Here is a 57,671-nt window from a genome sequence, read left to right as displayed (position 1 = left end):
TTCCTCGCACGATGCCGCGCACTGCGGCAGGTTGGACGCATGCTTGAGCAGTACGGCATTACCGGCCGAAAGCTGCGGCGCGATGATGCGCACCACCTGATAGAACGGGAAGTTCCACGGCTCGATCGCCAGCACGATGCCCAGCGGCTCATGCACCAGAACGGGCCGGCCTTCGGCGGGGTCGGCAACGGGCAGGATTTCGGGCTTCAGCAGTTCTTCGGCATATTTCGCATAATATTCGAGGATTTCCGCCGAAAGGATGACTTCCAGCTTCGACTCTTCAAACAGCTTGCCCATTTCCAGCGTGCCAAGGCGGGCATATTTGTCGATGTCACGACGCAGGATGGCGGCGGCGGCATTCATGACCTTCGCACGTTCGGCAAAGGACGTGTTGCGCCAGCTTTCAAAGGCGGCATGTGCTTCCGACAGCGCGGCCTGCACCTGTGCATCCGTGGCGTCGGGGAAGGTGGCGACGACTTCGCCGGTATAGGGATTGGTAGTTGCGTAGGCCATTTTGATCCTTGTTCTCTATTATCAAGTCATTGCGCCGGCATGTAAGGCCGGGCCGCACATCCCGGTCAGGTCCTGCCGTGGTCTTTCAACTGCTGCACCATATCGCTGATGCCCTCCACCCCGATATCACAGGCGGACGCGCGTCGGCACGTCTGGGGTTTCAGGGAATGCCTCTGCCCTGTTCATAACGGCATCGCTCCGCTCATCTTCCGTCCCATCGGTCAGGTTCCGCACACGCTTGTGCATACTGCGGCACTTTGGCACGCTTTTGCGTCCGGTGCACCTGCAGCAGGGCTGGGAAATGCCATCGGGCGGGCAGGGGGAATGGTCAAGACGGTATTTTGCCATGATTTCATGGCCGATCAACGGTCGGGCCGCTGCCGCGAGGTGCCGCCGGACCGCCTTTATTGACCTGGGGCAGTCAGGCCATGGGCTGTGTCATGATGTCCCCCATGATATTTCCAACCAGATGCGTGACGCGCGAAAGCTGCCGGGTGCGGTCATGCACCAGCGCCAGCGTCAGGTGCGGCATGTCAGACCCAATCAGCGGCACGAAGGCCACGTCCCCGCGCATCACTTCAGACATGACGTCAAGGGAACTCAGGAAACAGATCCCCACGCCCGCCGTGACAAGGGAGATGATCATCTGCACATTATTCGCCCGCGCCGCAACCATGGGAGTCATCCGCCCGCCCTCGACAAGCCGTGTGAACATGGAGGCCAGTGCGAGTGGCTGCTCCGGTGCAATCATGGGGCAGGCGGCACAGTCCGCCAGCCTGACGGCGGCATGCCGCGCCAGGGGATGGCCGGGCCGGCAGGCGAACCCAAGGGGGAAGGACAGCCGCCGGACCACGACAAGGTCACGTGTTTCCTCCGGATCCAGCACAAGGGCAAGGTCCCCGTCGCCAGAGAGCAGGGTGGGACAGATCCGCCTGTTGTCGCGGATGTTGATGTTGAGCACCACACCGGGATGGCTGCGTTTCATGCGCGCGACAAGTTCGGGCAGGAAGGCGCGCGACAGGGCCTCGGGTGCCAGCAGGTCCACCTGTCCACGGCGGATCCCCTTCAGGTCGTCGATCTGGCGGGTGAGGTCGTCAAGATCCTTGGTCCAGCGCCGCGCGCATCCATACAGCAGTTCACCCGCCGCCGTCAGGCGCATGCCGGTCGGCAGGCGTTCGAAAAGCGGGGTCTGGAGCTGCTTTTCCCCCAGCAGGATATGCCGGTTGATGGCGGAGCCTGCGATATGGAGGTCCTCTGCCGCCTTTCGGATGGATTTATGGCGCGCAACGGCCAGAAAATAGAGAAGGAAGCGGGAGAACGGCTGCATGCGTGCTGATTTTGAGAATGGTAAATGATCAATTATGATATATCTGAGATCGCGCTGGTTGTGAAATGATCTTTTCCGAAAGCCGCCGGATGGAGTCCGGCCCTGTTCAGGAGAACCCGCCGTGACCACGACCACCCATCCGCGCCCGACCCCCGCCCATGTCCTGCCGCGCAACATGACGTTCGATGTCGATGACTGGAATATCCTTGCCCGGTGCTGGTATCCGGTCGCCCTTGTGCGCGACCTCGGGGAACAGCCGATGGGTGTGACGCTGCTCGACGCGCCGCTGGTGATCTACCGCGCGGGGGAGGGCATCGTGATCGCCGATGACCTGTGCCCCCATCGTGGTGTTCCGCTCAGCATGGGAAAGGGCGACGGCACGACGATCGCCTGTGCGTATCACGGGTTCCGTTTTGGCGGGCAGGGGAAGTGCGTCAGGGTGCCCGCCCATCCCGACAGCGCCATTCCGTCGAAGCTGAACCTGCGTACCTATCCCGCGGTCGAACGCTATGGCCTGATCTGGACCTGCCTGCGGCCGGAGGGCGGCGCCCCCGTCATTCCGCCGATGCCACACTGGGACGATCCCGCCTTCCAGCAGATCAACTGCCCGTGGATCGACATCGCCGGTTTCGCCGGACGGCAGGTAGAGGGGTTCATTGACGTCGCCCATTTCGCCTTTGTCCATACCGATACGTTCGCCGACCCGGAAAACCCCGTCGTGCCGCCTTACAAGACCCGCGTGACGCCGGATGGGTTCGAAGCCGAATATCGCAGCAGCGTCGGCAACTACCCCATTGGCAAGAGCGACCGGGGACGTCCGGGATTTGAATGGCTGCGGCATTTCCGTGTGCACGTGCCCTTTACCGCAACACTGGAAATCCACTTTCCCGATAATGGCCGCCTGATGATCATGAATGCGGCATCGCCCGTATCAGCGCGAAAGACACGGATGTTCGCACCCATGTGCCGCAATTTCGACAAGGACCTGCCCCTGCAGGATGTGTACGATTTCAACCTGCGTGTTTTCGAGGAGGACCGTGCCCTGGTCGAAGCGCAGAAGCCGGAGAACCTGCCGCTCGACGTGACGCTGGAGGCGCATGTGATGGCGGACCGCAGTTCGATCGCCTATCGCCGCGCGCTGCGTACGATGGGACTGAGCCAGTTTTTCACGGCGTAAGGGAAGCTGTGCCCATGTCTTCGCTGTTTCCTGTCCTGGTCGAGGATGCCGCGCCCGAGGGGACGGACTGTGTGCGCCTGCGCCTGGTCGCGCGACCGGGTGGGGAGGGCCTGCCGTCTTTTGAACCGGGCGCGCATGTCGATGTCATGACGCCCTCTGGCCTGATCCGGCAGTATTCGCTGTGTGGCGCTGCCGAGGACCTTTCTGCCTATGAACTGTGCATCAGGCGTGATGCCGCGTCCCGTGGTGGGTCGGAATCACTCTGCACGCAGGTCTCGCGGGGGATGGAACTGCTGATCTCCGCGCCACGTAACGCGTTTTCATTGCCGGATGCACAACGCTACATGCTGGTGGGCGGCGGCATCGGGATTACACCCCTGCTGTCGATGATGAGGCGCCTGCAGGCTAACGGCGCGGACTGGGGGCTGTCCTATTACACGCGTGAGCCTGATCAGGCCCCCTTTCGCGACATGCTGCGTGCGTCGCCTTATCGGGAACATGTCCGCTTCAGCAGGAGCCTGAAGGACGGGTATCCCGATTTTCTGGAGATGCCTTCCCCCGATACGGCCATCATGCTGTGTGGGCCGGACGGGTTCATGGACGCCGTCTTTTCCCATGCGGTGGCGACAGGGTGGCGTCCGGAGCAGATCCATACGGAATATTTCCGTCCCACGGAATCCACCCATGCGCTGTCGGATCGTCCGTTCGAGGTCGTGCTGGCGCGATCGGGACAGACGGTAACGGTCCCGGCGGGGCAGAGCATCGCATCCGCCCTGCTTGCGGCGGGCATAGATGTAGACCTGTCGTGTGAACAGGGCATGTGCGGTGCATGTATCGTGCCATTGCTGGCCGGGGAGGGGGATCATCGCGATGTGGTACTGACAGAGGAGGAGCAGGGCAGCCATATCGCCCTGTGCTGCTCGCGCAGTCGCACACCGTCACTGACGCTCGATCTGTAATATACAGACATGCAGATGACTTTTTGAAAAACTCCGCATCCCTGAAAAAGCCGCCACCCAAATAACTTTTGCCATCCATCAACCGACAAACGAAAAACGGGGCCGCATGATGCGACCCCGTTCCGTTGGCCTGTACTGACGTGGGCGATCAGTTGGCGTTATCCAGCGCGTAGACCACCAGGTCGTCCGTCACCGGCGTCATCATGAAGTGGTGGCCACCGGCCATGATGGCGACATACTGCTTGCCCTTGTATTCATACGTCATGGGTGTGGCCTGTCCACCACCGGGCAGGACGTCGTTCCACACTTCCTTGCCGGTATGGATGTCGAAGGCATGGATCATGTTGTCGGTCGTCGCGGCAACAAAGATCAGGCCACCGGCCGTAATGACCGGGCCGCCATTGTTGGGCGTGCCAATCGTCAGCGGCAGGTGCGTCGGCAGGCCGAACGGGCCGTTGGCGCGCGCACTGCCCAGCGGGTGCTGCCACAGCACTTTCTGCGTGTGCATGTCGATCGCGGTGATCATGCCATAGGGCGGACGGTTGCACATCATGCCCGTATATTCGTCCCAGAAGGGCGAAACGACGATGCCATAGGGGGTCTCGGCCATGGCGCCCGCACCCTCGGCCCCGCCACCACCGGGCTTGTAGTTGGGATCATCCACCGGCATCAGGCCCAGCTTGTCCGCCTTCTTGCGGCTGACCAGCTGGTCATACATCGGCGTGTTGTTCCAGTTGGCGATCAGGATGCCGGTCTTTTCATCATAGGCGACGCTGCCCCAGTCGGAGCCACCGTTATAGCCGGGATATTCCAGCCACGGCTTGTCGATGCTCGGCGGCGTGAACTCACCCACATAATGCGCACGGCGGTATTTCAGGCGGCAGTAAAGCTGGTCGATGGGGGACATGCCCCACATGTCGGCTTCCTTGAGCGGGGCAAAACCGAGGCGCGGCATGCCGACCGACCATGGCTGCGTCGGCGAACGCGTATCGCCCGGCACCATGCCCGGCGACGGCGCGGGCCGCTCCTCGACCGGCAGGACGGGTTCACCCGTGCGGCGGTCCAGCACGAAGGTCTGGCCACGCTTGGTCGGCATGATCAGCGCAGGCACCGTGGAGCCGTCAGGCTTGGTAAAGTCCATCAGCGTCGGCTGCGATCCGATGTCGTAATCCCAGACGTCCTTGTGCACGGTCTGGAACACCCAGCGCGGTTCGCCTGTTTTCACGTCGATTGCGACCACGGCGGAGGAGACCTTGTTCTCCTCCGGGCTGCGCAGGGCGCTGTAGTAATCGGCGGCCGAGTTGCCGGTCGGCACGTAAACCAGTCCCAGCGCGTTGTCGCCGATCATGGCCGCCCACGAATTGGGGGTGCCACGGCTGTAATGCTCGCCTTCCTTCGGCTCGCCATGTTCATGCGGACGGTTGACATCCCATGCCCACAGGAAGCGGCCGGTTTCGGCATCATACCCGCGGATCACACCCGACGGTGCCCAGCGGCGCTGCCCGTCGAGGATTTCCTGGTTGGTGATGATCGCACCGTTGACGATCGGCGGCGGCGCGGTTTCGGCCACGAATCCGGGCACCGATTCACCCATCCCCTTCATCAGGTTGACCATGCCGTGCCAGCCAAAGCCCTCGCAGACCTTGCCGTCCTCGCTATCCACCTCGATCAGGCGTTCGTCCAGCGTGGCCTCAAGGATGCGGTGGTGGCAGTGCTCGCCTTCCGGCACGGTGGAGGAGGTATAATACACAACCGCCTTGCACGCCGCCGTATAGGGGATGCTCTCATATTTCTCGTTGGCGTGGAAATGCCAGACTTCCTTGCCCGTGGCGGGGTCGATGCGCATCATGTCGTTCAGCGCGGAGCACATGTACAGCCCGTCCCCCACCTTGATCGGCGTGGTCTCGGCAGCCCACTTGTTCACCTGTCCCGGTCCCGGCTTGCTGCCGGTATGGTAGATGAAGGCGCGCTTGAGGTGGCTGACATTGGCCGGCGTGATCTGGTCCAGCGGTGAGAAGCGGGTCGCCCTGTCATCACGGCCATAGGCAGGCCAGTCGTCATGTGCCGGGTTGGCCGTGACCTGTTCGACCATCGGCGTGGCTTCGCTTGGCTCGGCGGGCGGTCCGTCGGGGATGTTGGCCGCATTGACGCCCGCGGCCTGCGGGGCGTTGGGGGAGGGCGGCGCAAAGGCATCCGCAGGCGGCGCGGGCACGGAAGGCGGGACGGTGGCGTTGTTCTGGCCGGGGGGCTGGTCAGCAGGGGGAACCTGCGCCAGGGCGGCGGTACAGGAAAGGCCGGCGATGATCGTGGCGCCGAGCAGCATGGAACGCAGCATGGGGTTTGTGGACATCATGCAATCTCCCGCACGGAGGTGGTGCGTGCGTTCTGTGCGCGACGCAGGACCGGCAGGCTGAGTGCCACGCCAATGGCAAGAAGGGTGGGGCCGAACACGCGGGGCAGCAGGCCCCAGCCGTCAAAACCGACTTCCCACAGGGCCCACAGCCATGTGAATGCCACCGCCGCGAGGTAGAGCATGCCCCCCGCAACCCGGCCCATGGCCATGAGAACGCCCGCCGCGGTTACGGCAAGACCGACAATGATATAGTACCAGGACCCGCCAAGAAATGCGAGTTCCGCGCCCATGTAAACAAGCGGCAGGCCCAGCGCGATGATAACGACCGCAAGCGCCAGTGTCGCCCATCCACCGGCGGTTTGGGGCGCTGTGAAAGCAGACATGATGGATGTTCCTCCAAAGTATTGTGATGCGGAGGCTAGTCCTACATTTATGGAACGAGAAAAAACGAAGTCGTGAAAGTGGTAACGACTTTATGAGTATTGTTACAGAATGGACAGTATTCCGCCAAAAAATCGCCCATGTCATTCCGTTTCCAATAGACAGGTTTGCAGTCAATGCAGACTTTAGGACTGGTTGTTATTTTTTTTCTTCATGAAAGGAACCGTTGCGTATCAAGAATAGAATAAGTCGGGGAATATTGCTTTTCAGGACCTTGCCTGCCCCATGAAGACCGTTCGGTCTATGTGGCGGGGAGGGTGGACCCTGCCGTCTATTGTTCGGCTATCGACTGCATGGTCACGCACCTCCCTGCCAAAGGGACGCGGAGTCCGCCGGAGGCGACAGGACGCGGAAGGTAAGGTATGGAAACACGAGCTTGGGACTGTTTCGCGAAAATCATCTCCACGGATGTCATCTATGCGGTTGCCGGATCTTGAAGCATGGGCCATTTTTGCCAAGGTGGCGGAACAGGGATCCTTCGCGCGGGCTGCAGAGGACATCCAGCGGTCCAAGCCAACCGTCTCAAAGGCCGTCAGCCGGCTTGAACGCTCCCTTGGCATTTCGCTGTTCAACCGCAATTCACGCAATCTGTCCCTGACCGAAACGGGGCGCCTTCTGCTTGGTCATGCAAACAGGCTGCTGGCCGAAGCGCAGGCGGCGGAAACCGAGGCCCGCGGAGGGATGCTCAGCCCCGCGGGCCTGATCCGTGTCGCCGCCCCCATGACGTTCGGGGTCAGGCACCTTTCGCCCATATTACCCGGTTTTTTGCAACAATATCCCGAAATCGACATCACCATTGATTTCAGCGACGTCCTCGTCGATCTCGTCGCCGAAGGATATGATGTCGCCCTGCGGATTGCCGCACTGGCGGATTCCTCCCTTCGTGCCCGGCAGTTATGTCCCGTCAGGATCCTGTCTGTCGCGACGCCCGGCTACCTCGACCGGATCGGGCGGCCCGATCACCCAAAGGCGCTGGAGGGGGAAAAGGGGTTTGTCTATACCAACACATCGGCGCCGGGGATGGTGCGGCTGCGCCATGACCAGAATGGCCGCGAATATGTCCTGCGCCAGACGGCGCGGTTGCGTGCGGATAATGCGGAAGCTTTCCTGCCCGCGCTCGAAGCCGGGATGGGATATGGGTTTTTCCCGGAATTCATGGTCTGGGAAGGCCTGCGTTCAGGCCGGCTGGAACGCCTGCTGCCGCGATGGTCCGTGCCGCCTGTCGCCCTGTATCTGGTGACGCCCGCCAGCCCGTTACGTCCCGTCAGGGTGAGTGCGTTCCTCGACTACCTTGTCACGGCGTTCGGAGATCCCCCCTGGTCACGGCCCGGCCCCGGACCCGTTTCCAGAAGGAAAAAGGCACGCGCGCCCGCACGCTCGTCCTGATGTCTTCAGGATCGGCAGGGGGACGCGAAACGGGACGGTCCTCGGCCCTGTCCCATGCCGTGATCGCCCCGCAGGTCATGCGAGTTTCCTGGCGAGGCCGGCCACATGCTGGCCAAGGAATTTCGCCCCGTCGCGTTCATTCGCGCTTGGCTGTCGGGACCCGTCGCCCGCGGCAATCGTCGTGGCCCCATAAGGCGACCCGCCCGTGACCTCGTCAAGCTTCAACTGCCCCTGGAAGCTGTAGGGAAGGCCGCTGACGACCATGCCGTGATGGATCAGGTTCGACATCAGCGAATACAGCGTGGTCTCCTGTCCGCCATGCTGTGACGCGGTGGAGGTGAAGACCGCGCCCACCTTGCCAATCAGTGCCCCACGCAGCCACAGGCCGCCGGTCTGGTCCCAGAAATTGGCCATCTGCGCGGGCAGGCGGCCAAAGCGTGTGGGCGCACCGAGAATGATCGCATCATAATCCGGCAGTTCGTCAACGGTTGCGATGGGGGCATCCTGTTCAAGCTTGAAATGGTGTGACCGGGCCACGTCCTGCGGGACGAGTTCGGGCACCCGTTTCACGTCAGCTTCCAGCCCGGCGGAACGCACGCCCTCCGCCACGGCATGGGCCATCGTCTCTATGTGGCCATAGGACGAGTAATAAAGCACGAGAACCTTTGGCATGACCGCAATCTCCTCAATATCAAATGTGAACGGGGCGCGTATTGGGTGCTGGAAAATGCCCCGCCCGGATGTCCACGATCATATGCCCGCCGGGGATGGCGAACAGGCCAAAATCGGAAATGCTGCGTTTCCGGGAATTGCCGCGCGCTTGCATTGCGGTCGTGGCGTGCGTTGTCAGGAATCCGGCGCGGGGTTGGGCAGGGCTTCGGTTGCCAGACGACGCTGGGCCGCGCATTCCCGGGCAAGGAAATCAAGCAGGGCGCGCACGGCAGGCACCAGGCCACGCCGGGAGGGGAAGACCGCATGGACGATGCCCGCCTGCGGACGCCATTGGGGCAGGACCGGGACCAGCCTTCCCGCTTCGATATCCGGCCAGATCATCATGGTGGGAAACTGCCCGATTCCGACCCCGATCAGTGCGGCTTCGCGCAGGACCGCCATGTCATCCGTCGCAAGCCGGGGTTCGTGGAAGATGGTGGCCGTCTGTCCCTGCCGGTTTTCCAGCAGCCATGAATGTGCCCCCGGACCGGTATGGAAATCGAGGGAAGGAAAGCCATTCAGGTCCGCGGGGGAGGCAGGGGGATGGCGCACCAGTGTCGGGGCCGCGACAAGGCATTGCGTGCTGGTATCAAGCGTGCGCATGACAAGGTCCGAAGACGCCAGCGGCGGGAAGCGCACGCGGATGGCCAGGTCCAGCCCTTCCTTGAGCACATCGACGCGCCTGTTGGTGCTGTCGAGGTGCAGCGTAACAGAGGGATAGCGCAGGACGAACCGGGCCAGCAGGGCACCGAACTGGAAATTGAGCAGGGCGACCGGGCAACTCAGCCGGACCTGCCCGCAGGGTTCGGCCTGAAGCTGGGCGACGGAGCGTTCGGCGCTTTCGGCCTCGGCCAGCATGGCGAGGCAGTGTTCATAGAACCTGTGGCCGGTTTCCGTAACGCTGAAATGCCGGGACGAACGTTGCAGCAGGCGGGTATGCAGGCGATCCTCCAGCACGCGGATACGGCGGCTGAGCAGCGATTTCTGCAACCCCGTGGCCCGTGCGGCGGCGGAAAAACCGCCATGTTTCACCACCTGTACGAAATATTCAAAATCGTTGAGGTCCCTCATCGTTCCTTCCATAGGACGCATTGTTCGATCTGGCAAACTTCATGATACGACGGAACAGGCACATGTTCAGGGACGACGGAAGGGGCATAGTGCCGTCCTTCCCCAGATGGGATACTCATCATGCAAAAGAAGATTCTTGGCCGTTATGGAAATGACCGGGGCCACTGGGTCGGGAACGGATTTCCGGTGCGTTCGCTGTTTTCCTATACCGATTTTGGCGAACATCTCAGCCCTTTCCTGCTGCTGGATTATGCCGGTCCGCATGAATTCCAGCCCACTGAAACCCGCCGTGGCGTGGGTGAACATCCCCACAAGGGGTTCGAGACCGTGACCATCGTATATGACGGGGAAGTCGAACACCGCGATTCCTCGGGCGGTGGGGGCATCATCGGCCCGGGTGACGTGCAGTGGATGACGGCGGGCAACGGGATCCAGCACGAGGAATTCCATTCCCCGGCCTATGCCAGGACGGGGGGGCAGTTCCGTATGGTGCAGTTGTGGGTCAACCTGCCCGCCCGGGACAAGGCGATGCCTGCGGGTTACCAGACGCTTCAGGCGGCCAGCATTCCCGTGGTGCCGTTTGGTGACGGGGCGGGGCACCTGCGCGTGATTGCCGGTGAATATGGCGGGCGACACGGACCGGCGCGGATCTTCTCGCCGCTCAATGTCTGGGACGGCACGTTGCGGGAGGGCGCGCAGGTCACGCTGGATCTGCCTGCCGGGCATAACACGGCAATCGTCCTGCTGGAGGGACGGCTTGTTGTCAATGGGGCCGAGGAACTCACCAGCGCGCAGTTCGCCCTTCTGGGCCGCGAAGGCACGCAGGTGACGGTGCAGGCGGCGGCGGACAGCAGCTTTCTGGTGTTGACGGGACAGCCCCTGAACGAACCGATTGCCGGTTATGGCCCGTTTGTCATGAACACCCGCGAGGAAATCCATCAGGCGATGGAGGATTTCAGGAACGGACGTTTTGGCGGGATCGCCACCTGAATGATGCGTTTTTAAATAATTCATCGGGAAACAAAAAATCTTCCGGATGCCGCCTTTTTTCGAAAAGGCGGCATTTCGACATGTTTTGAAAAGATATTCGCAGCGCGCGCACAGACGTGTCCGGCATGTATCCGTCAGGACTGCTACGCTTCGCATCATCATGATGGAGGTGGACAGGACATGATGGATGACACTCTTTTCTCACTCGCCGGCAGGCGGGCGCTTGTAACCGGCGCATCGCGTGGCATTGGGCTGACACTGGCCCGGGGACTGGGGCGCCATGGGGCAAAAATCGTGCTGAACGGACGTAATCCAGACGCGCTGGAGGCCGCCCGGACGATGCTGGAAAATGAAGGGCTGGACGCCGTGACGGCCCGGTTTGACGTGACCGACCAGGATGCCGTCATCGCCGGGGTGGATGCCATCGAACACGAACATGGGCCGATTGATATCCTGGTCAACAATGCCGGGATCCAGCGCCGCGCACCATTGGAGCAGTTCAGCAGGGCGGACTGGGACGCGCTGGTTGCGACCAACCTGAATGCTGTTTTCTTTGTGGGGCAGGCAGTGGCGCGTCACATGTTGCAGCGCGGGCGGGGGAAGATCATCAATATCTGTTCGGTGCAGAGCGAACTGGCACGTCCCGGTATCGCGCCCTATACCGCAACCAAGGGAGCGGTAAAGAACCTGACCAAGGGAATGGCGACGGACTGGGCGCGGCACGGGTTGCAGGTCAATGGGCTGGCGCCCGGATATTTCCAGACGGAAATGAATGAAAATCTTGTCAAGGACAAGGAATTTACGAAATGGCTGTGCCAGCGCACGCCTGCAGGTCGCTGGGGGCAGGTCGGGGAACTGGTGGGGGCTGCGGTATTCCTGTCGTCCGACGCCTCAAGTTTTGTAAATGGCCATATCCTGATGGTCGATGGGGGGCTTACGGCCTCTGTCTGAACATGCAGGTGCCATATGTGCGCTACAGCGCCGTGCGGTACGGGGCGATGCCACGTCCTTCGTTGTCAACGTCAACACGGTGGCCCACCATCGGCAGGGCGCGGTGATGGCAGTTTTCGCGCGTGCAGGCACGGCATCCCGGCCCGATGGGAATGATCATGCGCGGATCCTTCAGGTCCAGTCCTGCGGAATAGACGAGATGTGGCGCATCGGTGATCGAACAGCCCAGAACAACCGCCGTCAGGCGCGGGCGGTCAAGGTAGGAGATGCTGTTGCGTCCGACCGTGCGGGCAATGTTGAGATAGACTGCCCCGTCCGTTGTCTGCGACAACTGCACCTGCACCTGCTGCGGTGTGCTGAAGGCGCGAAAGATATTCCATAACGGGCACGGACCGCCAAAGCGGGATTGCGTGAAACGGTTTGCGCTGAAACTCTTTAGGATATTTCCTGCAATATCCGTTTTGAGAAAGTAAAACGGGATTCCCTGATGGCCGGGGCGCTGCATGGTGCTCAGCCTGTGGCAGGCCTGTTCGAAACTGACGCCGAACTGACGCTGCAGCAGTTCGAGGTCATGGCGGACGTCATGCGCCGTCATGCGAAACCGCTCATAGGGCAGGAGGAGCGCACCGGCGAAATAATTGGTGAGGTAGACGCGCGCAAGGCCCCGCGCCTCGCTCTCCTTCAGGCGGGAACGGCGGATCACGCGCGTGAACAGGGCCTGATGTTCAATCTGCCCCAGTGCCTGCGCCATCCAGAACGTGCTGCTTTCCGAAGGGGCAAGTCGGGAGAGGAACAGGATGCGCTGACGTCGCTCCAGACGCCACATCAGGCCTTTCTGGCTCAGGCCAAGGTCGATTTCGGTGCGGATGCCATGATGGTCCAGAAGGTAGCGGGCAAGCTGTTCGCCGGGACTTCCTTCATCCAGCTTCATCTTTTCGAACTGGTGTTCGGCGGCACGGTCCACTTCATCGAAATAGTTGCGTTGCGCCTGGACCCAATCATTGACCGCCTCGTAAGGTTCCACCCGGTCCGGGGCCTCGTGCGGTGCCGTGTGTGCGGACGGGACATTGCCGCCGGTCAATGCCGCTTCAGTATGTTCCTGCCGCAGGAGATAGGCGCGATATAGCCGCACGAACTGCGCGCACAGGTCCGGTGCCACGCGCATGGCGGCCTGGATACTGTCCAGCCTGATGGCGTCCATGTCGAAAACGGGATCGGCCAGTATTTCGCGCAGGGCCTGAATGCCGCGTGTTTCTTCGGTGTCGCTGAAATATTCCGCCCCCACGGAGAAGATGTTGCACAGCGCGCCGAGCAGCGTGATCGGAAGCGGCCTGACGTCATGTTCGATCTGGTTCAGGTAACTCGCGGAAATGCCGAGTTGCTGCGCCAGTGCGCTCTGCGTCATGCCGACGCGGTTGCGCTGGTGGCGGATGCGCGATCCGGTGAAGGTCTTGGTGGCGGCTTTCTTCATCTTCGCAACCTTTGCAATTTGCAGCGCGGCATTCGCCCCTTTAAACGGCAAACCGTCTTCCGTCCATGATCGGGATTTGGCAAGGTCCGGGTCAACAAAAACAACAAGAACAGAAAACATGAAACGCCATGACGGAACAGCAATAACCATAAAATAAACATGTTCCGAAAAACATGAAATGCGGATCGTGCTTTCTGGCACGACCTGCCGGACATATCGCAGGGTCACTGTCCGGCAGGTCATCCGCCGCCCCGTACAGGGGGCGTTGTTTCATCTGTCATGACGCCAGACATACGCAACCTTTCCCCCGGTTTTTCCCGTCATGTCCCCAATGACGGGCGCAGACATGACCCAATGACAAGGAACAGGACCGTGATCAGTGCGACTTATGAAAATGCCTCTGCCCGTTCGATCGCCCATGCGGGGCAGCATGTCCCGCGCTGGGCGCAGGACTTGCGGGAACATCGTTTCCGTCCACAGCAGGAACATGGCCGCCGGGCGCTGAATGTTTCCGCCCTGTGCGTGGACCGTCACCTTGGCGAATGTCCCGACCATGTCGCCGTGCTGTCACGCGGCGCGGCAGGGGAGGAGGCGGTATGCTTCCGCGAACTGCATGAACGGGTCTGCCGTCTTGCGAATGCGCTGACGGACCAGGGGGTGCAGCGTGGGGACCGGGTTGCGATCCACCTGCCCCTGATGGTGGAAAGTATCGTCGCGGTCCTTGCCTGCGCGCGTATCGGTGCGGTGCATGTCGTGCTGGATACGCAATCCGATGCACGCTGCATGGCCGAACGACTGGTTGATTGTGGCACCGTGGCTGTCCTGACGGGGGATGGGATCGGTGATGATGCCGACTACCTCCCGCTGAAGCCCACGCTCGACAGGGCGCTGGAAATGGCGGGCGCGCGCAGTCGGGTGAAACTGGTGCTGCTTGTCACGATCAGCGGCCATGACGTTGCGATGCGGCCCGGTCGCGACCACCATTACGATGCCGTGGTTGACTGGTATGAACCCGATTACCCACCGGAAGCCATGTACAGGGAGGACCCGCAGTACCTGCTTTATCCCCCTGCGGGGCGTGGCGGTGTCCGGGGCGTGACCCATACGGTCGGGGAATACAGGCACATGGCGTCCCGTGCCATGGAAATGGCGCGTCCCTATGGTGATGTCGATGTTCCCGCAGGCCTCGTCAACATGGCGTGGGCGGCGGGACAGACGCCTCTTCTGGTCGGCCTGCTGGCGCATGGCTGCACCATTACCACAACAGCGGAGGCGCCCATGATCGTTCGGACCTGAGATTATCATACCCATTTGCGAAAAATGACCAACAGGTGAAAAGGGATCGGGCGTAGGGCCAGAGATCCGATCCTTTTTCACCCCATGTTCCCCGTATGCACGGACATGTCCGTGCGATGGCGGGATGCAGGCACTGCCGGTTGGCGCAAGGCGCCAGAAGGGCGTCGCCAGCGGGCGTCATGGTGTCGCGGGAGGGTTTCATGTTATGATGGTCGCCATTGTCATGGTGGACAGGCGTACTCGAAGGACATGAAATGCCCGATACACTTTCACGGACCCAGCATACAGGCGGACGCCCGACACCTGAAATGTCGGCGCTGCTTGACCGGCAGGTTCTTGAGGTTGCGACAGCCCTTTTTGTCGAGCAGGGATATGCCGCCACGTCGCTCGAAAAGATAGCGCGCGTCATCGGATGCAGCAAAGCGACGCTGTACCGCCGCTATTCCTCCAAGGAAGACCTGTTCAAGGCCGTGGTGGCGGAACGGGGGCGGATGCTGCTGGACGAGGCAGGCGCGGTCGAGGCGTCATCGAAGGATCCGCTGGTGGCGACGAAGGAAATCGCCCTGTTCTTTCTGGATTTCATGCTGCGTCCGGAAACGCGCGAAGCCTACCGCATTGTCATTGGCGACGGGCACCGCATCCCGTTCATCGCCGATGAAATGATGGAAACGATCGTCGAACCTTTCGTCGCCACCCTCAGTCGCCTGCTCAAGGCAGCGGCGGATGCCGGGCGCATTGAATCCACGAATCATGAGGAAACGACACGCGTCCTGATGAGCTTCGTGATCGGATGGCCGCTGCAGAACACCATGCTGGGTCACAACCGGGTGCAGGATGTCGATGCGCGCAGGCGGTTTTTTGACCGGGCATGGAGTATCTTCCTGTCGGGCATATCTCGCAGGGACGGGGCCTGATTTACCTGCCATTCCCATCTGCGGACCTCCTGACATCATCCTCATGGCAGGCCACCTCGAAATGGTCGGTTCAACCGCAGGCGTGTTTTTTGCCATATTGAAATACGATACGGTATCGTATATGAAAATCGTGATGACCGGACCCTTGCCCGGGTTCGGGACATGATTGAGGGTGGTGCGTATCCATGCATACCAGTGTGCCTGCGCCCGCACAAAAGGGAGGGCGTGGCCGGTCCTGACCCTGTTCGGGATGCCTTGGGTGGGATGTATCCGAAGGACGGGCGATCGCCGCCGCACAGGATGATGCAGCCTTGGCTTCGTTGGCGCCATGCTCCATTACCAGTAAGGCGGGCAGCCAGTCCGGGTGTGAACGCGATAATGGCGGAAAGGAAACGTCCGCCGCAAAAACCGGGGACCTGACACAGCGACGGCTGGAACATGGCTGTTCCAACCGACTGGATGTACTCTTCGCGCAGGTGATCGACCCGCAGGCGGAACTGGCGCGAAGACACGCCTTCATAAAACACTTTTACGCGGGGAAGGGGATTAAATGGCGAAATGCGACAATTGCGGGGCCGGGTTTTCCTGTCAGCCGGAAGGACAGTGCTGGTGCATGGAACGGACACCGGTCCTGCCTGTCCCCAAGGAGGGGCAGAAGGGATGCCTCTGCCCGACCTGCCTGGACGCGGTCCCGGCAAAAGCTGGCGAGGAAAGTGCGGACAGACATTCGTGACGTTCAGTCCCTATCTGGGAATTCCCGTTGCATCGCCCCCCGTTTCCAGACCGGTTGCAGGATCATTGCGGTCCCGCGAAGTTGATTTACATCAACGACAGGAAAGACAAAAAGGCACGCTATGACCACAAGGGTTTTCCGGCAGGAAAAACAGACGGGTCCGCGCTGGCCCCAACACAGGCATGACGTCCCATGAGATACGCCCACAGCAATTTTGAATCCTTTGTGCAGCCCGAAAAACCGACCGGGATCGAGACCCGTTCGGCATGGATCGTGGGCGGCGGCCTTGCGGGAATGGCGGCGGCCGCCTTCCTGATCCGTGATGCACGGATGCCGCCATCGCGCATTACCATCCTTGAGGCGTCGGAAGCCGATGGTGGGGCGCTTGATGGCACGGGCAACGCCCGGACAGGATGGCTGATCCGGGGCGGCCGGGAAATGGAGGAACAGTTCCAGTGCCTGTGGGACCTGTATCGCTCCATCCCGTCGCTCGAAGTGCCGGATGCGTCAGTGCTGGATGAATTCTATCGCCTGAACCGTGCCGATCCCAGCAGCAGCCCGGTGCGGGCGATGTGCGGGCATGGACAGCCCCTGCCGGATCGGGACAGCCTGAAGCTGACGGGCAAGGCGCGGCGGGAGATCATATCCCTGATCCTGACGGATGAGGAAAAACTGGGGGGCAGGACCATCAGTGATGTCCTGTCCGAAGATTTCATGCGGTCGAACTTCTGGCTGTTCTGGCGTTCGATGTTCGCGTTCGAGACATGGCACAGCGCGATCGAGATGAAGCGCTACCTCGCGCGGTTTGTCCACCAGATCCTTGGCCTCAAGGACCTGCATACGCTGAAATTCACCCGGTTCAACCAGCAGGAATCCCTCAGCCGCCCGCTGGCCACATGGCTTGCCGAAAAGGGCGTCGTCTTCCGCCATGGCGTGCGGGTGACCAATGTGCGGGTTGACACCTCTGGCGGGACGAAGGTCGCGACACGTCTCGACTGGCTGGAGGACGCGAAAGCAGGGGGTGTCGATATCGGTCGCGGCGACCTTGTCTTTGTCACCAATGGTTCGATGGTGGAAAATTCCCGATGGGGTGACCACCATACCCCCGCACCCGTGGATGCGACCATCGCGGAGGGGAGCATCTGGCAGTTGTGGCGCAACATCGCGGATCAGGATCCCGCCTTCGGGCGGCCGGACGTGTTTTGTGGCGACACCACGAAATCCCGGTGGGAGTCCGCGACGGTGACGACGCTGGATGCACGTATTCCCGCCCTTGTGCACAAGGTGACGGGGCGTGACCCGTTTTCGGGCCGCACGGTGACAGGCGGGCCGATCACCATTCAGGATTCCGCATGGCTGATGAGTTGGGTCGTCAGCCGCCAGCCCCACTTCAAGGGACAGCCGAAGGGGCAGATGGTTGCATGGCTTTATGGCCTGTTCAGCGATGTGCCGGGGAATTACGTGAAAAAGCCGATGCAGGACTGCACGGGCGAGGAAATCACGCGGGAATGGCTGTTCCACATGGGTGTGCCCGCAGACCAGATCGACGATATGGCGGCGACCGGGGCCGTGACCCATCCGTGCATGATGCCGTTCATCACGGCGCAGTTCATGCCCCGCACCGTCGGGGACCGGCCGAAGGTGGTGCCCGACGGCAGTGTCAACCTCGCCTTTCTGGGGCAGTTTGCGGAAACGCCACGCGACACCGTGTTCACGACGGAATATTCCGTCCGTACCGCGATGGAGGCGGTCTATACGCTGCTTGATATCGACCGTGCGGTCCCCGAAGTCTTCGGCAGTGTCTATGATATCCGCATGCTGTTGCAGGCGGCGGCGGAGCTACGCGATGGCAGGAAGGTTCCGGCTTCGGGCGTGGTGCGGCACCTGTCCACGGGAACGGAAATTGGCGACCTGCTGGAGCGTTATGGACTGATCTGAGGCCGCAGGGCCGGAACATGCGTCCCGCCGGGGAGTTATCGGGGGACGTGATTGCGACCATCCGTGCCAGTGTCCCGTTCTTTGGCGGCCATGGCCAATACAGCCGCAAGGGAAAGGGGGTATCCGCAGGCACGGACACTTATATATGACGTTCAAAATATCATCCCGATGATATAGAATATTGGGAACAGGAGGTACAGATAGCTATGTCGATCGCCCAGATGCGTAAGAACATGTCTGAAAATGCGGGTTTTATCGCGGCCCTGGACCAGAGTGGGGGATCCACGCCGGGCGCGCTGCGCCATTATGGCATCCCCGACAGCGCCTACAGCAACGATGCGCAGATGTTTGCCCTCATGCATGAAATGCGGGTCAGGGTCGTTACCGCGCCATCCTTCACGGGGAAGAAGATCCTCGCCGCCATTCTGTTCGAGCAGACGATGAACGGCCTGGTCAAGGATACGCCTGTTCCGACCTTCCTGTGGCAGGATCGTGGCGTGGTGCCGTTCCTGAAGGTTGACAAGGGACTGGAGGCTGAGGCTGGCGGTGTCCAGTTGATGAAGCCCATTCCCGATCTTGAGGCGCTGCTGGATCAGGCCATCAAGAAGGGGATTTACGGCACGAAGGCCCGCTCCGTCATCCATCTGGCCGAACGTAACGGGGTGGCGGCGATCGTAAAGCAGCAGTTCGCCCTGGCGCAGCAGGTTGCGGAACGGGGGCTTGTCCCCATCATGGAACCCGAAGTGCTGATCAAGAGCCCGGACAAGGCCAAGGCCGAAGCGCTGCTGCATGATGAACTGCATCGCGGGCTTGACGCCCTGCCCGGTGATTATCAGGTGATGATCAAGGTCTCCATTCCTGAAAAGCCGGACCTGTACCTTGATCTGGTCAAACATCCCCGCGTGCAGCGTGTTGTGGCCCTGTCGGGAGGGTATTCGCGTGACGAGGCCTGTGAACGCCTTGCGCAGAACCACGGCATGATCGCAAGTTTCTCGCGTGCGTTGCTGGAGGAACTGCGCTGCACCATGACGGATGCGCAGTTTGATGCGGCGCTGGCAACGGCCATCGACCAGATCTATAAGGCATCCACGCAGAAATCCTGAGGCGGGGATGTTAGCTGCTGCTTTTTTCAAAAAAGGCAGTATTCCGGTGAAGTTTTTTAAAAAAATCTTCACCGGAAACGTTCCTTGATTTTTGCCAGCGGTTTCCGGATTCTGGGAACCGCTTTTTTATGCCCGGATTTTACTATTCCCGTGGCGGCCAGGATTGGTTCGTTTTCGAAATATACAGAATTCAACAAACAACTTTTGTTTAATTCGCGGCTTGTGATGAGGTGGCAGGACAGGGTGGGTTCTATCGTGGTGGCAGATAACGGAGGAAAATCCTGATGCCCCATAATCCCGTCGCCCCTGAGTTCCGTGCCGCCCTGAAGGTTCTGCCGTCCTTTGATGGATTGTCTGACCAGACCCTTGCGCAGACGCGGGAAGCGTTCATTACCGCGATCCGTGGGGTCAGGGTTGCGCCATATCCGGATGTCGAGGTCAAAACTGGTGCTGTTCCCGGACCGTCCGGGGCCCCTGAGGTGCCGGTGGTGATCTATACCCCGCGAACAGGGCACGATAATGCGCCCGTGCTGGTTTACAGTCACAGCGGCGGGATTGTCAGTGGTACGCCCGAAGTGGACGATGCGCGATGCCGTGACCTTGTCAACGCACTTGGCATTGTCATCGTCTCCGTCGATTACAGGCTTGCGCCGGAGGCCCCTTATCCCGCGGCGATAGAAGACTGCTATGCGGTGCTAAAATGGGTGCATGCGAATGCATCTGGACTTTCGATTGATCCGGCGCGTATCGCCATTGGCGGGGACAGTGCGGGTGGGGGACTGACGGCATGCCTTGCCCTGATGGCGCGGGATCGCGCCGAAGTGCCTGTCTGTTTCCAGTTGCTGATCTATCCCATGCTGGATGATCGTACGGGCACGACCGTCATGCCTGCATCGGAACTGGGAAAATATATCTGGACGCGCTCTGCCAATCATTATGCATGGAACGCCTATCTGGGGCAGGCGCCGGGGAGCGAAGGTGTATCGGAATATGCCGCTGCATTTCGCGCAACGGACCTATCCGGCCTGCCACCGGCCTATATCGGCGTCGGTTCGCTTGACCTGTTCCTTGATGAGGATCTTGACTATGCAAAGCGCCTGATGGCCGCAGGGATCCCAACGGAAGTCTGCGTCATCCCCGGTGCCTATCATGTCTTTGACGTGTTTATACCCGAGGCTCCGTTAAGCACGATATTCAGGGATTCGTATTTTTCCGCGCTGAAACGGGCATTTTCCCTGTCGTAAAAGTTATATTGTCAGACAGACCACAGGTTATGAACAACCGGCCCATAACCTGTGGTTCTGTTCTCAGACGTTACCTGTTCGACAACCCGCCGTAATAGGTATCGACCTGTGTGCCATACATGTCGTTGCTCCAGTCCGGGGGCATCGTTTCGTCATAGGCCGGCGCCGCTTCCATCTGTTCGCGTGTCAGGGACACGATATAGCCGCCGCGCGCCGTGTCATATTTCAGGGATTTCCACGGCAGGGGATGGTAACTGTTGCCCATTCCCAGAAAACCGCCGAAACTCATGACGACATAGGCCACGTCGCCCGTCATCTTGTCCACCATGAAATATTTTACCGTGCCAAGCTTCTCCCCGGTCGGGGAATATACATTCGTTCCCTCAACCTTGTCGGATGCAATGAGGTCATGCTTGGTAGTGTTGCCACTTGCCATTGTCGCAGACATGAAACTTCTCCTTTTATCATAACGGATGTTTCGTTTCTCATCATGGGCAGCAGGGAAGGATGTCGTATATCGGCGCAGGCAACGCCATGCCCGGGGCCCGGCTTGTCCTGCGCCGGTTTTGGTCACAAACCTTCCGGATCATTCATAAAGCTGTCGGGATTATACCCGCACCCCTGCGCCTGCGCTCATCTGCTGGAACAGGGGATGGCCCGCTGGTGCGTTCATACTGGAAGATATGATAACTCATGATCTCCACCTTTTCATATCGCAGCGGCTACAGGAGATCCTTGTTTTTCCCTATCCCATAAAGGAATTTCCAGAGGAAGCGATCTCGGGACTGCTCGCTGTGGGGAGATCAACGGTGCATGGCCGCCACGGTTTCATCGAAAAACCGACCCTTTGAAAAATGGGCGCGAAATGGCGGTGAATCTTTGTCGGGCACGAAAACATCACCATGTTCAAAGGGAATGTTTCCTGTCCAGATATAGCCCGTGGACATGGCTTTCGGGAACCATGAATACATGGCAGCCGGATGGATGCCGCAAAATCCCTTGCGTGATGACGGCATCCATATCAGGGAAGGCGTGGACTGGCCGGGACTTCCATCCCGGCAGGCCATTAGTCGTCCAGCGCTTCTTTCTCTTCTTTGCGCGTGGCAAACGGCACTTCCTGCTTGTCATCAAGCTCGTTCATGCTGCCCCCCGGATTCCCGAGGTTTTCTTCCAGCCACGCCTGTTCGATGGGCTGCCCGTTGGCATCGAGGGGAACGGGGGAGTCCACCGGGATCTGTCCCGCATCGGGATTGCTTTCCATCCCGATCAGTTCCGATGCCGCCTCCTTGTAGGCTTCCGGCCCACAACCGGGCTTTCCGTCCGCTGTCCACAGTTCCTTCGCCTTTGCGAGGATGCGTGCTTCCTTCTGCGGGGTGTCCTGAAGCGGATTGTCCATGTCTAACGTCCTTATCCTTGGTTCTGGCATGCGTGCCAGCGTTACAGATCCATACCTGACCAGCCTGATACCATGCCAGAGCGTAAATCAGGCAGGTTCTTTTCCCATGCCTGTTTCATTGGAAGCGGGATCAAGGACAACGGTTGCCTCACTGGTGAGGACGCGGAACACAAAGCTCTCTTGCAGGTAGAGTTCGACCGTTTCCGCCGTATGCGCCAGATAACCGATGGAAAAGTCCTGTCCGATATCCAGCGCAAGGTCACCGCCACGGGTGGAGACGACAAAGGCACCTTCAATGGCGGGAGCCCAGACCAGTTCCCCGTCGATCAGGCTTTCGATATGCTTGCGGACAGGATAGCCATCCTCGTCACCGCTGCTGATGGCCTGATAGGCCTTCGTTCCAAGCACGATCGAATAGGGACCATTGACCCCGGCAAGGCGCAACGTGCTGAGGGCTTCGGTTATCACGCGGGAATAATCCCGGGCGGATGCAGGCAGTGCCAGGTGGGCATTTGATGTACCCTCGCGCATGCCCTGCATTGCCGCCGCCGCATAGCCGTCAAAGATGGCGCGGTCTTCGGCAAATGCGATCGTGCGTGCGGCATCCTTGACTGGCTGCCAGTCGGAATCCAGCGAACCACGCTCCACGGCGTCAATCTCCGCCCGTGACAGGGTGAAGGGGACGCGCAGCTCCACCAGCGGCAGCACCTCGCGCTGCGTGACCGTGACGCCGTCGCCAACCGGTGTGATCTTCCGACCGCGCCCTGTGCCAACCCCGGCGAAGGCCTCGCCCTTTGGCTCCGACGTGTCAACCACGCGACGCCCCGCCAGATGGCGCCGGATGGTGCGGGCGGCCTCTTCCTCGATCTGTGCCCATGCGGAACTGGAGATGGGGGCAAGATGCCTGTGCAGATTATTCATGTCAGGAGTCCTTTTTCAGTGATCCGATACCAAGGGAGCCAGAGCCTGCTTTGGGGGGAGATACTGGTGCAGGTGCGGCCGCAGGAGAATTTTCCGCCCGGACATTGGGTGCGTTGTCGAGGAAATCACCCGTCGGGATGAAGAACAGTGTCCCGGTCACCGCCGTACTGACATCAAGGAGCCGATCATAATTGCCCGGCGGTTTTCCAATGAACATGTTCCGCAGCATCTGTTCCGTCCGGGCGGGCGAACATGCATAGCCGATGAAATAAGTGCCAAATTCCCCCTTGCCGACTTCGCCAAAAGGCATGTTGTCGCGCACGATCTGAAGCTGCTGCCCATTTTCCTCGATATTGGTCAGGACATTATGGGCATAGCTGGGCTTGGCGGCATCGGGCAGTTCGATGTCCGATACCTTTTTGCGGCCGATGATATGTTCCTGGACTTCGGTGGGGATGGCGTCCCATTTCTTCAGGTCATGCAGGTATTTCTGCACGATGACATAGCTGCCCCCCGCAAAGGCGGGATCTTCCTCCCCGATGAAGGTGGAGGCAAGGGCGGCCTGCCCCGTGGGGTTTTCGGTCCCGTCGACGAAGCCGAGCAGGTCGCGTTCGTCAAAATATTTGAACCCGTGCACCTCATCCACCACGCCTGCCACGCCCTCAAGCCTTGTGACGATGGCTGTTGCGAGTTCAAAGCACAGGTCCATCCGTGTCGCGCGGATATGGAACAGCAGGTCACCCGCCGTAGAAGGTGCATGGTGTACGCCGTTGATTTCCTGGAACGGATGCAGCTCCTTTGGGCGGGGCAGTCCAAAGAGGCGATCCCAGGCATCCGATCCGATGCCTGTAATGCAGCTCAGCCTGCCATCAGGCACCCTGAATCCCACACCACGCACAAGGGAGGAAAGGTCGCCAAGCAGATCCCGCACCTGGGTATTGGCAGACATGTCGCCATTCAGGCTGACAACAAGAAAGACAGCAGCCTGCGTCAGTTTGGTATCGATGGGTTGAGGTGTCGCCAACTGTCTGAAACTCCCATGCAGGTCGTGTTCGCATAACCATGAACAGACGCCTAGCATAGGCAGGTGGCAGATGATGACAAGATGGCGAATGTGCCGGGTTGACCGGAAATATCACAAGTCGTTCAGCCTCATAACCAACATTTATGACGAAACAGGCAGGAGTGTTCAACCCCATGACTTTCGTTGCGTAATGTACCCGGTGATGAGGAGTTGGTGCATATCAGGATTTTTGTTCGTGCACTTCGGAAAAATACCGAAGTTATGTATAGATTATGTAAAAATAATTAAAAAACAGATGAATTCAGGTAATGGCTTCTGTTTTTCTCCATGGTCTGAAATCTCCTGTTCTCCTTTTCCCATGTTTCATGTGATGGCAGGAATCTCAACGACAGCGATGGGAGGAGGGAAATATATTACCTTTTCATATTATTCTAATTCACCAAAAGACCAATATATCCTGCATGGCAGCGTTATGAAAAATGCATAGTTTGCGTTCATATTCTGCGTTCACTGGACAATGTGCGGAACTGATCAGTCTGGATCACCTGATTCTATTTGTAACACTTTGAGGGCTTACATTTAACACCCTGCAGGACGATGTCTTGAGGGTCAGATTGTAGGAGACATTATGAAACGCGCAATTTTATTTGCATTGGCTCTTGGTGCATCCCTGCCGATGGCGGCTCATGCTGAAGGTGGCCGGCATCATGGTCATCATAGTGAAGAGCAGGGCGGCGGTGATAACCAGAACGGCGGCCAGAATGGTGGCTGGGGTGAACGCGGCGGTCGCGGTGGCGATAACCAGAACGGTGGCCAGAATGGCGGCTGGGGTGAACGCGGCGGTCGCGGCGGCGACAACCAGAACGGTGGTGGCCAGAATGGCGGCTGGGGTGAACGTGGCGGTCGCGGTGGCGACAACCAGAATGGCGGCGGCCAGAACGGTGGCTGGGGCAATCACGGTGGTGGTCGCGGCGGTGACCGTCAGGGTGGTGGCTGGAACCAGAACGGTAATTCCAGCTCCAGCTCCAACTGATTCCATCCCTGGGATCGGGAGGCCCGGCTTCATGCCGGGCCTTTTTTTATGCAGTTTCCCCAGCGCAAGGACGCCGGGGTTTTCCCTGTCAATGCGTGTCGGGTGCGACGCAGGCAAAGCTGCTGGCGGCGTCCATGTCTCCGTGCCCGTCATAGCGGGCAACCTTCGGCCATGCGCAGATGGGCCGGGTACGCACGACCTGCCCGTTCTCCACACGCGCGGCGATGATCTGTTCTGGCAGCTGCCTGCGGCTGACCCAGTTATCGATCGCCCCGAGCTTGCTGAACGTATCGCACCCCGCTCCGCCATGGCAGTGCCCCATGCCCGGGATCGTGATCAGTCGCACGGCGTCCGCCCCCGCGGGGCCTGCATTGCGCAGAAGGGACTGGTAATAACCCGCCAACTGTTCGGGATTATGGCCATCATTCCAGCCGATATACATCAGCAGCCTGCCACCATGCCGGAAAAATGGCGTCAGGTTGTCGTCCACATGCAGCAGCGGTCCCAGCTTGCAGGTGGCCGCCTGCACGTCGGTATCCCATTTCAGGCTTGTCCAGTCCCAGTCAGGGTCCTGGAAGGCCGCGTATTTGAACAGGTCGAGGGCGACGGGAAACGCCTTGCCATCGGCTGAAAAACCGTCTTCGCTGCCCTTGGCCGGGCCGGGGAAAATGACCTGATGCGTTTGTGGGTCAAGCGGCCCCTGATAGATTTCCTGCGCGGCCTGCACCTCATTCGCGTTCAGGCAGCCAGTCGTCTGCCCCTCCTTGCACAGAAGCTGTTGCGGCGTGAACGTGCACCTGTCCGGTTCGTCAAGAAAGCCCTGCTTTTTCCCGACAGGGGAGGCGCAGGCCTCCATCACCGCCGTATTCAGCAGCCTGAACCTGTCGCGCGAGACGCGAAGGGCAGGGTTATGGTAGCTCATCCAGCCTGCCCAGAGTTGTTCCGCATTGAAATCCACGATCGGGTTTGGCGGTGCCCCCGCCACGATCCCGTCGTAATCCTCAGGATAGCGCCTGGCCTCAATCAGCCCTTCCAGACCGCCAAGCGAACATCCGATCCAGTAGGCATGGGATGCGGCCCTGCCATAGAATGCCCTGACCAGCGCCTTTGCCGTGACGGTCATCAGGTGATCGGCCCGATAGGCATAGTCGATCAGCTTTTCCGGATGGCCGAGGGTAAAGCGGCCGCCCTGCCCATCGGGCGTGGAACTGTCATGTCCGGTATCGGTGCTGGCCACGGCATAGCCTTCGGCAACGCCCGTCGCCATGCCGTAATACATGAGCGATCCGGCCCAGCCGAAATTGCCAACCCCCAGCAGCCTGCCGTTCCATCCCTTCAGCGGCAGCCAGACTTCCGTGCGGATCTGCGAATCACGCGAAGGACGCAGCGTAAGGGCCACACGGCAGAATGCAGGGGTGGGGGCCTGTGTCGGATGGCCGGCCAGGTTCATGCCGGGGGCCGACATGATGCGTGACAACTGATCCTGCGGCGTCTGCCAGCCTCCGGCCGACACGGTTTCAACGGTCGTGAAGGTGGCGTCCGGCAGTGCCTGACGGGCAAGGTCGCGACAGTCCGTGGCATGTGCACCCGATACGCTGGCAAACGCCAGTGGCATCGCAAGGGCCGTGCCGACCGCCAGCCGGACTGCCTGGTGCGACAGGCCGCGCACGGATGTGAAAGGGGGCTCGGAAGGGGGCATGGCGGGTTCCCGATGGATCATTGCGGCTGTGATGTCATGGACGGCTCCGGTGGCAGGCCCGACCTGACGGCAGATGCCATTGTGGGGGAAAAAACCGGCGGGGGAAAAGCCCTTGATCGCACGGCGCTGGCCATGCAGTGTGCATGCACCACCATACGGGACTCCCGTCAGGCAGGACAGGGCAGGGGATTGATGCACAAGATTTTTCTGGCGGCCGGGGGCATGGTCCTGATCGCGACGTCCGCAATGGCGGCCGACACATCTGGGCAGAAAACGCCGTCTTCCGTCATCGCTGCAACACAAAACACCGCCACCCGGCGCACGGACATGGTTGTGGCCGCCGCACGGTCCTTCCTCGGGACATTCGGGGCCGACGGGCGGGCGAAGGTGCAGTTTCCCTTCGTAACACAAAAAACTGCCACCCTGGCCCGTTTCCGCCGCAGCGCGCCCGACCAACCGGTCCGGCCTGTCATCGGGACACAGGCCGACGCCCCTGCGGCGCGGGGACCGGGAATGGGACCGCCGGGAGGATTCATCGGCGAACGCTACGGCAATTCCGTGTGGTCCAATTTCCCCGTCAGTGACGTGCCGCGACCGGGCGTGCAGATGGGACAACTGACCCCCACCCAGCAGGCGGCGGCCCTGCATCTGCTCCAGACGGTGCTGAGTGCCAAAGGCTACCGGAAGGTGCTTGAGATCATGGGCGCGGATCAGGCACTTGCCGATGGCGGGACGCCCTTTGCGTCCGGCAGGGCGGTCTATACCCTTGCGATCTTTGGTGAACCGGCAGCGGACAGGCCGTGGATGATACAGTTTGGTGGCCATCATCTGGGGCTGAACATCGTGATTGATGGTGCGCATGGCGTCATGACCCCCACCCTGACTGGCGCCCAGCCTGCGATTTACCAGGCGGACGGAAAGACGGTGCGGGTGCTGGCGGGGGAAAATGATTGCGCCTTTGCACTTCTGGACGCGCTTGATGCGAAACAGCGGCGGCAGGCGATCCTGTCCTACAGGGTGGCTGATCTGGTGCAGGGGCCGGGCCATGATGGCGAGATGCTCATCCCCGAAGGCCTGAAGGGAAGCGGCATGACCGCCGCGCAGAAAGAACTGCTGATGGATGTGATTACGGAATGGGCAGGCATCGTCGATGATGCCTATGCCGCGCCGCGCCTGCAGGAAATCCGCAATGGCCTCGACAATACATGGTTTGCGTGGAGTGGCCCTGTCATCCATGCTCCGGGACGTAATGGATCCTCCTACTACCGCATCGAGGGGCCAAGGCTGCTGATCGAGTTTTCGCCGCAGGGGGTGGGGGACGATCCCACGATGCATGTCCATACCGTTTATCGTGATCCGACCAACAGTTATGGCAACCGATATACCCGGCCATGAAGGTCGGCAGGCAGATGATGGTCCCCATGACGGTTGCGATGATGTCCGTCATGGGGGTGGCGCAGGCGCATCGACTGGATGAATATCTGCAGGCGACGATGATCGACCTGCACCGGCAGCACATTGACATCAGCCTGCGCCTGACACCGGGACGGGAGGTAGCCGCCGCCGTCATTCGCCAGATCGACAGCAATGGGGATGGTGTCCTGTCACCGGATGAACAGCATGCCTATGCCGGGCGTATCGCGCGTGGACTGAAACTTTCCCTTAATGGCCATTCCCGGCCCCTCAGGACAGGGGATGCGGTTTTTCCATCCGTGGCGGCCATGCAGACGGGCGATGGCGTGATCGGGCTTCATTATGAAGCCACTGTCGCGCTGGCGCCCGGTGCGTATCATCTGGCGTATGCCAATCAGGGCCAGGGGCCTGACGCGGTGTATCTGGTCAATGCCCTGATGCCTGATGATCCAGCCATCCATACGGGAGGGCAGCAGCGTTCTGCCGAGCAGTCCTCATATGCACTGGACTTCATCGTCGATCATTAGCCCCCGGAAAACATCTCGTAGCCCCAAAGGTTCTTGGTGAAGCTTTTTTCAAAAAGCTTTGAAAAACGCGACATTCCTGAAAACCGGCACCCACAGACTTTTCTTTATCTGGAATGATCCCTGCATTGCGTCATTGCAACGTGGCGATACGAATTCATGAAAACATCACACAACTACGCTGACAAAATTACATAATGGACTTACGGGGCCTGCCGTGACTGCGACATATGCCGGGTCCGTATGGTGGCTGTGGTCCCCACGCCCGTCAGGACATGTTCTGCCATGAAAGATTGAATCAGAACATATTTCAATTTGAACAAGGTGTTTTCATGGTTTTTCCAAATCGCAGGCAGGTTCTGGCGGGACTGGGAGGCGGGTTGCTGCTTTCGACGCGGGTCAGGGCCCTGCGGGCGGCCGTGCCGGCCAACCTTGAGACAAAACCGAAATTCGAGACGTCACCTTTTCAACTGGGCGTTGCATCGGGGGATCCATCGTCCGATGGCTTTGTCATCTGGACACGGCTTGCCCCTGCGCCCCTGTCGCCTGACGCGGGGATGACCAGTCATCGCCCCATGCTGGTGAGCTGGGAAGTCGGGGAGAATGATACCCTGTCGCATATCGTGCGCAGGGGACAGGCGCTGGCGCATCCCGAACTGGGACATTCCGTGCATGTGGAGGTATCGGGCCTGAAACCGGACCGGCCCTACTGGTACCGTTTCCGCATTGCCGGATATGACAGTACGATCGGGCGCAGTCATACATTCCCCCTGCCGGGCGCATCGCCTGCCCGCGTAAGGTTCGCTGCGGCAGGATGCCAGTATTATGAGGAGGGATATTATACCGCGTGGCGCAGGATTGCCGAAGAACCCATAGATTTCGTTTTCCATTATGGGGACTACATTTATGAAAATGGGGATAGCGGGGACGGTATCCATCAGCATAATGGCAGGCCGTTTCGGGCATTGCGCCGCCATGTGGGGCCTGAATGCTATTCCCTTGATGAATACCGCCGGCGTTATGCGCAGTACAAGACGGATGCGGACCTGCAGGCGGCCCATGCCGCAGTGCCATGGATCGTCACATCGGACGACCATGAAGTCGATAACAACTGGGCCGGTGACAGCGATCAGGACGGCACACCTGCGGAGATATTCCGCCTGCGGCGGGCTTCGGCCATGCAGGCCTATTACGAACATATGCCGCTTCGCCTGACCTCGTTGCCTGATGGCAGTCACATGCAGATCTACCGCAGCCTGCGCTATGGCGACCTGATGAATATATTCGTGCTTGATACCCGCCAGTATCGGAGCGATCAGGTCTATGGGGACCGGTTCGCGGGGCAGGGGCCGGATGTCTGGTCGCCGGAACGGACGATGATGGGCAATGCGCAGGAACAGTGGCTGTTCAATGGCCTGGCCCATTCGGATACCCGATGGAACCTGCTGGCGCACCAGGTCATGATGATGAACCTTGCCTTTCGCAAATCCGGCCATGGCCCTGTACTCTACAGCATGGATCAGTGGTCGGGCTATATGTACAGCCGCAGGCGCCTGCTACAGTTCATCGAACAGAACTGCCCGGGGAACGTGGTGAACGTGACGGGGGATGCGCATCGGCACTTTGCAGGAAATCTTGCTTATGACGCGGATGATCGCAGGCCGGTTTCCGTGGAATTCCTTGCGACATCCATTTCCTCCGGTGCGGATGGGGCAGGGGACAATGACAGTTTCAGCCGCTCGGTCCGGCGTGAAAACCCGCACCTTCTGGCCACCACGGACCAGCGGGGTTATGTGCTGTGCGACGTGGGACGCGATGTCTGGCATGCGGACCTGAAGGTGCTCGACAGGGTCATGGAACGTGGTGGCAGGCTGTCGACCTATGCCAGTTTTGCCGTGGAGCGCGGACATCCCGGGCTGCAGAAAGCCTGATATGCTCCGTTATGTTTCAGAAATGAGGTATGGCTGGACAGAATGTGGGGCATGCCTTGTTTGACCTGCATCACTGTCCCGGGGCGTGCGCCATTCCACAGTGGGGGCACCAGATGATCTGGTTATGCTTTCAGGAGGAATATCGTGATTACGCGTCCGACAATCATCGCAGTGCCGCAGCGTCCTTCCAGCAGCCGTGAAGGGCGGGTGGCGGATCCGTTCGCGGCGCTGCAGCGGCAGGTCGGCAGGCTGATTGAAGATTACCGTGCGCCCGACACGTTCGGTTCCGGCAGGCTGGGTGCAACCGATATCACCGAGGATGCATCGGGATACCATATCTATATCGAGGTGCCGGGTTGTTCGGAAAAGGACATTGGCCTGAGCACGACAAATGGAATCCTGACCATCTCCGGCGAGAAGAAAAGCCCGATTGCCGACACCGAACAGAAGCAGCATGTGGCGGGGCGCATGTTCGGGGCGTTCGAGGAACATTTCAACCTGCCCGAGGAGGTCAATCCTGAAGGCATCGTGGCCAGCATCAAGAATGGCGTTCTGCAGATCACCCTTCCGCGTCGTGAACCGGTAAAGCCGGCGGAGCGCAAGATCGAGATCAAGGCAGGATAATAGCCGCAGGGCCTTCTGCCGACCGGGTGGGGTTTATGTCGAACCCCACCCGGTCGGATTTGTTGTGTTTCCCTGAATATTTCATGCATGATACAAAATCAGGCGCAGACTTTCCGCCTGCCCGAGGTCCGGGATAAAAGGCCGAAGGTCGCGACGTTGCTGCTGAACCAGAATAAATTTTACCCTGACGGCCGTCCCCGACCCTATGCCGGGAATACGATCATCTGCCACCTACCCCAGCAGGGAGAGCAGAGTTCGTTTTTCAATGCCATGCTGGATATGTATCGTGACGTTCTGGCACAGGGTTTTTCAGGGAAACTGGCGCTGCTGCCCCCGTCGAGTTATCATATGACTGTACTGGACGGTCTGAACGATGGGCTGCGCACCCGGCCGTCATGGCCCGAGGCCCTTGCGCGCACCGCGCCGATGCCGTCGTGCGATCAGTGGGTCAAAGACAGGCTCGGGACCTTTCATTACGGACTGGACCTGCCCATACGTATGCGACCGGCCAGACCGGATCCATCATACGACGGGAAAATCCCCCATATCAGGCTGGAACCGGCAGATCATGCCCAGGGGCGGATGCTGGCAGGACTGCGCCATGCGCTTGCGGCCCATATGGGGATGAAAGAGCCCCGGCCCGGGTCGTACATGTTCCATACCACCCTTGCCTATCAGGTCCGTAGCTTTGCAGACCACGAAGCGGCGGAATTCACGCGGTTCATGATGCAATGGCAGGATGTGATGAACCGCACGATGCCCGAGATCCGTCTGGGTGCGCCGGAACTGTGCTTTTTCAGTGATATGTATGCCTATCACCGGCAGTTTTTCATCATATGATTGCGTAAACCCTGCCCCGCAGGACATGGGGGTGGACGGATATTGCCCATAAGGTACGCACACGATACCATTCCGTCACAACGTAAATGTGACCGGATCAGGACAGGGCAAAAGATATGGGATGGGGTTGGGTTGGTGCGGCGACGACCCTTGGGTTACAGTTACTGTTTATCGGACGGGTGCTGCTAAGACCCCATCGCCAGCCAGCCTCCCGCGTGGCGTGGGTCGCCATTATCGGGTCGCTGCCGATTCTGGGGATGATCGCCTACCTGCTGCTGGGCGAAACGCATCTTGACTGGCGTATCGTCCAGCGTATCCACAAGGCAATCCGGGACCTGCCCGTCCCGGGCAAGAAAAATGATGCCCTGATCGATGCCGAACACGATTTCGGCCTGCCGCCGCGTCTGGCGCCCCTGTTCCGGGTCGGGCAGTCGATCAGTGGCTATCCCCCACTTGGCAGTAACAAAGCCACGCTCATGCAGGATTCCAATGCCGCGATCACGGCGATGGTCGCGGACATTGATGCCGCACGGGAACATGTCCATATCAGCTTTTATATCTGGCTGTCTGACAATAACGGCATGAAGGTTGTCAACGCGCTCAAGCGGGCGGCGGCGCGTGGGGTCGTCTGCCGGGTCATGGCCGATGACCTGGGATCGCGGCGACTGATTCACAGCCACCACTGGGCAGAGATGCAGGCGGCCGGGATATTGGTCGTGCGTGCATTGCCGATCGGCAACCTCCTGCAACGCCCGTTCCGCGGACGTTTCGACATGCGCAACCATCGCAAGATTGTCGTGATTGACAATCGTGTCACCTATTGCGGCAGCCAGAACTGCGCCGACCCGGAATTCCGGGTAAAGGCGCGCTATGCCCCCTGGGTGGATCTTGTCGCACGGTTCGAAGGGCCTGTGGTGCTGCAGAACCAGCACCTGTTCGCAACGGACTGGATCGCCCATACGGACGAGGATCTGACCCCACTGCTGGCGTCAGCCACCGTACCGACAGGGGAGGGATTTGTCGCCCAGGTCATCGGCACCAGTGCCGCGGTACGTTACGCGGCGATGCCGGAGGTTTTCGTCTCGCTCATGAACGCAGCGGCACGGGAACTGATGGTGACCACGCCATATTATGTTCCGGACGAACCCATACAGGCCGCGCTGTGCGCTGCGGCCCGTCGCGGCGTCAAAACCGTCCTGACCCTGCCGCGTCGCAATGATTCATGGATCGTCGCCGGCGCCAGTCGCAGTTATTACCGCGAACTGCTGGAGGCGGGCGTGATGGTATATGAATATCCGCATGGCCTGCTGCATACCAAGGCGCTGACGGTGGATGGCCACATGACCATGATCGGTTCGGCAAATCTGGATCGGCGCAGTTTCGACCTGAATTTTGAAAATAACATCCTGCTGGTGGACCGTGATTTCACGGCAGCCATATATGAAAGGCAACAGAGCTATACAACGGCCTCCACACGGGTAATGCTTGACGACGTCATACGCTGGCCGGTCCATCGGGTGCTGTGGAACAATGTACTGGCGATGGTTGGACCGGTGCTGTGACCTGACCGGAAACTTTCATGATTTCAGTTTTCAGGACGCCTCGGAAAACCGGTGTCCCGAACGCCACTCATGCATCATGATGGTCGCTGCCGGTCTCTCCCGCCGGGAAATTCTCTCCGCCACCGTTCATGCCCCCACCGCCGCCGTCGGCCTTGTCCTTTTTCCCATCGTCCTTCGCCCGGTTGCCTGACGCCGGGATGCGCGTGGGGCCCTGCATCGGAATGGCGAGATCTGAGGGGATCGGATCCAGATCAAGCGCCTCGCGGATGAAATCACGCAATGAGACGACCAGCGCATGCGTATGCACGCGCTGCCCGGCCACCAGTTCATGGGCGGCACGCTCGGCCAGGCGGACATGCTCTTCGGTGCCCAGCAGGATGATGTCCGACAGGGCTGCCTCCACGGCATCGCGGATACGGCGCGCACGATCCGATGCGCTATCCGTTCCCGCATCCGTCATGACCCGCATTTCCCGCCGGTGCCGTGGATCGACCACCAGGTCACCCGTAAAGGATCCGCCCAGGGTCCGGTAGGCCGCGATCAGGGTCCGCAGCCGTTCGTTGATCTGGCGGTTCATGCGCTCGCGACGTTGCTGGATGACCTGCATCATCAACAGACGGATTCCGACACCGATGAGCGTAATTACCGACAGCCCGATCAGGGTAAGAAGAAGGCTGTGCCATGAACTGAAATCGAGCGTATGCACCAATGTCTCCTTCCGCGCGGAATACAGGCGCGCCCGTCATGCTGTTTTGCGGATTTATTGCGGGATCGGCGTGCATTGCGGTGTCACGGGCCTGCCTTCCATGACTGCCTGTGTGAACGCGGCTGAATCCGGCAGGGATGCATTGACCGTCTGGCTATGGTCCAGTCCCTTGTACAGATGGGCCTGGACGGTTGTTCCTGCGGCGCATGCGGCCTTGACCAGGCCGAACTGCAGTGGCAGCGGTACATCGCGGTCAAGTTCACCGGTCCCGATAAAGAGTGGCTGCGCCAGTTTCATGGTCGGATACGCCATCGCGGCCAGTGCAGGGGCCAGCGCCTTTGCAAAATTCGGCGCAAGCGAGTTCCCGAATGTCAGGCCCGCATCTTTCACCCTGTCGGTCAACTGGTAAACGCACAGGTCACCTGCCGCCTGATAGGCAGGCAGCGCCTTCGCGGTGAAGGCATCTTCCGGCCGGAAAGCCGGGTCATAACCCGCAAGCCCCTGCGCAAGGTAGAGCGTATAGACCATCAGCGGGTCAAATGTCGCACCCTGCTGCCGGGTGGCGGAGGCTGTCATAAGCTGCCTGAGAAGTTCCGGCGTGATATACGGAACACCGGTTGCAACCGTCCCGCGAATGTCAATGTCAGGGGCATAGGAGGGCGCGAATGCGGCGGATGCGAATGCGGCGCCACCTCCCTGTGACTGTCCGACAATCATGACCTTGTTGCGCAGTTCCGGAACGGTGGACAATGCGGCCCGCACCCCGTCCAGCAGGCTGTAGGCTTCGACCCGTGTGTCGAGATAGGCATGCACGCCGGGCGTGCCCAGTCCCTGATAATCTGTGCCGACCACGGCAAAGCCACGCTGCATCCAGACCGACAGGTACCGCCTGTTGCGATCGATCCACGGATTGGCGGACGGGGCGCAGTGATCTGCCACCCCGACGGTTCCGTGCGCCCACGCGACGATCGGCCATCCCCCCTTGGGGGCCTTGCCGGGGGGAAGGATGACTTCCGCCGTGACGGGCACCAGTCCACTGCCGGTCACGCCATTGGTGGAAAGGTAGGTGATGCGCATGGCGCGCCCGGCATTCGGCAGGCTGAAGGCTGCGGGCAGGGATGCGGACGCCGTGAGCGTTCCCGGCCTGCTGCTTTCCGGCGTCGGGGAGGCCGCATGGCCGATGGACGGCAGGGAGGCAAGGCAGATACCCGCCACAAGGCAGGCCATGGTGCGGGCAGGGCGGGAAAAATGCACGCAAAATCCTTTCCAGAAGGCAGCCTGCTTTCCGCTTGACCACCATGCGGGTTTAAACTTAACACTGTTAAGAATGAACATCGGGATAAAGTGGATGTCAAGTTCCCATGACACCGTGACACTGGCCCCGCCATCCTCCGGGGGGATACGGGGACGTCCATCGCCAAAGGCCTACCATCATGGGGACCTGCGCGTGGCGCTGCTGCGTGCGGCGCGCAGCATTGTGGAGGAACAGGGTATTGCCGCGCCGGGCCTGCGTGCGATCACACGTCGCGCAGGTGTGTCTTCGGCGGCGGCGGCCCCGCATTTCGGGAACCTGACCGGCCTGCTCAGCGCGCTTGCGACCATCGGGTATGAAGAACTGGCGGCCGCCCTCGCACCGGCCATGGAAAAGGGGGCGCACGCGACCGGTATGGCCTATGTGCGCTTTGCCATCCTCAATCCCGGCCTGTTCACCCTCATGTTCCGCAGCGACGCCATTGATCGTGGCCTGCCCGCGCTGGCACAGGCCTCGGGCCGGACATCGGACATGCTGACGCAGGTCATCGGTGCAATGAAGAAACCCCATGCGGCACGTACACGCGCCGGAACGCGCGCGGCCCTGTGGGGCAGGGTGCATGGCCTTGCCGTGCTGGCGGTTGACGGGTTCCTTGACATGCTGCTTGCCCGTGATGGGGCAGGAATGACGCTGGAGGAACTGGTGGAAGATGCCCTGCGCTGAGGGACGGTGCATGATCCGCCCGTTGCCTCAGGATCCATGAAACGGCACGTCCCTTGTGAACAGTCTGGAGACGGTATCGGGGTCACGCTCCACAAACCATGCCAACTGTTCCCATGTGATCCGGTCATAATACCGCATCTGGGGGCAGTCTTCGGGAAACACCATTTCACGCCATGTCGAGATCAGGGCACGGAGCAGTACGCGCGCCATCATCAGGGGGCCCAGCATCGCGACCTCTTCGGGCAGGAGGTCGGCATGTTTCAGATAACCGTGCAGGACATCGCGTGACGCGGACAGGAACGCCGTTTCATCCGCCGGACCTTCCAGCGGGAGTTGGCCCGCCATTGCTGTGGAAAGGTCGATTGCGACTGCCGTGCGCAATGCGTCGCCAAAATCGATGATGCCGGCAATCGTTTCATCCTGCCGCGAAACCGCAAGAAGGTTGGAGCAGGTGAAATCGTTGTGCAGCACCTGCGTACGCAATCCCCTGATGGCGGGCAGCAGGGACATGAACCGCGCCATTGCGGTCCCGGCGCATGCACGATGGGATGGGTCGTCAATGAGGGGCAGCACAGGCAGAAGGTCAGGCAGCCGCCGCACGTCCCATATCAGTACACGCCCTTCACCGGGATGCGCGAAATCTGCAAGGGCATGACGCAGTCGGGCAAGCTGTTCGCCTATCTGCCGCCGTATGTGTGGGGTGGGGGCTGGATATTCCAGCGGAAGCCCTTCGAGATAGGACAGGAGCCTGACCTGACGTACCTGTCCCGCCCGGTCGGTGCAGTGCATGATTGCGGCACCGTCATTCCCGCGGATCACGCGCGGCACATGCAGGTCAGGCCTCGTATCGCGCAGGTAATCGAGGAGTGCGGTCTGGAATATGACATCCCCGGTGCTTTCGCGGGGATGCTCGACCTTGAGGATGAAGGCGCGCCCCGCCCCGCAGCGGATCAGGAACGTATCGTCCTTTTCAGTCGCGAGACGGTCCATCCGCCCGCTGATGCCGTAATGCTGGCTGGCAAGGGCCAGGGCTTCCCCTGCGGGCATATGCACGAATGGCTGTGAAAAATTGCCGTATTTTTCAGCTATTTCCAGAAGGTTTCCGTCAATGGGCATCATGGATATCGCTGTGACATGGCATGGAAAAATGTCCCCGGCGCTGAGGCCATGTCGTGCCGGGTGAAAACCCCTCGATGCCGTCATGGCCGCAATATTCTGGGGGCATCGTGCATGCGTGTCCAGATTTTACATGATCGCCCCCAGATGGATATACCCCGGTCCGGGTTGCTATGCCGCCGCCGTCCCGGACGTATCGGTGCGATGGGGCACGAAGAACAGGCGCAGGGACCGTACACCTTGTGCGCCGTGTACCAGCACCCCTTCGATATCCGCCGTGGCGGACGGGCCACTTTGCAGCACGGCATAATGTCCCGACCGCCATTCCGGCCGCTGGTAGGCGCGGTGCAGGTTGCTGACGATCTGCGCGGGATCAAGCAGCACGACAAGGTGCTGGGGCAGGTATCCCAGCGTATTGACCAGCAGGTCCGTCTCCGTCAGGCACAGCGAACCGGTTTCCGCCACGCCGAAGGAGGCACAAACGACCCCCACATCAACATCGGCCAGCGAGGCAGGCGGGGTATCGGCGGTGAGGGGACGGTTGCCCGGAATCTCCGGCACGCGGGAACACACGACCCGCGCAGTGGAAACAGACTGCCGTGCGACCGCGATCGGGTCCGCTGTCCCACATTCGGGCAGGGTGCCCCCCATCTGCAGGAATGACTGCGTGAAGGTGGCCAGCAGGTCCGTGCCGGCAGGCGGGTCAAAAAACGGGATTTCCGGCAGGGCGCGTGCAGGTGCGGGCCTGTGCGCACGGACGCGCGCCAGGATGTCGTCACGGCTGCTCATTGCGGTGCTCCCTTCGGGGTCGTGCGATTCCTGGCATACCATTCGTGGAAGGTCTGCTTCGGCGGGGTGGGCACGTCGCGCCCGTGTCCCCAGGTATTGAACCTGTTATAGACCATGAAACGCGGCAGGTGACGCAGGGCGCTGTCGGCGGTTGCGATCGCGGCGCGATACAGGGCGGGATGCGAAAGAAGCTGCCCGGCCTCACGCATCATCGCCTTTTTCATCAGCGGCAGTTCATGGGTTTCGGACAGGACCCTGCGCCAGTCCGCGATCTGTTCATGGATATTGATCTTTACGGGGCAGACATTGGTGCAACTGCCATTGAGCGTGGAGGAAAATGGCAGGCTGCTGTAGCGGTGACGGTTGAAGGTCGGGTCGATGATCAGCCCGATCGGCCCGGCATAGGTCGCCCCGTAGCTGAGCCCCCCGCTGCGGCGGAAGACGGGGCAGGTATTCATGCACGCACCACAGCGGATGCATTTGAGCGACGTCCAGAACTGTTCCATGCCCAGCCGTTCGGAACGTCCGTTATCGACCAGCACCACATGCAGTTCGCCCCCATGCCGCGGCCCGCGGAAGTGGGAGGTGTACTGGGTGATGGGCGAACCTAGCGCGCTGCGTGACAGCAGGCGCACGAACACCGGCAGGTCCTCCAGCCTTGGAATGACTTTCTCGATCCCGATCGATGCGATCTGCAATGGTGGCGTATTGGCGGACAGGTCGGCATTGCCCTCGTTCGTGCACACGACAAAGGTGCCGGTTTCGGCGACAACGAAATTCGCCCCCGTCAGTCCCGCCTGCGCCTCAAGGATAAGCGGGCGCGTTTTTTCGCGCTGCTGTTCGGTCAGGTAGTGGACATCGTCATCATCCGGATCCGTCCCCAGCGTGCGGGCAAAGACGTCCGCCACGTCCGAGCGCAGCTTGTGCACGGCAGGCACCACCACATGGCTGGGGGCTTCGTGGTCAAGTTGCTGGATCCGTTCGCCAAGGTCGGTTTCCACCACCTCCACGCCGGAACGGGCCATGAAGTCGCGGAACCCGCATTCCTCCGTCAGCATCGACTTGCTTTTGATCAGCCGCGTGACCCCATGGTCCTTCAGCAGCGACAGGATGATGGCGTTATGTTCATCCGCATCCCGCGCCCAGTGGACATGGATGCCGTTGGCGCGGGCATTGGTCTCGAACTGTTCCAGATAGGTATCAAGGTTCGTCAGCGCGTGTTCCTTGATCTCGGAGGCCAGCCTGCGCAGGTCTTCCCATTCCTCGATGCCATGCATCTGCCGGTCACGCTTCTGGCGCAGGTCCCACAGGCGGGCGTCATGCATGCGCTCATGCTCGGGGGCGGCGATGAAGCGTTCGGCCGCTTCGGCCTGGTCGATCGGATGGTCGCCGTGGATCACCGCACCGCGCGGCTGGGCTTCGCGCGTGTGCGAACGCAGCGCGATGGAAGCGCCTTCCGCATGGTCGAGGCGACCGGCCGGGGGGGCGGGGATGCCTTCCTGCGCGCCGCTCATGCCCGTGCTCCGTTCAGGATCTGGGCGATGTGGATGAACTTCAGCGGCATCTCCAGCCTCTGTGCGCAGCCCTGCTGGTGCATCATGCACGAACTGTCGGCGGAGACGACATATTCCGCGCCAGCCCTGCTATGGTCATGAACCTTGTCATATCCCATCTTTTCCGACACTCCTTTTTCAAATACGGAAAATGTGCCGCCAAAGCCGCAGCATTCATCGGGGCGACTGATATGCACGAACTCAAGCCCGCGAACCTTCGACAGGAGATCGGCGGGTTTTGAAAATGCCTTCTCGCGCAGTTCGCTCATGCTGGCATGCTTCAGGCCACGCAGGGCGTTGCAGTTGTTATGCAGGCTGACCCTGTGCGGGAATTCCGCCCACGGGAATGCATCGACCTTGAGGATATCATGCAGGAACTCGACCAGTTCATAGGTGCGTGCGCGGACCTGACGCACCTCCCCTGTCTGCTCCACCGCGTCCATGTCACAACGGACGTGGTGCACGCAACTGCCCGATGGGGCAACGATGTAGTCATATCCGCTGAAGTTACGGACAAACAGTTCCTCCGTCGCGGCAGATTCCTCATGGCATCCGGTATTGGTCATGGGCTGCCCGCAACAGGTCTGGGCGCGCGGATATTCGACCTCCAGCCCGAAGCGTTCGAGAAGTTCGAGTGTGGCGATGCCGACTTCCGGATGGAAGGCGTCGATGTAACAGGGGACGAACAGGCCAATGCGCATGGTGGATACTCCGGCATCCATGGATGGGAAAATGGGCGGCTTACGCCACGCTTTCAGCTTTCCAGTTCCGGCGCTTGGTCGTCTTTCCAATGCCGGGGTTGAAGCAGTTGCACGGGTCAAGTTCACGGTAATGCGCCTGCAGGGAGGGCGGGGCGGCGTACAGGTGGCCGTAATTATGTTCCGCCGGATAACGCGCGCCACGTTTGTCAAGCAGCGCGAGCATCTCCGCCTCGATCGGGGGGCAGGAGTTCCCCTTGCGCACGATATAGTCCTGGTGCATCACGTGACACAGGAAATGCCCGTAATAGAGTTTGACGATCAGCCTGCGATCAAGGTCGGACGGCAGGGTTTCCGACCATTGCCGGTCATTGCGGCGCAGCGCGACATCAAGGGCGACGATATCCTCCACCGTGCGATGGTGGGTGCTGCGGTAGCGGATGGCCGCCCCCGCCGCGGCAAAGCGGTGCAGGAAGGCCCTGGCCCCTTCGTCGGGCGTGCAGGCGAAGTAGCGCGTGCCGCTTTTTGCACAGAAACCATCGAGGAAGGTCCGGGCCTCCGACGCGAGATGCGCGCTGACCTTGAGCATGAGGTGATGCTCGAAACGGTCGCGATATTCATACATGCGCCGGGGCAGGTGGCGCGGGAACAGGCGGCTGAACGCCTGCAGCAGGCGGTCGCTCATGTTGCCCGGCAGGAACGGCACGCGTTCCGTCAGGCGGTCGATGCGGTTTTTCAGCGCGAACAGCATCGGCAGGCGGCGCGTGCCGATGGCGCGGATGATAAGGAACGTGTCCTTGCCATATTCTTCGGCGATATCGAATGCATCGCGATGGATGTATTCCCCCGCGATCGGCAGTTCGGAAAATGACGTCAGGATATGACGGCGGATTTCCTCCAGTTCGTCGGGATTGTTGGTGCCGATATAGAAAACGGACGGGTTACGCTCTGCCGGGAAGGTATCAAGCCGCACGGCAAACAGCGCCATGCGCCCGGCACAGCCCGCGCCCTCGAACAGGCGCGCCGGATCGGCGTTGTAGCGCGCGGGCGTGTCCGCATCGACGTCACGCACATGGGTGGCGTAATTGTCGTCATGTCCCTTGCCCGCGTGCCAGTTGATCCTGCTTTCGGGGACCTGCCCGCGATCGAGCGCGCCGAGTATCTCCTCCGGCCCGGTGCCAAGTTCAACCCCGAGGTGATTGACAAGGTGCAGCGTGCCCTGTGCGTCCGCCTGCGCAAAGATGGACATCTGGGTAAAGGCGGGTCCACGCTGCACCAGTGCACCGCCTGAATTGTTGCTGACGCCCCCGAATACCGCAGCCCCGATGCACGAGGACCCGATAACGGAATGTGGCTCCCGCCCCAGTGGCGCAAGCGTGCGTTCCAGTTGGTCCAGTGTCGCGCCGGGCAGGCAGATGACCTGCTTTCCCCCACCGATGACAAAGATCTTTTTCAGGCGCATGCCGCTGATGATGACGATGTCGCGGTCATAATCGTTCCCGTCCGGGGTGGAACCGCCGGTAATCCCGGTATTGGCTGCCTGCATCAGCACGATCTTGTCCGCCTTGATACAGGCCTGCACCACGCGCCACTGTTCCACCAGCGAGCCGGGATGCACGACCGCCAGCGCCTTGCCCAGCCCGAAGCGGAAGCCGCGCCGGAAGGGCAGGGTCCTGGACGGGTCGGTCAGGACATGCTGCGCCCCCACGATCGCGCGCAGTTCCCTGACAAAGGGGGAGTGATCGGCGTCATCTTTGCGATTGCGGCCAAAAAGGGATTTCAGGGCGGTAAGCATATCGGTTTCTTTCGTCTGTGCCAGGGGAAAGGGGAATTACAGGGTGCCGATGACCTTCAGCCCCACCAGTTCGGCGTTCGGAATGTGGGAGGTTTCATCGGGGCGCATCATGTATTCGAACTCCGGCTGGATCAGGATGCCGGGATAGACCGGCACCCCGTAATAGGCTTCCAGCACGGCGGCATGGGTCTGTGGGCCGTTGACATGCGCACCCAGCGGCATGCCCGCATCCATGCGCAGCCGTTCACCCAGTTCGGTGCGTGGGCTTATGCGGTAATACGAATACATCACGCCAAAACGGTCATGGGGACGGTGGGGAATGATGCCCAGCAGGGAAGAGCCGATATAGAATTCGTCCGATATGACCGAAACATCGGGCGTATTGTGGATATATCCGCCAAGGATGTAGCCACCGGCCATCTGGTTCGCGCCGCCCTTGCGGTACAGCATCTGATCGGCTTCGAGGTAGAAGGTATCGCGCGCCTCGCCGGAATGGGGCCGGGCGGTGCCGACCGGGACGGAGCCAATATTGTCGGAATACCGCGTGGTATCGTGCGCAAAGCCCAGGACATAATGGCCCGCAAGCTTCCTGCGGCCGAAAAAGGGCTGCCACGTGAACTCCACCGGCAGCATGAGGCCCGTGCTTTTCTCCCCCCCCCAGGCCCAGCCACTGATATCCTCGTTCAGGGGACTGACACTGTAGGCGCCGACCTGCACGATGGTGTCGCGCGTGGGGCGCAGGCGCACCCTGCCACCCCATGTCGCCTTGGGATAGACGCTGAACCCCGCATCAAGCTTGATGGCGACGGGGGCGGAACAGGTCATCATGAAACTGCACAGCAGCGGCGACGTGGCAAAGACATGCGTCAGCGCCATGCGGCCGAACGCCAGGTCAACCGTGTTGTGCAGGAAGGATTTCTGCGCGTACATATCCGTCAGGTGCGCAACCGAATGGCCCGACAGGCTGTACACCTCCATCAGGCTGATATTGTAATCCCCCACGCGGTCGTGCGAGACCTCGCGCCCCACACGCTCCATCAGCAGTGTATGGATCGTCCACCCATCAAGACCGACCAGTTTCCCAAGGTCGAACTGCGTCTGCAGCGTCAGTTCATGGACATAGTCCATCCCTCGCGAAATGCCGCCCCCGACATCCGCCATCGACTCCCCCTTGTAGGTGAACTGGAATGTCATGCCCCTGCGCTGCAGGCGGGAACGGAAATCGCTGATTTCAGGCAGGATGTGGCCCGGTGCCTCCGACGATGCGTAATATCCGGCCGATAGGTCACGCACCCGCAATGCATCCTCGCGGTTGGTCAGGAGGATCGACAGGCCTTCGGTACGGAAGATGGTGTTGAGGCGCGTTGAAACCGATGCATGTTTTGCCGGGGTTTCGGGCGCGGGCGTACTTCCGGTCTTACTGTCCGCCGGTGCGGGCACCAAGGGTTGCTGTCCCGCAGGGGCGGGCTGCAAAAGAGGCTCGTCTGCAAAAGATGGTGTCAGTAACAGGAAACACAAACAGAATATAAACGATATGCTGATTGCGTATAATGCATATATACCATCAGTCGAGGCGCGCCTCCTTATTTCCATGAGGCAAAACATGACGCGGTTTTTAAAATTCAATCTTGCGAGTCAGCAAAACACGAAAACGGTATTGACGCCTTCGTTACCTAGAGAGTTTCAAAATCTCAGTGATACGTATTCTGGTATTGCCTTCAGGATAAATACTTGGGAACATGATGATAATTGTTATGATTTACCAGTGCCATGCCATGACGCCACATGGCACGGCGCTGGTCATTCATCGCGCATATGGAAAGCAGCCAGCATGACCTATACTGTCGGACGTTACCTCGGGGCGCGCCTTGCCCAGATCGGCCTCAAACATCATTTCGCGGTCGCGGGGGATTACAACCTCGTGCTGCTTGACCAGTTGCTTGCGACACCAGACCTGAAGCAGGTCTATTGCTGCAACGAACTGAACTGCGGTTTCAGCGCCGAAGGCTATGCCCGGGCCAACGGGGCAGGGGCCGCCGTGGTCACGTTCAGCGTCGGCGCACTGTCCGCACTCAATGCGATTGGCGGGGCCTATGCCGAAAACCTGCCGGTCATCCTGATTTCGGGCGCGCCGAATTCGAATGACATCGGCAGCGGCCACATCCTGCACCACACGATCGGCATGCCCGATTATGGATACCAGCTTGAAATCGCAAAGCGCCTGACATGTGCGGCAGTTTCCATCACCAGTGCGCAGGAGGCGCCGGTCCTGATCGACCATGCCATCCGCACGGCGCTGCGTGAGAAGAAACCCGCCTATATCGAAATTGCCTGCAATGTGTCCGCCGCCCCCTGTTCGCCGCCCGGGCCGGTCAGCGCGCTGCTGCGTGATGTTCCCAGCGATCCGGACACACTCGAAGCGGCGGTTGCGGCGTCGGTGGAATTCCTTGCGTCGCGCAAGAAGGTCTCGCTCCTGATCGGCAGCAAACTGCGTGCGGCGGGGGCGGAGGATGCGGCCCTGCAGTTGGGGAAAACCCTGTCATGCGCCGTGGCGACCATGGCGGCGGCCAAGAGTTTCTATCCCGAAAACGACCCGCATTACATCGGCACCTATTGGGGGGATGCCAGCAGCGCGGGCGTGCGGGAGATCATGGACTGGTCCGATGGGATTGTCGCGCTTGCACCGGTGTTCAACGATTATTCGACGGCCGGATGGACGGCATGGCCGCAGGGGGAAAATGTCCTGCTGGCCGAACCGCATCATGTGCATGTCAACGGACGCACGTTTGATGGCATTCACCTCAAGGACTATCTGGCGGCCCTGTCGCAGCGCCTGTCGGGCGAGATCACACGGCCCGACACGCTGAAGGAATTCCAGCGTGTGGTCCGTCCATCCGCCCCCGTTGCGGCCGCAGCCCCGGGCGACAGGCTGGTCCGTGCGGAAATGGCGCGACAGATCGCACAGTTGATTACGCCACAGACCACCATCGTGGCGGAGACCGGGGATTCCTGGTTCAATGCATTGCGCATGACCCTGCCCGAGGGGGCGCGCGTGGAACTGGAAATGCAGTGGGGGCATATTGGCTGGTCCGTGCCCGCGACATTCGGATATGCCGTTGCGTCACCGGAACGCCGGATCATTACAATGGTGGGGGACGGGTCCTTCCAACTGACGGCGCAGGAAGTCGCGCAGATGGTGCGCCTGAAGCTTCCCGTTATCATCTTCCTTGTAAATAACAGGGGATATACCATCGAGGTCGAAATTCATGATGGGCCGTATAACAACATCAAGAACTGGGATTATGCCGGACTGATGTCCGCCTTCAATGCAGAGGACGGAAAAGGCCTTGGCCTGCGCGCGACGACGGGGGGCGAACTGTCCGATGCGATTGCAAAGGCGCTGAAGAACCAGGATGGTCCCACCCTGATCGAATGTCAGATCGAGCGCGATGACTGCACCAGTGAACTGATTTCGTGGGGACGTCGCGTTGCCGCCGCCAATGCCCGCCCGCCGCGCAAGGCGGATTGAGACCCCGCGATCAGTGATACGGACAGGGAATGTCCGGATGCCGCCTTTCCTCCAAAGAGGCGGCATCTTTCAAAGCCTTTACGTTTCCGCAAGGGGGTGTCGTTGGCTTTCCCTATCGTGATGCGGGATGTCCTGCATGCGGTTCGGAGGACGCGATATCCTCGAAACGGATATTCTGCACGGGGTAATCCCGCCAGTCCTTGTAATCGAAATGCCACCATTCTTCGGGAAGTTGTGTAAAACCTTCCCGCGCCATGGCCTTGCGCAGGATCTCGCGGTTTTCGCGCTCGCTTTTCGTCCCGCCGGTATAGTCGGCATAGGCGCGCGGTGTCATTTCATCATACCCGCTGGGCATGGGGACGGCCTGCCCAGATTTCAGGTCATACAGCGTAAGGTCAACCGCGCATCCCCGGTTATGCATGGACCCGGCGGCGGGATCAGCCACGAACTGGTGCCTGTCGGGTGGCGTCGCATCCCAGAACAGTTTCGTGACGTACCACGGGCGATAGGCATCATAGACCAGCAGGCCATATCCCTGCGCATGCAGCGCTTTTTGCACGCGCACCAGGGCCTGCGCCGCCGGACGTTCCATGTAGGCATGGGATGAGGAATAGACCGGATAGCCGATGAAGTTCCGGTCCGTGGCGTAGCGTACGTCAAAATGAAAATCCGGCGACAGGCTGGCAAGATCGACAAGATCCGGCTTCTTTTCCTGCGCGGTGGGGGCAGGGGGCGTGGCCTTCAGTGCCTGCTCCATCAGTTCCGGCACGGGTCTGCTGGGGGTGATGTGGAATATGGCGGGTGCGGGGGCCTGCGCTGCATTCGCTGCCTGCAGGACGGAATAGAACGATATCGTAACAAGGCAGGCCGATCGGAACATCTGTCGGGATTTCCTGTGCAGGATCATGCGGGAGGTAGGAAAATGATTGGAATGTAGGAAAGAATATCTGTCAAGCAGCCTCTGGCGGGCAGGGTTGCGCCCGGTTGCCGACATGCCCGCAGGGGCATGATGGTTGCGTCACGGCGGATCCCTTGCCACACTTTGCCCCCTCATGGGCTGCCGCGGCCTTCGCGGTGGCCATCCACCCGTTTTCAAGCGATGGATTCTTGGATGAAGAAAAGAGAACTTGGCCGTACCGGCATCCTGGTCAGTGAAATCTGCCTTGGGACAATGACATTCGGGCAACAGAATACCGAGGCACAGGGGCATGCGCAGCTTGACCTGGCGCTGGATCATGGCATCAATTTCATTGATACGGCCGAGCTGTATTCCATCCCGCCACGTGCTGAAACCTATGGGGCGACGGAAACGATTGTCGGAAGCTGGCTTCGGGCACGTGGGGGTCGCGACCGGGTGGTCATCGCCAGCAAGGTCGTCGGACGCAGCAACATGCCATGGTTCCGTCCCGGCGGCGAGGAAACCCGCCTGACCCCCCGGCAGATCCGCTACGCGATAGAAGGGTCGCTCCGTCGTCTGGGAACCGATTATATCGATCTTTACCAGATGCACTGGCCGGACCGTCGCATCGGCCTGTTCGGGGCGGGCGGGACAACCTTTGACGCGAAAGTGGAGGCAGACGAGGTTCCGATTGCCGAAACGCTTGGCGTGCTGGGGGATCTGGTCAATGAGGGCAAGATCCGCCATGTCGGTGTCTCGAACGAGACCCCATGGGGGGTTTCGCAATATCTGGACTGTGCGAAAACCGGCGCGCCACGGGTGGCGTCGATCCAGAATGCGTATAACCTGCTCAATCGCACCTTTGAAATGGGGCTGGCTGAAATCGCCATGCGGGAGAAGGTCGGCCTGCTGGCCTATTCGCCGCTGGCGCAGGGGTATCTTACCGGGAAATACCTTGATGGCGCACGACCGGCGGGTGCGCGCACGACGCTGTTCAATCGTGGCCAGCGTTATGAAAAACCCGGTGTTGACGTTGCGATCCGCGCCTATCTCGACCTTGCCCGCGCAAAAGGGATCGACCCGGTCCAGATGGCCATTGCCTTTGTCACGTCACGGCCGTTTGTCACGTCCAATATCATTGGCGCCACCAGCATCGAACAGCTTGCGACCATCCTGGGATCGGTCAATGTGGAGATCACCCCGGAACTGGAGGCAGAAATCAACGCAATCCACCAGATCCATTCCAATCCCGCGCCCTGATCCCTATCTCCGGGCGCAAGGCGAAGCCCGGCATGCTGACTGCCGGGCTTCGCGGCTTTCGCCTGTCATTCAAAAAAGATAAGGGCCGTGGACAGGGCGAACGCGGTTGCAAGCAGGGCCGGGCCGAGAATATCCCAACGGCCCAGGCCACGTGTTCGTGGAACGGTGCCACGGACGGTACGATGCAGATACATGGACATTGAAACCTCCCTGACTTGGGAAAAGGATTTCAGGATCATGAAGCTTCACGCAGCCTAGAGCAGCGTGAGCGCCACCCACAGGAGCAGTGTAAGCACCACAATGCCAATCCCGAGGAAATCCATGGCATTGCGACCGGAACGTACGCCCGGCCCGATCGGTTGGCGGTAATGTGTTCCCATTCTCATGGCAACCTCCCTGCCGGAACGCACATTGCGCCGGCACACCGGACATGGGCAGGGTGGTATCGGGAAAAAAGAGGGGGCAGGGGGTCAGGACCGCATGGTGCGGATCACAAAACAGCTACTGCCTATCGCGTTGCCATATTCCTGCGGAACAGGGCCCATTCCTCCATCTCGGTCCCATCAGGCAGGTGGCAGATCCCGACCGTTCCGCCTGCCGTGTTCCGCAGCTCCAGCCGCCCCCCGATCCTGATGCAGTGGGCGGAAGCCGGGTTGGGCATGCCGATGGACCGGTCGGAGGATGTGTCATGATCCGCCATGCGGGCAGGCCCCCTGTGGCGCGCGCATCCGCCCAGAACCAGAATAAGGAGAACGGCCATGAGGCCGGGAAACAGTTTCATGGACACCTGCCTGTCACAAGGAGGGGCGAGCCTGCGCATGATGACGTCATATTCCGCCGCATCACGCATGGGCGGGAACAGTCAGACACGCCATTGCGTGTTCATGCAGGATCTGACAGGCCTGGGCGGCATCACTGGCGGCAAATCCGACGAAGCGGGCACGGTAGAGGATGCCGCTGGCAGCGGCGACCGGCATCACGACCGCAGCAGGGGATACATGTCCGGTCCCGATGATCCGTCGCGTCGTGTCAAGGGCCTGCCGTGCCTCCATATCCGTTGAAAATGCCCCGATCTGCACCGCCCACTGTCCCGTCTGGGCAGGTGTATAGCTGACGGCATGGACCATGCTCCCCCCGGCCGGGGCTGCTTCCGGCAGGGGGCCGCTATCGGCAATCGCGACGGTGCCGGTTGCCATGGACGGCCCATCGGTTGCACGGTCATCATGCGGCGTGTCCTGATCCATCAGGCAGGGCGCGGCAGGGTCATAGGCGGCATCGGCATTGCGCAGGCATCCATCCGCCGTGCGTGACAGAGAATCCGCCGTCCTGACAGGTATCGCGGCGGCGGGCGGAACATACGCGGCATCCGGGTTCACGCTGTCCGCACGCGCCAGCAGCGTGGGGGAGGAGGCGGGAGACGCGCCAATCCCGAGGTTGGGCGTGATTGCCGCGACATACTGTACCGTCTCATCAGGCAGGGGATCGCCATTATTGCGCCATTGATCCACCCTGCCGGGACCGGCGTTATAGGCCGCCAGAAAGTCCGGCGCGCCAAAACGGTCATATAGCTGCCGGATATAGGCCGATCCCGCCATGATATTGTCATGCGGGTCATACGGATCCCCCCCAAGGCCGTATTGAGCCTGCATTTCGGCATAGGTTTCAGGCATCAGCTGCATCAGGCCCATTGCGCCCGCGCTGGATGTCGTCAGTTGCCCGTCCATATATTGCTGGCCGCCGGATTCCTGCTGCATGACGGCGCGGATCCATGTTTCCGGCACGGAAAACTGGCGGGCGGCCTGCTGGATATATGGTCCCCATGGATCATCCGCCGTTCCCGGCGCATGATAGATGCGCTGCCCCCCGGCCACCGATGTCCGTATTGCAGACGGGGAGGTGGTGCATGCCCCCAGCCCCAGCATCATTCCCAGCATCAGGGCAGCCGGCAGTCCCATACGGTCATTCAGCATTGGCGCATGTCTCGTCATCCTGTGGGGCTGCGATCCGGTACGGCGCAGTCCGGCCCTCTCCTAATATCCGCGCTCCGCGTTGTAGAGAAGGGCAGGCGTTCCGCCCCGCTCGATTTCGTGAATGACCTGCACCATATAGGCCGCCTGTTCCGCGCGGGAGGCTTCGGAGGCGGCATGGGGGCTGATCGTAACGGCGGGATGGTCCCACAGCGCGGAATCGGGGGACAGCGGCTCTTCACGAAAGACATCCAGCACCGCACCGGAAAGGTGCCCGCGCCCAAGTGCCGCAAGCAGGGCGTCCTCGCACACCTGCTCCCCCCGGCCGACATTCACCAGCGCCGCGCCGCGCGGCAGGCGCGACAGCAGATCCGCATCGATCATGTCGCGGGTCCGCGGGGTGTTGGGCAGGAGGGAGACAAGGATATCAGCCCCGGAGAGGAAATCCGCCAGTTCCGCCTGCCCGGCAAACGACCGGACACCTGCCAGTTCCCGCCGCCGACGTGACCATCCACGCACCTGGAAACCGAAATCGCGCAGTCGTCGCGCCACCTGTGTCCCCAGATGCCCCATTCCCATGATCCCGACGGTGGTCGTGGCGGCCGTGCGGGTCACCAGTTTGCGGTGGAAGATCCTGCGTTCCTGCTGCCATGCCCATGTCCGGGTTTCACGCAACAGCGAAAGGCACGCCCATGTCACATATTCTTCCATCAGGGCGGCTGTTTCCTGCCCCCCCATGCGCACAAGCGGGACGTCATGTGGCCAGTGCGGGTCCGCCAGCAGATGATCCACCCCCGCACCGACACATAATATCGCGCATAGATTGGCAAAACGGGCGGCAAGCCCATGCTCCGGCTGCCAGACCAGCAGATATTCCACGTTCTGGGGGGTCTGGAGCGCGTCTTCCCACCAGATGACATCCAGATCAGGGGCAAGGGTGGAAAATGCACGCTTCCAGCTTGGGAAATCAGCATGTTTTCCTTCAGCAACCGCCAATGTCACCATGTCGGGCAGGAACCTCCCGTCAGATGTGTCAGGTCCATCGGGGCGAACGGGGCGGACTGCCGAAGGACGCCGTGTCCTGCTGAAGGAACGCAGCGTCCCATCCCGAACCCTTCATGGAACGATGGATGCAGTGCAGGCTGCAGGGACAGGAAAGGGAGGCAACCGGCCTGCCGGGGAGAGGGATCTGTCATGCACAGGCATGTACGCGAAAACCCCGCGACGTCACAAGCATGCCCGTAGCCATCGGGTTGGAAACAGCCATCCGGTCCGTTCCCGCGTTCCTGTGGCGGGTTCCATATGACCTCCCATTCCGGCCGGAAGGCGCAGTCACGTCATATCGGCCCCGACATCATTCCAAGGAGAGTAGAGATGACCACAACCGCCCCCCTGCAATTTGTCAGCCTTCTGGGCAGCCTGCGCAAGGCTTCGTTCAACGCGGCGGTGGCGCGCGCCCTGCCGGGGATCGCGCCGGAAGGGGTTGGCGTAACACCGCTGGGTTCCATCGGCGATTTCCCCCATTACAGCCAGGACGTGCAGGAGGAGGGCTTTCCCGCCGCCGTCACCGCAATGGCCCAACAGATCGCAGCGGCGGATGCCGTGGTGATCGTGACGCCGGAATATAATTATTCCGTCCCCGGTGTCCTGAAAAATGCGATCGACTGGCTATCCCGCGTGTCCCCGCAACCGCTGGCCGAAAAACCTGTGGCGATCATCACGGCCTCGCCGGGCATGATCGGTGGCGCGCGGGCACAGTACCACCTGCGCCAGAGTCTTGTTTTCCTTGACGCCTATGTACTGAACCGGCCCGAAGCAATGATCGGGCAGGTGATGGGAAAGGTCGATGCCCGGACGCTGGAACTTGTGGATGCCGCCACGCGGGAGTTCCTGCGTGGCCAGCTTGGTGCGCTGGCGGCACTCGTGCGCAGGGTGTCGCCACGCACGACGGCCTGACATCACGATGAAAGTCCATGGCCTGCAACATGGCGGCCCATGGACCCCATCATGAAATCGGTTCGCGGACTTCGGTAACCCCGCGTTTCTTCAGGATCGCCACGGCAAGGAGGTAGACCGCAAGCCCCCCCAGCGACAGAAGGGCGCCCCCCATGCCAAGGGAGCCATATCCGTAATGCCACGCCAGCAGCTCGCTGCCGAGCGAAGCCCCGAGCGCATTGGCGATGTTGAATGCCGAATGGTTGAGCGAGGCGGCAAGCGTCTGCGCATCCCCGGCAAAATCCATCAGTCGCGTCTGCAGGGCGGGACCCAGCGCATTGACGAAGGCGGGGATGAGGAAGACATCCAGCATCAGGCCGGCCGTATTGTGCAGCAGGGCAGGAAAGACCACCATGGCGACCACGCTGCCCGCCAGCGCGAGGATCGCCGCAAGGTCAAGATTCCGATCCACGATCCATGCGCCAACATTCGCACCCGCCAGCATGCCCAGTCCCCAGATGACCATGAATATCATGACCAGCCATTCGGACACATGCGTCACGTCCTGCAGGACACTGGTCAGGTAGGTATAGATCGCGAACATGCCGCCAAACCCGATGGCCGCCGTCAGCAGCGTCAGAAGGACCTGCATATTGTTCAGCGCCGTGACCTCCCGCAGGGGAGAATTCGAACGGTTGGGCCGGTCGGCGGGAATATAGCGCCAGACCCCAAGGAACACGACAAAGCCCAGAATGGCGATCATCAGGTAGGCCACCCGCCAGCCCATGTGATCGGCGGCGAAGGTCGAAAATGGCGCACCGATCAGTGTCGCGATGGCAATGCCCGACAGGATGCGCCCGACCGCCCATCCCCGGCGGGAGCGTTCAACCATGGAGGCGGCAACCAGCGCGGAAATCCCGAACAGCGCGCCATGGGGCAGGCCGGTGATGAAGCGTGCGACCTCCACCAGTCCGGGACTGGGCATGACGATACTCAGGATATTGCCGAAGCAGAAAAGCAGCAGCAGCAGCAAAAGCAGTTCACGCCGCGACAGGCGCGCGCCCAGAATGGTGATCAGCGGCGCGCCAACCACCACACCAAGCGCATAGGCGGTGATGGCATACCCGGCATCCGCAGGTGAAAGCCCGAGCGACGTCGCGAATTCCGGCAGCATTCCCATGATGGAAAACTCTCCGGTGCCAACGACGAAGGTGCCGAATGTCAGCGTAAGCAGCGCCGCCGTTCTTCCATGGGGGGAAACGACAATTCCGTTGCTGCCCTGTGGCGGTGCGGTTTCAGTAGTCATGAGGGTTCCCTGGCAATGGCCATTCAGGCCGTTAGGGTATCTGCCGCGGCACGGGCGATGTCGATGTCGTCCTGCGTGGCCGCGCCGGAGACACCGATCCCGCCCAGCAGCGTGCCATCCGCCGCCTTCAGCACCACGCCGCCGCCAAAGCTGGTCAGGCCGCCATTGGTGTTCTCCAGCGTATAGGCGCCAGCGTCGGGATGGGCCACTTTGGCGAAATCCGCGCTGTCCATCTGGAACAGTACCGCCGTGCGCGCCTTCTTGTTGCTGACATCTATGACGCCAAGCGGCGCGCCGTCCATGCGTACGAAGGCCACGGGCCATGCGGCCGCATCGACGATGGAAATGCAGACGCTGACGCCACGCTTCTGCGCCTCGGCCAGTGCGGTATCCAGTATCAGTTTAGCAGAAGACAGTTTCATCATGCCCATGACCGCTGTTGTGAATAAAAAATGCACAATAGCCGCCCCCTTCGACGTGGGAACCTGCCGGATACCATAAAATCCGTTTATTCAGCATTGTTGAACGGCGATACATTCGGCGTGCCGCATCATCATCCAGGCCATGCGCGTCAGCCTGGGACGGGGAAACTGTGCCGCGGACCCCGTCAGGCAGATGCTGGCCCGTACCTCGCCATTTTCGCGCCACGGGATGGCGACACCGTTCAGGCCGGACTGGTAGGCCTCGAGGTCCAGCGCATAGCCCCGCGTCCTGACGGCCTCGATCTGGGTGCGGATATCCTCGTCCAGTGCGTTGGCGCGGGTGGCCAGCACGCGCTTGCCCAGTCCCGGGACAAAGGCAAGGAACACCAGTCCCACGGCCGATCCCTCGAGCCGTTCGCGGCGGCGGATCCCCGATGTGACCATCGCCGGGTTCGCAACGTCCACGATGTCAAGGTAGGTGGCCTCGTCCCCGCTGGGCACCGCAAGCCATGCGGTCGCGCCACTTTCACGGGCAATGGCGTCGAGCATTGGCCGCAGGCGCGCGCGCAGCGTATTGTCGTCGCCCGCAATGCGCGCAAGATTCAGGATGCGTCCCCCAAGATGGTAGCGCACGTCGCCCGCCCGGCGCTGCACATAGCCAAGCTGGTCCAGTGTCTGGAGGATATTGTGTACCGTGGTCTTGCCGATCCCGGCAATGCTTGCGATCCGCTGGAGCCTTGCCGCGCCGCCTTCCTGGGCGATAATTTCCAGGATGGCGGCGGAGCGTTCGATGGACTGGATCAGTTTCGGCGTGTTTTCCACGGTGTATTCCCCGCCATCCGGCGCAGATCGAGACGTGTGGCACAGCGGAACATACCCGGATTTCGCGGTCAATTCCGGGCCCGGCGCATCCCCACAAAGTTATGACAGGCGGCATGGGGCCGATTACCCTAGGATAGGCAGTCAGGCCAGATGGAAAAACGGAGTTTGCTTGTCCATGTTGCTCAATACGATTGAACTGGGTCCGGAAAATGGTGACCTTTCACGGCCTCCTGTCGTTTTCCTGCATGGCCTGTTCGGGCGTGGGCGCAATTTCGGGTTTTTCCAGCGACGTATCGCGGCCACGCGGCGGACGCTGGCGCTTGACCTGCGCAACCATGGGCAAAGCCCCCATGGGATGATGGACTATCCCACGCTTGCCGCCGATGTGCATGAGACACTGTCGGCCCACGATGCGCTGCCTGCCACGATTGTGGGCCATTCGATGGGGGGGAAGACGGCGATGATGCTGGCCCTGTCGTTCCCCGCGGACGTACATTCCCTGCTGGTTGCCGATATCGCCCCGGCGCAGGGTGGGCTGGCACAGTCGCAGCACCTGGCTGCGAAGATGGCCGACCTGCCGCTGCCTGATTTTCTGGACCGGGCCGGGGCGGATGCGCTGCTGGCCCATGATATCGCGGAAAAGCCGGTGCGTGACCTGATGATGATGAACCTTGATCTGGGGGGACATCCGCACTGGAATATCGGCATTCACGAAATCGCCCGGTCCATGCCCGCGATCGTCGGATGGCCGACACTGGCGGCAGGCATACATTATGATGGCCCGACGCTGTTTATCGCCGGCGGGCAGTCACGATATATCCAGCCGGCCAGCTATCCCATGATGCGAAAACTCTTTCCCCATTACCAACTAGAGATCATACCCAACGCCGGTCACTGGGTGCATGCGCAGGCCCCAGCGGAATTCCTGCACCTGATGCAGCAGTTTCTGGAAGCGGCGTAGGGAAGGGAAGGCCTGGCGGAATGTGCGTTGCGGTGATGGCGGGTACGGCACCGTCATCTCCGCAGCATCCATAATCGGGCTTTGATATTATCGCACATGACCGTTTTTCCATGCAGGCGGTCATGGTGCATACAGGTCGGATGCGACAGTACAGCGGCAGGCAAGACAGTCATTGCATGTCTTTACATTGCCGGATATGTCGCCTGCCGCTTCGTATGAATACACGGGTGTCCCCGCCATGGACATCCCGGAAAATCAGGCCGTTTCCGCGAAAGCCGATATGATCGGGCGCCCGTCCCTGATCCAACGTCCATGACGCAAGGGGACGCCGGGAGATTGCACGACATGGCCCTGTCGGTCCTGAACTTGATGGACGGACGCAGGCCCCGGCCATTTCCTGCCATGGGGAAAAGCGCTGCAAAATGCAGTTGACATTACAGGATAATGAAAAACGGCTTCCCTGACCATAATCTTGGGGCAGGGATAATATTTCAAAATATAGATTTCAAATTATGTCAGAATCCATGGTGGTCAAGCGTACCAGATTGGTTCTGTCATGTAATTTTTGTGCAAAATAAAGTAACAGGGCGTTGCCTGGGGCTCGATTTTATCCGGACGTGTGATAGGTTTTTTCTGTCTCCGGAACATTTCTTTCCGGATTTCATTCCAGCAAGAGATCGCCATATCACATGAGTACTGACAGCCCCACGTCGGAATGTTCGGTAAATCCACGACACAGGGTTTCTCAGTCCGCATTGCCCCAGACCCTGTTTCATTCCCTGACGCGCAGGATGGGCTTTCAGCTTCCTTCGGACTTTCATGAATGGGCGGCGGATCATGGGCTCTATATTCCCCATGGGCGCAAGCGTCGGGCACGGATGCAACTGATCGCGCAGCGTGGCGTGCTGTTCATCCATGTGCCCAAAAATGCGGGGACCTCGATTGCGACGGCGCTTTATGGTCGTCCCATGCTGCATGAAACAATGCATTTCTTTGCCACGACCGCACCGGCGGCCCTTCGCAGGCTGCCCAGTGTCGCCATCATGCGCGATCCTGTCGCGCGTTTCGTGTCTTCCTACTGTTACGCCCGGGCGGGCGGAGGACGGCACCGGCAGGTCGTTGACACCTTTCGCGAACGCTACATGAATTTCCGTTCGGTGGACGATGCGCTCGATCATGTCGAAAATGCCCGTTCGGTCTATGACATGGACCATATTTTCCGTCCGCAGTCCTGGTATGTAAATGACCGCTCGGATCGTCTTCTGGTGGATCATCTGGTTCCCATGCAGGCTGTCACGAACCTGCACAGGATCCTGCCGGCATTCCGCGACGTGCCCATCCGGCATCTGAATGAAAGCACCAGTCAGGACGTTGCCCTGACAGCACGCCAGACGGCACGCATCCATGCGCTATACCGGCAGGATGCTGTCCTTTATGACCGCAGCGTCAAAGAGGCCGACAGGTTCCGATAGGAACTGTCCACGTCCTGCCGCAAAACGACCGGTATCCGCAGGTATGCCCACACCGTCCCGCATGGGCGGTGCAAAGCGTGGTGAGGCAGCAGCGTCGGGATGATGCTTCCCCGGTCATGCCGAAAGTTGCTGCCGGATTGTCTCAGGAATAAGACAGTCTGGTTTTCCAACCACAAAACTCTGTGAATAAATCATGATATCGCGCGGCGTTTCTTCAGATTTTCATGCTGAAGAGTGATGCGCTCGCTTGTGGTAGAGGGAAAGTTCTGTCTGGCCACGTCTATACGGCGGACCTCAACCTCGGGCTGGTCTATGTCCCCACTACTGGGGCGGCACGCGTCGTCCGCGACCATCGCGCTGGACATCGTGACGGGAGAGCACCTGCCCGCAGGCGGCCGGTCAGGCAACGCCGATGTCGTATGAAATAAATGGAAAGCAATATGTCGTGATTGCCACAAGCGGTCATGGTGAACTGAGCGCGCGAAGTGGTGATTACATCATCGCCTATACACTCGACGGTGTGCAGGATAAAAATAAATAAACAACAATAACCTGCTCGGGTGCCGGGCATCATTCCCGCGACCGTGCTGCATCATGGAAACGTCCCCATGCATCATACAGAAAGGTCGGCATGGCCCCGTGCCATGCTCCGTTACGCACTGATGTCCGTCGTTATCTTCGGCGCGCGCTCCGCAAGGGCCGCCGACGTTACCCTCGGGATCATCGGTCCGCATGAATATGACCTTCCGGTTGATTTCAAGCCATTCAATGTGCTCGTGCAATATGGCGACGGGAATGCGGCCGGCAGTTCCTATAACAGCGACGGACAACGGCATGCCAATGGCGGCAGCCATACATGGGCGGGCATGACGAAATACGTGCATTTCCGCAGTTTCGCCGCCATCCCGCATGTAGGGTTCGC

55 protein-coding genes (2 of these 55 running past the window's edge) are annotated in these 57,671 nt (G+C 60.6%); 24 read left to right on the top strand and 31 right to left on the bottom strand.

Annotation, left to right across the window (positions count from 1 at the left end):
• Positions 1–513 carry the start of an NAD-dependent succinate-semialdehyde dehydrogenase gene (locus HNH97_RS00800; RefSeq protein ID WP_171789503.1) on the bottom strand. The gene continues 879 nt to the left of window position 1, outside the view, so the window shows 513 of its 1,392 coding nt (coding positions 1–513); the start codon lies at positions 511–513; its stop codon lies beyond the left edge, outside the window.
• 421 nt (positions 514–934) lie between these two features.
• On the bottom strand, positions 935–1,840 hold the full coding sequence (locus tag HNH97_RS00795; protein ID WP_171789502.1) for a LysR family transcriptional regulator: 906 nt from the start codon (positions 1,838–1,840) through the stop codon (positions 935–937).
• 175 nt (positions 1,841–2,015) lie between these two features.
• Between HNH97_RS00795 and HNH97_RS00790 the strand changes: the two genes are divergently transcribed.
• Both HNH97_RS00790 and HNH97_RS00785 read left to right on the top strand, forming a co-directional pair.
• Complete coding sequence (locus tag HNH97_RS00790; RefSeq protein WP_171789624.1) at positions 2,016–3,017, top strand: aromatic ring-hydroxylating dioxygenase subunit alpha; 1,002 nt, start codon at positions 2,016–2,018, stop codon at positions 3,015–3,017.
• 14 nt (positions 3,018–3,031) lie between these two features.
• Positions 3,032–3,976 (top strand): PDR/VanB family oxidoreductase, encoded by a 945-nt coding sequence (locus tag HNH97_RS00785; protein ID WP_171789501.1) that lies wholly within the window; start codon positions 3,032–3,034, stop codon positions 3,974–3,976.
• Positions 3,977–4,124: 148 nt separating this feature from the next.
• Here HNH97_RS00785 and HNH97_RS00780 read toward each other — a convergent pair whose 3' ends face one another.
• Both HNH97_RS00780 and HNH97_RS00775 read right to left on the bottom strand, forming a co-directional pair.
• On the bottom strand, positions 4,125–6,311 hold the full coding sequence (locus tag HNH97_RS00780; protein WP_171789623.1) for a pyrroloquinoline quinone-dependent dehydrogenase: 2,187 nt from the start codon (positions 6,309–6,311) through the stop codon (positions 4,125–4,127).
• 14 nt (positions 6,312–6,325) lie between these two features.
• Positions 6,326–6,712, bottom strand: a complete 387-nt coding sequence (locus HNH97_RS00775; RefSeq protein ID WP_171789500.1) for a glycerol dehydrogenase — start codon at positions 6,710–6,712, stop codon at positions 6,326–6,328.
• A 475-nt stretch (positions 6,713–7,187) separates the two neighbouring features.
• Between HNH97_RS00775 and HNH97_RS00770 the strand changes: the two genes are divergently transcribed.
• Positions 7,188–8,156: a LysR family transcriptional regulator gene (locus HNH97_RS00770; RefSeq protein WP_171789499.1), complete on the top strand. Its 969-nt coding sequence runs from the start codon at positions 7,188–7,190 to the stop codon at positions 8,154–8,156.
• 75 nt (positions 8,157–8,231) lie between these two features.
• Here HNH97_RS00770 and wrbA read toward each other — a convergent pair whose 3' ends face one another.
• Both wrbA and HNH97_RS00760 read right to left on the bottom strand, forming a co-directional pair.
• Positions 8,232–8,828 carry an NAD(P)H:quinone oxidoreductase gene (gene wrbA, locus HNH97_RS00765; protein ID WP_171789498.1) on the bottom strand — a complete coding sequence of 199 codons (597 nt, stop codon included), beginning with the start codon at positions 8,826–8,828 and terminating at the stop codon, positions 8,232–8,234.
• 174 nt (positions 8,829–9,002) lie between these two features.
• The gene (locus tag HNH97_RS00760; protein ID WP_216657466.1) at positions 9,003–9,938 is read right to left on the bottom strand and encodes a LysR substrate-binding domain-containing protein; all 936 of its coding nucleotides are present in this window, start codon (positions 9,936–9,938) and stop codon (positions 9,003–9,005) included.
• A 120-nt stretch (positions 9,939–10,058) separates the two neighbouring features.
• On the opposite strand from HNH97_RS00760, the gene HNH97_RS00755 reads away from it, so the two are divergent.
• Positions 10,059–10,928 carry a pirin family protein gene (locus HNH97_RS00755; RefSeq protein ID WP_171789496.1) on the top strand — a complete coding sequence of 290 codons (870 nt, stop codon included), beginning with the start codon at positions 10,059–10,061 and terminating at the stop codon, positions 10,926–10,928.
• Between the two features lie 180 nt (positions 10,929–11,108).
• Complete coding sequence (locus HNH97_RS00750) at positions 11,109–11,879, top strand: SDR family oxidoreductase (protein WP_171789495.1); 771 nt, start codon at positions 11,109–11,111, stop codon at positions 11,877–11,879.
• A gap of 22 nt (positions 11,880–11,901) precedes the next feature.
• Here the strand turns inward: HNH97_RS00750 and HNH97_RS00745 are convergent, their stop codons facing one another.
• Entirely contained in the window at positions 11,902–13,350 is a 1,449-nt protein-coding gene (locus tag HNH97_RS00745) for a helix-turn-helix domain-containing protein (protein ID WP_171789494.1), read from the bottom strand.
• A 372-nt stretch (positions 13,351–13,722) separates the two neighbouring features.
• Between HNH97_RS00745 and HNH97_RS00740 the strand changes: the two genes are divergently transcribed.
• The 6 genes from HNH97_RS00740 to HNH97_RS00715 all read left to right on the top strand — a co-directional run bounded on the left by HNH97_RS00740 (position 13,723) and on the right by HNH97_RS00715 (position 20,578).
• On the top strand, positions 13,723–14,646 hold the full coding sequence (locus HNH97_RS00740; protein WP_265176138.1) for an AMP-binding protein: 924 nt from the start codon (positions 13,723–13,725) through the stop codon (positions 14,644–14,646).
• Between the two features lie 254 nt (positions 14,647–14,900).
• Entirely contained in the window at positions 14,901–15,560 is a 660-nt protein-coding gene (locus HNH97_RS00735) for a TetR/AcrR family transcriptional regulator (RefSeq protein ID WP_244949166.1), read from the top strand.
• A gap of 925 nt (positions 15,561–16,485) precedes the next feature.
• Positions 16,486–18,231 carry an oleate hydratase gene (locus HNH97_RS00730; protein WP_171789492.1) on the top strand — a complete coding sequence of 582 codons (1,746 nt, stop codon included), beginning with the start codon at positions 16,486–16,488 and terminating at the stop codon, positions 18,229–18,231.
• Between the two features lie 206 nt (positions 18,232–18,437).
• Entirely contained in the window at positions 18,438–19,334 is an 897-nt protein-coding gene (locus tag HNH97_RS00725) for a fructose bisphosphate aldolase (RefSeq protein WP_110914694.1), read from the top strand.
• Between the two features lie 84 nt (positions 19,335–19,418).
• Complete coding sequence (locus HNH97_RS00720; protein ID WP_171789491.1) at positions 19,419–19,619, top strand: hypothetical protein; 201 nt, start codon at positions 19,419–19,421, stop codon at positions 19,617–19,619.
• Entirely contained in the window at positions 19,619–20,578 is a 960-nt protein-coding gene (locus tag HNH97_RS00715) for an alpha/beta hydrolase (RefSeq protein WP_171789490.1), read from the top strand. The genes HNH97_RS00720 and HNH97_RS00715 overlap by 1 nt, the downstream gene beginning before the upstream one ends.
• A 70-nt stretch (positions 20,579–20,648) precedes the next feature.
• On the opposite strand, the gene HNH97_RS00710 is transcribed toward HNH97_RS00715, so the two are convergent.
• The 7 genes from HNH97_RS00710 to HNH97_RS00680 form a co-directional block, all read right to left on the bottom strand.
• Positions 20,649–21,026 (bottom strand): PRC-barrel domain-containing protein, encoded by a 378-nt coding sequence (locus tag HNH97_RS00710; RefSeq protein WP_110914746.1) that lies wholly within the window; start codon positions 21,024–21,026, stop codon positions 20,649–20,651.
• A gap of 355 nt (positions 21,027–21,381) precedes the next feature.
• Complete coding sequence (locus tag HNH97_RS00705; RefSeq protein WP_171789489.1) at positions 21,382–21,594, bottom strand: hypothetical protein; 213 nt, start codon at positions 21,592–21,594, stop codon at positions 21,382–21,384.
• 50 nt (positions 21,595–21,644) lie between these two features.
• The gene (locus HNH97_RS00700) at positions 21,645–21,974 is read right to left on the bottom strand and encodes a hypothetical protein (RefSeq protein WP_110094952.1); all 330 of its coding nucleotides are present in this window, start codon (positions 21,972–21,974) and stop codon (positions 21,645–21,647) included.
• An 87-nt stretch (positions 21,975–22,061) separates the two neighbouring features.
• On the bottom strand, positions 22,062–22,895 hold the full coding sequence (locus tag HNH97_RS00695; RefSeq protein WP_171789488.1) for a family 1 encapsulin nanocompartment shell protein: 834 nt from the start codon (positions 22,893–22,895) through the stop codon (positions 22,062–22,064).
• A 1-nt stretch (position 22,896) separates the two neighbouring features.
• Positions 22,897–23,919 carry a Dyp-type peroxidase gene (locus HNH97_RS00690; RefSeq protein ID WP_171789487.1) on the bottom strand — a complete coding sequence of 341 codons (1,023 nt, stop codon included), beginning with the start codon at positions 23,917–23,919 and terminating at the stop codon, positions 22,897–22,899.
• A 643-nt stretch (positions 23,920–24,562) separates the two neighbouring features.
• Positions 24,563–24,985, bottom strand: a complete 423-nt coding sequence (locus HNH97_RS00685) for a hypothetical protein (protein ID WP_171789486.1) — start codon at positions 24,983–24,985, stop codon at positions 24,563–24,565.
• Positions 24,986–25,040: 55 nt separating this feature from the next.
• Entirely contained in the window at positions 25,041–26,672 is a 1,632-nt protein-coding gene (locus HNH97_RS00680; protein WP_171789485.1) for a tannase/feruloyl esterase family alpha/beta hydrolase, read from the bottom strand.
• A 306-nt stretch (positions 26,673–26,978) separates the two neighbouring features.
• Between HNH97_RS00680 and HNH97_RS00675 the strand changes: the two genes are divergently transcribed.
• The 6 genes from HNH97_RS00675 to cls all read left to right on the top strand — a co-directional run bounded on the left by HNH97_RS00675 (position 26,979) and on the right by cls (position 33,545).
• A complete protein-coding gene (locus HNH97_RS00675; protein WP_407716850.1) occupies positions 26,979–28,046 on the top strand; it encodes a DUF3500 domain-containing protein in 1,068 nt (355 codons plus the stop codon).
• Positions 28,047–28,060: 14 nt separating this feature from the next.
• Entirely contained in the window at positions 28,061–28,591 is a 531-nt protein-coding gene (locus HNH97_RS00670; RefSeq protein WP_244949160.1) for a hypothetical protein, read from the top strand.
• A 329-nt stretch (positions 28,592–28,920) separates the two neighbouring features.
• Positions 28,921–30,519, top strand: a complete 1,599-nt coding sequence (locus HNH97_RS00665) for an alkaline phosphatase D family protein (RefSeq protein ID WP_171789484.1) — start codon at positions 28,921–28,923, stop codon at positions 30,517–30,519.
• 144 nt (positions 30,520–30,663) lie between these two features.
• Positions 30,664–31,143, top strand: a complete 480-nt coding sequence (locus HNH97_RS00660; RefSeq protein ID WP_110913992.1) for an Hsp20/alpha crystallin family protein — start codon at positions 30,664–30,666, stop codon at positions 31,141–31,143.
• Positions 31,144–31,230: 87 nt separating this feature from the next.
• Entirely contained in the window at positions 31,231–31,983 is a 753-nt protein-coding gene (locus HNH97_RS00655) for a DUF1868 domain-containing protein (protein WP_171789483.1), read from the top strand.
• Positions 31,984–32,099: 116 nt separating this feature from the next.
• Positions 32,100–33,545: a cardiolipin synthase gene (cls, locus tag HNH97_RS00650; RefSeq protein WP_171789482.1), complete on the top strand. Its 1,446-nt coding sequence runs from the start codon at positions 32,100–32,102 to the stop codon at positions 33,543–33,545.
• A gap of 67 nt (positions 33,546–33,612) precedes the next feature.
• Here the strand turns inward: cls and HNH97_RS00645 are convergent, their stop codons facing one another.
• Positions 33,613–34,251, bottom strand: coding sequence for a hypothetical protein (locus HNH97_RS00645; RefSeq protein ID WP_171789481.1), 639 nt, complete (start codon positions 34,249–34,251; stop codon positions 33,613–33,615).
• Between the two features lie 54 nt (positions 34,252–34,305).
• Entirely contained in the window at positions 34,306–35,505 is a 1,200-nt protein-coding gene (locus HNH97_RS00640; protein WP_456305395.1) for a lipase family protein, read from the bottom strand.
• Positions 35,506–35,599: 94 nt separating this feature from the next.
• On the opposite strand from HNH97_RS00640, the gene HNH97_RS00635 reads away from it, so the two are divergent.
• Positions 35,600–36,226: a TetR/AcrR family transcriptional regulator gene (locus tag HNH97_RS00635; protein WP_171789480.1), complete on the top strand. Its 627-nt coding sequence runs from the start codon at positions 35,600–35,602 to the stop codon at positions 36,224–36,226.
• A gap of 27 nt (positions 36,227–36,253) precedes the next feature.
• On the opposite strand, the gene HNH97_RS00630 is transcribed toward HNH97_RS00635, so the two are convergent.
• From HNH97_RS00630 to HNH97_RS00605, 6 genes are all read right to left on the bottom strand, one after another.
• Positions 36,254–37,345, bottom strand: a complete 1,092-nt coding sequence (locus HNH97_RS00630; RefSeq protein ID WP_171789479.1) for a phosphotransferase — start codon at positions 37,343–37,345, stop codon at positions 36,254–36,256.
• 168 nt (positions 37,346–37,513) lie between these two features.
• A complete protein-coding gene (locus HNH97_RS00625) occupies positions 37,514–38,131 on the bottom strand; it encodes a LutC/YkgG family protein (RefSeq protein WP_171789478.1) in 618 nt (205 codons plus the stop codon).
• Positions 38,128–39,645: a lactate utilization protein B gene (locus HNH97_RS00620; RefSeq protein WP_171789477.1), complete on the bottom strand. Its 1,518-nt coding sequence runs from the start codon at positions 39,643–39,645 to the stop codon at positions 38,128–38,130. Before HNH97_RS00620 ends, HNH97_RS00625 begins: the two co-directional genes overlap by 4 nt.
• Positions 39,642–40,385 carry a (Fe-S)-binding protein gene (locus HNH97_RS00615; RefSeq protein WP_171789476.1) on the bottom strand — a complete coding sequence of 248 codons (744 nt, stop codon included), beginning with the start codon at positions 40,383–40,385 and terminating at the stop codon, positions 39,642–39,644. The genes HNH97_RS00620 and HNH97_RS00615 overlap by 4 nt, the downstream gene beginning before the upstream one ends.
• A 40-nt stretch (positions 40,386–40,425) precedes the next feature.
• Positions 40,426–42,177: a D-lactate dehydrogenase gene (gene dld / locus HNH97_RS00610; RefSeq protein WP_171789475.1), complete on the bottom strand. Its 1,752-nt coding sequence runs from the start codon at positions 42,175–42,177 to the stop codon at positions 40,426–40,428.
• Between the two features lie 36 nt (positions 42,178–42,213).
• Positions 42,214–43,617 carry a carbohydrate porin gene (locus tag HNH97_RS00605; RefSeq protein WP_265176142.1) on the bottom strand — a complete coding sequence of 468 codons (1,404 nt, stop codon included), beginning with the start codon at positions 43,615–43,617 and terminating at the stop codon, positions 42,214–42,216.
• A 391-nt stretch (positions 43,618–44,008) separates the two neighbouring features.
• On the opposite strand from HNH97_RS00605, the gene HNH97_RS00600 reads away from it, so the two are divergent.
• Complete coding sequence (locus tag HNH97_RS00600; protein ID WP_171789474.1) at positions 44,009–45,706, top strand: alpha-keto acid decarboxylase family protein; 1,698 nt, start codon at positions 44,009–44,011, stop codon at positions 45,704–45,706.
• A 112-nt stretch (positions 45,707–45,818) separates the two neighbouring features.
• Here HNH97_RS00600 and HNH97_RS00595 read toward each other — a convergent pair whose 3' ends face one another.
• Positions 45,819–46,586, bottom strand: a complete 768-nt coding sequence (locus tag HNH97_RS00595; protein ID WP_171789473.1) for a M15 family metallopeptidase — start codon at positions 46,584–46,586, stop codon at positions 45,819–45,821.
• 231 nt (positions 46,587–46,817) lie between these two features.
• Between HNH97_RS00595 and HNH97_RS00590 the strand changes: the two genes are divergently transcribed.
• Positions 46,818–47,864, top strand: a complete 1,047-nt coding sequence (locus HNH97_RS00590; protein WP_171789472.1) for an aldo/keto reductase — start codon at positions 46,818–46,820, stop codon at positions 47,862–47,864.
• 65 nt (positions 47,865–47,929) lie between these two features.
• Here HNH97_RS00590 and HNH97_RS00585 read toward each other — a convergent pair whose 3' ends face one another.
• From HNH97_RS00585 to HNH97_RS00570, 5 genes are all read right to left on the bottom strand, one after another.
• Positions 47,930–48,103 carry a hypothetical protein gene (locus tag HNH97_RS00585; protein ID WP_167400356.1) on the bottom strand — a complete coding sequence of 58 codons (174 nt, stop codon included), beginning with the start codon at positions 48,101–48,103 and terminating at the stop codon, positions 47,930–47,932.
• A gap of 15 nt (positions 48,104–48,118) precedes the next feature.
• Complete coding sequence (locus tag HNH97_RS18120) at positions 48,119–48,250, bottom strand: hypothetical protein (protein ID WP_261310337.1); 132 nt, start codon at positions 48,248–48,250, stop codon at positions 48,119–48,121.
• A gap of 122 nt (positions 48,251–48,372) precedes the next feature.
• A complete protein-coding gene (locus tag HNH97_RS00580) occupies positions 48,373–48,645 on the bottom strand; it encodes a putative hemolysin (protein WP_244949159.1) in 273 nt (90 codons plus the stop codon).
• Positions 48,646–48,706: 61 nt separating this feature from the next.
• The gene (locus HNH97_RS00575; protein WP_171789471.1) at positions 48,707–49,834 is read right to left on the bottom strand and encodes a lytic transglycosylase domain-containing protein; all 1,128 of its coding nucleotides are present in this window, start codon (positions 49,832–49,834) and stop codon (positions 48,707–48,709) included.
• A 60-nt stretch (positions 49,835–49,894) separates the two neighbouring features.
• Positions 49,895–50,836, bottom strand: coding sequence for a 2-hydroxyacid dehydrogenase (locus HNH97_RS00570; RefSeq protein WP_171789470.1), 942 nt, complete (start codon positions 50,834–50,836; stop codon positions 49,895–49,897).
• A 369-nt stretch (positions 50,837–51,205) separates the two neighbouring features.
• On the opposite strand from HNH97_RS00570, the gene HNH97_RS00565 reads away from it, so the two are divergent.
• Positions 51,206–51,787: an NADPH-dependent FMN reductase gene (locus HNH97_RS00565; protein WP_171789469.1), complete on the top strand. Its 582-nt coding sequence runs from the start codon at positions 51,206–51,208 to the stop codon at positions 51,785–51,787.
• A gap of 49 nt (positions 51,788–51,836) precedes the next feature.
• Here HNH97_RS00565 and HNH97_RS00560 read toward each other — a convergent pair whose 3' ends face one another.
• The 3 genes from HNH97_RS00560 to HNH97_RS00550 form a co-directional block, all read right to left on the bottom strand.
• Entirely contained in the window at positions 51,837–53,072 is a 1,236-nt protein-coding gene (locus tag HNH97_RS00560; protein ID WP_171789468.1) for an MFS transporter, read from the bottom strand.
• Positions 53,073–53,095: 23 nt separating this feature from the next.
• Entirely contained in the window at positions 53,096–53,494 is a 399-nt protein-coding gene (locus HNH97_RS00555; protein ID WP_171789617.1) for a GlcG/HbpS family heme-binding protein, read from the bottom strand.
• A 90-nt stretch (positions 53,495–53,584) separates the two neighbouring features.
• Positions 53,585–54,388: an IclR family transcriptional regulator gene (locus HNH97_RS00550; RefSeq protein WP_244182258.1), complete on the bottom strand. Its 804-nt coding sequence runs from the start codon at positions 54,386–54,388 to the stop codon at positions 53,585–53,587.
• A gap of 103 nt (positions 54,389–54,491) precedes the next feature.
• Between HNH97_RS00550 and HNH97_RS00545 the strand changes: the two genes are divergently transcribed.
• The 3 genes from HNH97_RS00545 to HNH97_RS00535 form a co-directional block, all read left to right on the top strand.
• The gene (locus tag HNH97_RS00545) at positions 54,492–55,277 is read left to right on the top strand and encodes an alpha/beta fold hydrolase (protein ID WP_171789467.1); all 786 of its coding nucleotides are present in this window, start codon (positions 54,492–54,494) and stop codon (positions 55,275–55,277) included.
• Between the two features lie 689 nt (positions 55,278–55,966).
• Entirely contained in the window at positions 55,967–56,749 is a 783-nt protein-coding gene (locus HNH97_RS00540) for a sulfotransferase family protein (protein WP_244949158.1), read from the top strand.
• A gap of 644 nt (positions 56,750–57,393) precedes the next feature.
• A protein-coding gene (locus HNH97_RS00535) for a transporter (protein WP_390669621.1) crosses the window boundary here: on the top strand, positions 57,394–57,671 show its beginning. It continues 577 nt past the right edge of the window; only the first 278 of its 855 coding nucleotides appear in the window; its start codon is at positions 57,394–57,396; its stop codon lies off the right edge, out of view.

The organism is Gluconacetobacter entanii (genome assembly GCF_013155425.1).
GTDB lineage: Bacteria > Pseudomonadota > Alphaproteobacteria > Acetobacterales > Acetobacteraceae > Novacetimonas > Novacetimonas entanii.
Note: the sequence above shows the minus strand (reverse complement) of the source record. Positions and strands in the feature narration are given on the sequence as shown.

Coding starts and splice junctions, on each gene's coding strand:
- HNH97_RS00795 (WP_171789502.1), bottom strand. CDS start 1,840: ATGCAGCCGTTCTCCCGCTTCCTTCTCTATTTTCTGGCCGTTGCGCGC.
- HNH97_RS00790 (WP_171789624.1), top strand. CDS start 2,016: ATGACGTTCGATGTCGATGACTGGAATATCCTTGCCCGGTGCTGGTAT.
- HNH97_RS00785 (WP_171789501.1), top strand. CDS start 3,032: ATGTCTTCGCTGTTTCCTGTCCTGGTCGAGGATGCCGCGCCCGAGGGG.
- HNH97_RS00780 (WP_171789623.1), bottom strand. CDS start 6,311: ATGCTGCGTTCCATGCTGCTCGGCGCCACGATCATCGCCGGCCTTTCC.
- HNH97_RS00775 (WP_171789500.1), bottom strand. CDS start 6,712: ATGTCTGCTTTCACAGCGCCCCAAACCGCCGGTGGATGGGCGACACTG.
- HNH97_RS00770 (WP_171789499.1), top strand. CDS start 7,188: ATGCGGTTGCCGGATCTTGAAGCATGGGCCATTTTTGCCAAGGTGGCG.
- wrbA (WP_171789498.1), bottom strand. CDS start 8,828: ATGCCAAAGGTTCTCGTGCTTTATTACTCGTCCTATGGCCACATAGAG.
- HNH97_RS00760 (WP_216657466.1), bottom strand. CDS start 9,938: ATGAGGGACCTCAACGATTTTGAATATTTCGTACAGGTGGTGAAACAT.
- HNH97_RS00755 (WP_171789496.1), top strand. CDS start 10,059: ATGCAAAAGAAGATTCTTGGCCGTTATGGAAATGACCGGGGCCACTGG.
- HNH97_RS00750 (WP_171789495.1), top strand. CDS start 11,109: ATGATGGATGACACTCTTTTCTCACTCGCCGGCAGGCGGGCGCTTGTA.
- HNH97_RS00745 (WP_171789494.1), bottom strand. CDS start 13,350: ATGAAGAAAGCCGCCACCAAGACCTTCACCGGATCGCGCATCCGCCAC.
- HNH97_RS00735 (WP_244949166.1), top strand. CDS start 14,901: ATGCCCGATACACTTTCACGGACCCAGCATACAGGCGGACGCCCGACA.
- HNH97_RS00730 (WP_171789492.1), top strand. CDS start 16,486: ATGAGATACGCCCACAGCAATTTTGAATCCTTTGTGCAGCCCGAAAAA.
- HNH97_RS00725 (WP_110914694.1), top strand. CDS start 18,438: ATGTCGATCGCCCAGATGCGTAAGAACATGTCTGAAAATGCGGGTTTT.
- HNH97_RS00715 (WP_171789490.1), top strand. CDS start 19,619: ATGCCCCATAATCCCGTCGCCCCTGAGTTCCGTGCCGCCCTGAAGGTT.
- HNH97_RS00710 (WP_110914746.1), bottom strand. CDS start 21,026: ATGTCTGCGACAATGGCAAGTGGCAACACTACCAAGCATGACCTCATT.
- HNH97_RS00705 (WP_171789489.1), bottom strand. CDS start 21,594: ATGCCGTCATCACGCAAGGGATTTTGCGGCATCCATCCGGCTGCCATG.
- HNH97_RS00700 (WP_110094952.1), bottom strand. CDS start 21,974: ATGGACAATCCGCTTCAGGACACCCCGCAGAAGGAAGCACGCATCCTC.
- HNH97_RS00695 (WP_171789488.1), bottom strand. CDS start 22,895: ATGAATAATCTGCACAGGCATCTTGCCCCCATCTCCAGTTCCGCATGG.
- HNH97_RS00685 (WP_171789486.1), bottom strand. CDS start 24,985: ATGAAGCCGGGCCTCCCGATCCCAGGGATGGAATCAGTTGGAGCTGGA.
- HNH97_RS00680 (WP_171789485.1), bottom strand. CDS start 26,672: ATGATCCATCGGGAACCCGCCATGCCCCCTTCCGAGCCCCCTTTCACA.
- HNH97_RS00675 (WP_407716850.1), top strand. CDS start 26,979: ATGGTTGTGGCCGCCGCACGGTCCTTCCTCGGGACATTCGGGGCCGAC.
- HNH97_RS00670 (WP_244949160.1), top strand. CDS start 28,061: ATGATGGTCCCCATGACGGTTGCGATGATGTCCGTCATGGGGGTGGCG.
- HNH97_RS00665 (WP_171789484.1), top strand. CDS start 28,921: ATGGTTTTTCCAAATCGCAGGCAGGTTCTGGCGGGACTGGGAGGCGGG.
- HNH97_RS00655 (WP_171789483.1), top strand. CDS start 31,231: ATGATACAAAATCAGGCGCAGACTTTCCGCCTGCCCGAGGTCCGGGAT.
- cls (WP_171789482.1), top strand. CDS start 32,100: ATGGGATGGGGTTGGGTTGGTGCGGCGACGACCCTTGGGTTACAGTTA.
- HNH97_RS00635 (WP_171789480.1), top strand. CDS start 35,600: ATGTCAAGTTCCCATGACACCGTGACACTGGCCCCGCCATCCTCCGGG.
- HNH97_RS00630 (WP_171789479.1), bottom strand. CDS start 37,345: ATGATGCCCATTGACGGAAACCTTCTGGAAATAGCTGAAAAATACGGC.
- HNH97_RS00625 (WP_171789478.1), bottom strand. CDS start 38,131: ATGAGCAGCCGTGACGACATCCTGGCGCGCGTCCGTGCGCACAGGCCC.
- HNH97_RS00620 (WP_171789477.1), bottom strand. CDS start 39,645: ATGAGCGGCGCGCAGGAAGGCATCCCCGCCCCCCCGGCCGGTCGCCTC.
- HNH97_RS00615 (WP_171789476.1), bottom strand. CDS start 40,385: ATGCGCATTGGCCTGTTCGTCCCCTGTTACATCGACGCCTTCCATCCG.
- dld (WP_171789475.1), bottom strand. CDS start 42,177: ATGCTTACCGCCCTGAAATCCCTTTTTGGCCGCAATCGCAAAGATGAC.
- HNH97_RS00600 (WP_171789474.1), top strand. CDS start 44,009: ATGACCTATACTGTCGGACGTTACCTCGGGGCGCGCCTTGCCCAGATC.
- HNH97_RS00595 (WP_171789473.1), bottom strand. CDS start 46,586: ATGTTCCGATCGGCCTGCCTTGTTACGATATCGTTCTATTCCGTCCTG.
- HNH97_RS00590 (WP_171789472.1), top strand. CDS start 46,818: ATGAAGAAAAGAGAACTTGGCCGTACCGGCATCCTGGTCAGTGAAATC.
- HNH97_RS00585 (WP_167400356.1), bottom strand. CDS start 48,103: ATGATCCTGAAATCCTTTTCCCAAGTCAGGGAGGTTTCAATGTCCATG.
- HNH97_RS18120 (WP_261310337.1), bottom strand. CDS start 48,250: ATGAGAATGGGAACACATTACCGCCAACCGATCGGGCCGGGCGTACGT.
- HNH97_RS00580 (WP_244949159.1), bottom strand. CDS start 48,645: ATGAAACTGTTTCCCGGCCTCATGGCCGTTCTCCTTATTCTGGTTCTG.
- HNH97_RS00575 (WP_171789471.1), bottom strand. CDS start 49,834: ATGCTGAATGACCGTATGGGACTGCCGGCTGCCCTGATGCTGGGAATG.
- HNH97_RS00570 (WP_171789470.1), bottom strand. CDS start 50,836: ATGGTGACATTGGCGGTTGCTGAAGGAAAACATGCTGATTTCCCAAGC.
- HNH97_RS00565 (WP_171789469.1), top strand. CDS start 51,206: ATGACCACAACCGCCCCCCTGCAATTTGTCAGCCTTCTGGGCAGCCTG.
- HNH97_RS00560 (WP_171789468.1), bottom strand. CDS start 53,072: ATGACTACTGAAACCGCACCGCCACAGGGCAGCAACGGAATTGTCGTT.
- HNH97_RS00555 (WP_171789617.1), bottom strand. CDS start 53,494: ATGAAACTGTCTTCTGCTAAACTGATACTGGATACCGCACTGGCCGAG.
- HNH97_RS00545 (WP_171789467.1), top strand. CDS start 54,492: ATGTTGCTCAATACGATTGAACTGGGTCCGGAAAATGGTGACCTTTCA.
- HNH97_RS00540 (WP_244949158.1), top strand. CDS start 55,967: ATGAGTACTGACAGCCCCACGTCGGAATGTTCGGTAAATCCACGACAC.